At 64.6% G+C, this 54,243-nt stretch carries 64 protein-coding genes (2 of these 64 only partly in view); 36 read left to right on the forward strand and 28 right to left on the reverse strand.

The features are described 5' to 3' along the window. Positions 1–379: the beginning of an amino acid ABC transporter permease gene (locus HYN69_RS15680; RefSeq protein WP_108436569.1), read on the reverse strand. It extends 419 nt beyond the left edge of the window; 379 of the gene's 798 nt are visible here — the first part of the coding sequence; the start codon lies at positions 377–379; the stop codon falls past the left edge of the window. Positions 380–422: 43 nt separating this feature from the next. Beyond that, the gene (locus HYN69_RS15685) at positions 423–1,205 is read right to left on the reverse strand and encodes a transporter substrate-binding domain-containing protein (protein ID WP_108436570.1); all 783 of its coding nucleotides are present in this window, start codon (positions 1,203–1,205) and stop codon (positions 423–425) included. Positions 1,206–1,343: 138 nt separating this feature from the next. Here HYN69_RS15685 and coaBC point away from each other — a divergent pair, with 138 nt between their 5' ends. Genes coaBC through HYN69_RS15700 form a run of 3 tightly spaced genes read left to right on the forward strand, consistent with a single transcriptional unit; the run spans position 1,344 to position 4,059 of the window. Beyond that, positions 1,344–2,537, forward strand: a complete 1,194-nt coding sequence (gene coaBC / locus HYN69_RS15690) for a bifunctional phosphopantothenoylcysteine decarboxylase/phosphopantothenate--cysteine ligase CoaBC (protein WP_108436571.1) — start codon at positions 1,344–1,346, stop codon at positions 2,535–2,537. Continuing rightward, the gene (gene dut / locus HYN69_RS15695; protein WP_108436572.1) at positions 2,534–3,001 is read left to right on the forward strand and encodes a dUTP diphosphatase; all 468 of its coding nucleotides are present in this window, start codon (positions 2,534–2,536) and stop codon (positions 2,999–3,001) included. The genes coaBC and dut overlap by 4 nt, the downstream gene beginning before the upstream one ends. Beyond that, a complete protein-coding gene (locus tag HYN69_RS15700; RefSeq protein ID WP_108436573.1) occupies positions 2,998–4,059 on the forward strand; it encodes a HesA/MoeB/ThiF family protein in 1,062 nt (353 codons plus the stop codon). The genes dut and HYN69_RS15700 overlap by 4 nt, the downstream gene beginning before the upstream one ends. Positions 4,060–4,092: 33 nt before the next feature. Here the strand turns inward: HYN69_RS15700 and HYN69_RS15705 are convergent, their stop codons facing one another. After that, positions 4,093–4,845, reverse strand: coding sequence for a ChaN family lipoprotein (locus HYN69_RS15705; protein ID WP_230426441.1), 753 nt, complete (start codon positions 4,843–4,845; stop codon positions 4,093–4,095). Between the two features lie 41 nt (positions 4,846–4,886). Beyond that, positions 4,887–5,765 carry an RNA polymerase factor sigma-32 gene (locus HYN69_RS15710; RefSeq protein WP_108437254.1) on the reverse strand — a complete coding sequence of 293 codons (879 nt, stop codon included), beginning with the start codon at positions 5,763–5,765 and terminating at the stop codon, positions 4,887–4,889. A 119-nt stretch (positions 5,766–5,884) separates the two neighbouring features. Here HYN69_RS15710 and cobU point away from each other — a divergent pair, with 119 nt between their 5' ends. Further along, complete coding sequence (gene cobU, locus HYN69_RS15715; RefSeq protein ID WP_407925260.1) at positions 5,885–6,397, forward strand: bifunctional adenosylcobinamide kinase/adenosylcobinamide-phosphate guanylyltransferase; 513 nt, start codon at positions 5,885–5,887, stop codon at positions 6,395–6,397. Beyond that, a complete protein-coding gene (locus HYN69_RS15720) occupies positions 6,394–6,972 on the forward strand; it encodes a histidine phosphatase family protein (RefSeq protein WP_108437255.1) in 579 nt (192 codons plus the stop codon). Before cobU ends, HYN69_RS15720 begins: the two co-directional genes overlap by 4 nt. Positions 6,973–6,976: 4 nt before the next feature. Here the strand turns inward: HYN69_RS15720 and HYN69_RS15725 are convergent, their stop codons facing one another. Next, complete coding sequence (locus HYN69_RS15725; RefSeq protein ID WP_108436576.1) at positions 6,977–7,495, reverse strand: PaaI family thioesterase; 519 nt, start codon at positions 7,493–7,495, stop codon at positions 6,977–6,979. Then, on the reverse strand, positions 7,492–7,926 hold the full coding sequence (locus HYN69_RS15730; protein WP_108436577.1) for a PaaI family thioesterase: 435 nt from the start codon (positions 7,924–7,926) through the stop codon (positions 7,492–7,494). Before HYN69_RS15730 ends, HYN69_RS15725 begins: the two co-directional genes overlap by 4 nt. A 131-nt stretch (positions 7,927–8,057) precedes the next feature. Between HYN69_RS15730 and HYN69_RS15735 the strand changes: the two genes are divergently transcribed. The 9 genes from HYN69_RS15735 (at position 8,058) to HYN69_RS15775 (ending at position 16,344) form a co-directional block, all read left to right on the forward strand. Beyond that, positions 8,058–8,447, forward strand: a complete 390-nt coding sequence (locus HYN69_RS15735; RefSeq protein WP_108436578.1) for a MerR family transcriptional regulator — start codon at positions 8,058–8,060, stop codon at positions 8,445–8,447. A gap of 128 nt (positions 8,448–8,575) precedes the next feature. Continuing rightward, positions 8,576–8,980 carry a MerR family transcriptional regulator gene (locus tag HYN69_RS15740; RefSeq protein ID WP_108436579.1) on the forward strand — a complete coding sequence of 135 codons (405 nt, stop codon included), beginning with the start codon at positions 8,576–8,578 and terminating at the stop codon, positions 8,978–8,980. Positions 8,981–8,991: 11 nt separating this feature from the next. After that, entirely contained in the window at positions 8,992–10,767 is a 1,776-nt protein-coding gene (locus HYN69_RS15745) for an acyl-CoA dehydrogenase C-terminal domain-containing protein (protein WP_108436580.1), read from the forward strand. Positions 10,768–10,842: 75 nt separating this feature from the next. Continuing rightward, on the forward strand, positions 10,843–11,055 hold the full coding sequence (locus HYN69_RS15750; RefSeq protein WP_108436581.1) for a hypothetical protein: 213 nt from the start codon (positions 10,843–10,845) through the stop codon (positions 11,053–11,055). A 295-nt stretch (positions 11,056–11,350) separates the two neighbouring features. Then, complete coding sequence (locus tag HYN69_RS15755) at positions 11,351–11,980, forward strand: glutathione S-transferase family protein (protein WP_108437256.1); 630 nt, start codon at positions 11,351–11,353, stop codon at positions 11,978–11,980. A gap of 11 nt (positions 11,981–11,991) precedes the next feature. Continuing rightward, the gene (locus HYN69_RS15760; protein ID WP_108437257.1) at positions 11,992–13,203 is read left to right on the forward strand and encodes an acetyl-CoA C-acetyltransferase; all 1,212 of its coding nucleotides are present in this window, start codon (positions 11,992–11,994) and stop codon (positions 13,201–13,203) included. Beyond that, positions 13,203–13,601: a cupin domain-containing protein gene (locus tag HYN69_RS15765; protein WP_329608586.1), complete on the forward strand. Its 399-nt coding sequence runs from the start codon at positions 13,203–13,205 to the stop codon at positions 13,599–13,601. Before HYN69_RS15760 ends, HYN69_RS15765 begins: the two co-directional genes overlap by 1 nt. 56 nt (positions 13,602–13,657) lie before the next feature. Continuing rightward, positions 13,658–14,173 carry a cupin domain-containing protein gene (locus tag HYN69_RS15770; RefSeq protein WP_230426571.1) on the forward strand — a complete coding sequence of 172 codons (516 nt, stop codon included), beginning with the start codon at positions 13,658–13,660 and terminating at the stop codon, positions 14,171–14,173. After that, positions 14,170–16,344 (forward strand): 3-hydroxyacyl-CoA dehydrogenase NAD-binding domain-containing protein, encoded by a 2,175-nt coding sequence (locus HYN69_RS15775; RefSeq protein WP_108436582.1) that lies wholly within the window; start codon positions 14,170–14,172, stop codon positions 16,342–16,344. The genes HYN69_RS15770 and HYN69_RS15775 overlap by 4 nt, the downstream gene beginning before the upstream one ends. Before the next feature lie 193 nt (positions 16,345–16,537). Here HYN69_RS15775 and HYN69_RS15780 read toward each other — a convergent pair whose 3' ends face one another. From HYN69_RS15780 to HYN69_RS15800, 5 genes are read right to left on the reverse strand one after another with little or no spacing between them, the layout of a single operon-like run. Next, a complete protein-coding gene (locus HYN69_RS15780) occupies positions 16,538–17,191 on the reverse strand; it encodes a sulfotransferase family 2 domain-containing protein (RefSeq protein WP_108436583.1) in 654 nt (217 codons plus the stop codon). A 12-nt stretch (positions 17,192–17,203) separates the two neighbouring features. Beyond that, positions 17,204–18,151 carry a 2-hydroxyacid dehydrogenase gene (locus HYN69_RS15785; RefSeq protein ID WP_108436584.1) on the reverse strand — a complete coding sequence of 316 codons (948 nt, stop codon included), beginning with the start codon at positions 18,149–18,151 and terminating at the stop codon, positions 17,204–17,206. Next, a complete protein-coding gene (locus HYN69_RS15790; protein ID WP_174213631.1) occupies positions 18,151–18,486 on the reverse strand; it encodes a tRNA-binding protein in 336 nt (111 codons plus the stop codon). Before HYN69_RS15790 ends, HYN69_RS15785 begins: the two co-directional genes overlap by 1 nt. Then, the gene (gene proC, locus HYN69_RS15795; protein WP_108436585.1) at positions 18,483–19,292 is read right to left on the reverse strand and encodes a pyrroline-5-carboxylate reductase; all 810 of its coding nucleotides are present in this window, start codon (positions 19,290–19,292) and stop codon (positions 18,483–18,485) included. The genes HYN69_RS15790 and proC overlap by 4 nt, the downstream gene beginning before the upstream one ends. 26 nt (positions 19,293–19,318) lie before the next feature. After that, complete coding sequence (locus HYN69_RS15800; RefSeq protein ID WP_108436586.1) at positions 19,319–19,822, reverse strand: type III secretion system chaperone family protein; 504 nt, start codon at positions 19,820–19,822, stop codon at positions 19,319–19,321. Positions 19,823–20,108: 286 nt separating this feature from the next. Between HYN69_RS15800 and HYN69_RS15805 the strand changes: the two genes are divergently transcribed. Continuing rightward, positions 20,109–22,670 (forward strand): response regulator, encoded by a 2,562-nt coding sequence (locus HYN69_RS15805; protein ID WP_108436587.1) that lies wholly within the window; start codon positions 20,109–20,111, stop codon positions 22,668–22,670. Positions 22,671–22,778: 108 nt separating this feature from the next. Here the strand turns inward: HYN69_RS15805 and HYN69_RS15810 are convergent, their stop codons facing one another. Then, positions 22,779–23,057, reverse strand: a complete 279-nt coding sequence (locus HYN69_RS15810) for an accessory factor UbiK family protein (RefSeq protein ID WP_108436588.1) — start codon at positions 23,055–23,057, stop codon at positions 22,779–22,781. Between the two features lie 166 nt (positions 23,058–23,223). Here HYN69_RS15810 and lgt point away from each other — a divergent pair, with 166 nt between their 5' ends. The 4 genes from lgt (at position 23,224) to HYN69_RS20675 (ending at position 26,280) form a co-directional block, all read left to right on the forward strand. Further along, positions 23,224–24,108 (forward strand): prolipoprotein diacylglyceryl transferase, encoded by an 885-nt coding sequence (lgt, locus tag HYN69_RS15815; protein ID WP_108436589.1) that lies wholly within the window; start codon positions 23,224–23,226, stop codon positions 24,106–24,108. Next, on the forward strand, positions 24,105–25,178 hold the full coding sequence (locus HYN69_RS15820; protein WP_108436590.1) for a class I SAM-dependent methyltransferase: 1,074 nt from the start codon (positions 24,105–24,107) through the stop codon (positions 25,176–25,178). The genes lgt and HYN69_RS15820 overlap by 4 nt, the downstream gene beginning before the upstream one ends. Beyond that, complete coding sequence (gene pgeF / locus HYN69_RS15825) at positions 25,171–25,920, forward strand: peptidoglycan editing factor PgeF (protein ID WP_108437260.1); 750 nt, start codon at positions 25,171–25,173, stop codon at positions 25,918–25,920. Before HYN69_RS15820 ends, pgeF begins: the two co-directional genes overlap by 8 nt. A gap of 216 nt (positions 25,921–26,136) precedes the next feature. After that, positions 26,137–26,280, forward strand: coding sequence for a hypothetical protein (locus HYN69_RS20675; RefSeq protein WP_159082503.1), 144 nt, complete (start codon positions 26,137–26,139; stop codon positions 26,278–26,280). 287 nt (positions 26,281–26,567) lie between these two features. Here HYN69_RS20675 and HYN69_RS15830 read toward each other — a convergent pair whose 3' ends face one another. Beyond that, complete coding sequence (locus HYN69_RS15830) at positions 26,568–27,068, reverse strand: Lrp/AsnC family transcriptional regulator (RefSeq protein WP_108436591.1); 501 nt, start codon at positions 27,066–27,068, stop codon at positions 26,568–26,570. Positions 27,069–27,300: 232 nt separating this feature from the next. Here HYN69_RS15830 and trxB point away from each other — a divergent pair, with 232 nt between their 5' ends. Further along, the gene (trxB, locus tag HYN69_RS15835) at positions 27,301–28,239 is read left to right on the forward strand and encodes a thioredoxin-disulfide reductase (protein WP_108436592.1); all 939 of its coding nucleotides are present in this window, start codon (positions 27,301–27,303) and stop codon (positions 28,237–28,239) included. A gap of 316 nt (positions 28,240–28,555) precedes the next feature. Next, positions 28,556–30,262 carry a bifunctional sulfate adenylyltransferase/adenylylsulfate kinase gene (locus HYN69_RS15840; protein WP_108436593.1) on the forward strand — a complete coding sequence of 569 codons (1,707 nt, stop codon included), beginning with the start codon at positions 28,556–28,558 and terminating at the stop codon, positions 30,260–30,262. A 158-nt stretch (positions 30,263–30,420) separates the two neighbouring features. On the opposite strand, the gene HYN69_RS15845 is transcribed toward HYN69_RS15840, so the two are convergent. Continuing rightward, the gene (locus tag HYN69_RS15845) at positions 30,421–30,648 is read right to left on the reverse strand and encodes a DUF1150 family protein (protein ID WP_108436594.1); all 228 of its coding nucleotides are present in this window, start codon (positions 30,646–30,648) and stop codon (positions 30,421–30,423) included. 8 nt (positions 30,649–30,656) lie between these two features. Further along, positions 30,657–31,079: an Hsp20 family protein gene (locus tag HYN69_RS15850; protein WP_108436595.1), complete on the reverse strand. Its 423-nt coding sequence runs from the start codon at positions 31,077–31,079 to the stop codon at positions 30,657–30,659. Positions 31,080–31,342: 263 nt separating this feature from the next. Between HYN69_RS15850 and HYN69_RS15855 the strand changes: the two genes are divergently transcribed. The 3 genes from HYN69_RS15855 (at position 31,343) to HYN69_RS15865 (ending at position 33,214) form a co-directional block, all read left to right on the forward strand. Next, on the forward strand, positions 31,343–31,561 hold the full coding sequence (locus tag HYN69_RS15855; protein ID WP_108436596.1) for a YdcH family protein: 219 nt from the start codon (positions 31,343–31,345) through the stop codon (positions 31,559–31,561). Between the two features lie 110 nt (positions 31,562–31,671). Continuing rightward, on the forward strand, positions 31,672–32,157 hold the full coding sequence (gene purE / locus HYN69_RS15860; protein ID WP_108436597.1) for a 5-(carboxyamino)imidazole ribonucleotide mutase: 486 nt from the start codon (positions 31,672–31,674) through the stop codon (positions 32,155–32,157). Further along, positions 32,150–33,214 carry a 5-(carboxyamino)imidazole ribonucleotide synthase gene (locus HYN69_RS15865; RefSeq protein WP_108436598.1) on the forward strand — a complete coding sequence of 355 codons (1,065 nt, stop codon included), beginning with the start codon at positions 32,150–32,152 and terminating at the stop codon, positions 33,212–33,214. Before purE ends, HYN69_RS15865 begins: the two co-directional genes overlap by 8 nt. Before the next feature lie 71 nt (positions 33,215–33,285). On the opposite strand, the gene HYN69_RS15870 is transcribed toward HYN69_RS15865, so the two are convergent. Both HYN69_RS15870 and HYN69_RS15875 read right to left on the reverse strand, forming a co-directional pair. Beyond that, positions 33,286–33,693, reverse strand: a complete 408-nt coding sequence (locus HYN69_RS15870) for a low affinity iron permease family protein (protein ID WP_108436599.1) — start codon at positions 33,691–33,693, stop codon at positions 33,286–33,288. After that, entirely contained in the window at positions 33,693–34,415 is a 723-nt protein-coding gene (locus HYN69_RS15875; protein ID WP_108436600.1) for an esterase/lipase family protein, read from the reverse strand. Before HYN69_RS15875 ends, HYN69_RS15870 begins: the two co-directional genes overlap by 1 nt. A gap of 64 nt (positions 34,416–34,479) precedes the next feature. Here HYN69_RS15875 and HYN69_RS15880 point away from each other — a divergent pair, with 64 nt between their 5' ends. Genes HYN69_RS15880 through HYN69_RS15890 form a run of 3 tightly spaced genes read left to right on the forward strand, consistent with a single transcriptional unit; the run spans position 34,480 to position 35,893 of the window. Beyond that, positions 34,480–34,929 carry an NUDIX domain-containing protein gene (locus HYN69_RS15880; protein ID WP_230426443.1) on the forward strand — a complete coding sequence of 150 codons (450 nt, stop codon included), beginning with the start codon at positions 34,480–34,482 and terminating at the stop codon, positions 34,927–34,929. After that, complete coding sequence (locus HYN69_RS15885; RefSeq protein WP_108436602.1) at positions 34,926–35,417, forward strand: GreA/GreB family elongation factor; 492 nt, start codon at positions 34,926–34,928, stop codon at positions 35,415–35,417. Before HYN69_RS15880 ends, HYN69_RS15885 begins: the two co-directional genes overlap by 4 nt. After that, positions 35,414–35,893 (forward strand): GNAT family N-acetyltransferase, encoded by a 480-nt coding sequence (locus HYN69_RS15890; protein ID WP_108436603.1) that lies wholly within the window; start codon positions 35,414–35,416, stop codon positions 35,891–35,893. Before HYN69_RS15885 ends, HYN69_RS15890 begins: the two co-directional genes overlap by 4 nt. 12 nt (positions 35,894–35,905) lie before the next feature. Here HYN69_RS15890 and HYN69_RS15895 read toward each other — a convergent pair whose 3' ends face one another. The 4 genes from HYN69_RS15895 to groES all read right to left on the reverse strand — a co-directional run bounded on the left by HYN69_RS15895 (position 35,906) and on the right by groES (position 39,858). Beyond that, on the reverse strand, positions 35,906–36,715 hold the full coding sequence (locus tag HYN69_RS15895; protein ID WP_108436604.1) for a DMT family transporter: 810 nt from the start codon (positions 36,713–36,715) through the stop codon (positions 35,906–35,908). Further along, complete coding sequence (locus HYN69_RS15900; protein WP_108436605.1) at positions 36,712–37,611, reverse strand: DMT family transporter; 900 nt, start codon at positions 37,609–37,611, stop codon at positions 36,712–36,714. The genes HYN69_RS15895 and HYN69_RS15900 overlap by 4 nt, the downstream gene beginning before the upstream one ends. A 222-nt stretch (positions 37,612–37,833) precedes the next feature. After that, the gene (gene groL, locus HYN69_RS15905; RefSeq protein WP_108436606.1) at positions 37,834–39,480 is read right to left on the reverse strand and encodes a chaperonin GroEL; all 1,647 of its coding nucleotides are present in this window, start codon (positions 39,478–39,480) and stop codon (positions 37,834–37,836) included. Between the two features lie 90 nt (positions 39,481–39,570). After that, complete coding sequence (groES, locus tag HYN69_RS15910) at positions 39,571–39,858, reverse strand: co-chaperone GroES (RefSeq protein ID WP_108436607.1); 288 nt, start codon at positions 39,856–39,858, stop codon at positions 39,571–39,573. Between the two features lie 219 nt (positions 39,859–40,077). Here groES and HYN69_RS15915 point away from each other — a divergent pair, with 219 nt between their 5' ends. The 8 genes from HYN69_RS15915 (at position 40,078) to HYN69_RS15950 (ending at position 47,136) form a co-directional block, all read left to right on the forward strand. Then, a complete protein-coding gene (locus tag HYN69_RS15915; protein ID WP_108437261.1) occupies positions 40,078–41,070 on the forward strand; it encodes a TraB/GumN family protein in 993 nt (330 codons plus the stop codon). Continuing rightward, a complete protein-coding gene (locus tag HYN69_RS15920; protein ID WP_108436608.1) occupies positions 41,067–41,810 on the forward strand; it encodes an N-acyl homoserine lactonase family protein in 744 nt (247 codons plus the stop codon). Before HYN69_RS15915 ends, HYN69_RS15920 begins: the two co-directional genes overlap by 4 nt. A 199-nt stretch (positions 41,811–42,009) precedes the next feature. Next, entirely contained in the window at positions 42,010–42,927 is a 918-nt protein-coding gene (locus HYN69_RS15925) for a manganese-dependent inorganic pyrophosphatase (RefSeq protein WP_108436609.1), read from the forward strand. Between the two features lie 163 nt (positions 42,928–43,090). Then, positions 43,091–43,978, forward strand: a complete 888-nt coding sequence (locus tag HYN69_RS15930) for a TIGR01459 family HAD-type hydrolase (protein WP_108436610.1) — start codon at positions 43,091–43,093, stop codon at positions 43,976–43,978. A 112-nt stretch (positions 43,979–44,090) separates the two neighbouring features. Next, positions 44,091–44,546 (forward strand): MaoC family dehydratase, encoded by a 456-nt coding sequence (locus HYN69_RS15935; protein ID WP_108436611.1) that lies wholly within the window; start codon positions 44,091–44,093, stop codon positions 44,544–44,546. A 30-nt stretch (positions 44,547–44,576) separates the two neighbouring features. Beyond that, entirely contained in the window at positions 44,577–45,500 is a 924-nt protein-coding gene (locus HYN69_RS15940) for a bifunctional riboflavin kinase/FAD synthetase (RefSeq protein ID WP_108436612.1), read from the forward strand. A gap of 143 nt (positions 45,501–45,643) precedes the next feature. Next, a complete protein-coding gene (locus HYN69_RS15945; protein ID WP_108436613.1) occupies positions 45,644–46,099 on the forward strand; it encodes a YcgN family cysteine cluster protein in 456 nt (151 codons plus the stop codon). Positions 46,100–46,101: 2 nt separating this feature from the next. After that, complete coding sequence (locus tag HYN69_RS15950; protein ID WP_108436614.1) at positions 46,102–47,136, forward strand: threonine aldolase family protein; 1,035 nt, start codon at positions 46,102–46,104, stop codon at positions 47,134–47,136. Between the two features lie 48 nt (positions 47,137–47,184). Here HYN69_RS15950 and HYN69_RS15955 read toward each other — a convergent pair whose 3' ends face one another. After that, positions 47,185–47,778 carry a 2-hydroxychromene-2-carboxylate isomerase gene (locus HYN69_RS15955; protein ID WP_174213632.1) on the reverse strand — a complete coding sequence of 198 codons (594 nt, stop codon included), beginning with the start codon at positions 47,776–47,778 and terminating at the stop codon, positions 47,185–47,187. Positions 47,779–47,868: 90 nt separating this feature from the next. On the opposite strand from HYN69_RS15955, the gene HYN69_RS15960 reads away from it, so the two are divergent. Continuing rightward, positions 47,869–48,888 carry a ribose-phosphate pyrophosphokinase gene (locus tag HYN69_RS15960; protein WP_108436615.1) on the forward strand — a complete coding sequence of 340 codons (1,020 nt, stop codon included), beginning with the start codon at positions 47,869–47,871 and terminating at the stop codon, positions 48,886–48,888. 37 nt (positions 48,889–48,925) lie between these two features. Here the strand turns inward: HYN69_RS15960 and HYN69_RS15965 are convergent, their stop codons facing one another. The 6 genes from HYN69_RS15965 to HYN69_RS15990 all read right to left on the reverse strand — a co-directional run. After that, entirely contained in the window at positions 48,926–49,291 is a 366-nt protein-coding gene (locus HYN69_RS15965; protein WP_108436616.1) for an H-type lectin domain-containing protein, read from the reverse strand. Positions 49,292–49,395: 104 nt separating this feature from the next. Then, entirely contained in the window at positions 49,396–49,788 is a 393-nt protein-coding gene (locus HYN69_RS15970; RefSeq protein ID WP_108436617.1) for a F0F1 ATP synthase subunit epsilon, read from the reverse strand. Positions 49,789–49,797: 9 nt separating this feature from the next. Continuing rightward, positions 49,798–51,240, reverse strand: coding sequence for a F0F1 ATP synthase subunit beta (gene atpD / locus HYN69_RS15975; RefSeq protein ID WP_108436618.1), 1,443 nt, complete (start codon positions 51,238–51,240; stop codon positions 49,798–49,800). A gap of 17 nt (positions 51,241–51,257) precedes the next feature. Continuing rightward, entirely contained in the window at positions 51,258–52,124 is an 867-nt protein-coding gene (locus HYN69_RS15980) for a F0F1 ATP synthase subunit gamma (protein WP_108436619.1), read from the reverse strand. A gap of 22 nt (positions 52,125–52,146) precedes the next feature. Then, complete coding sequence (atpA, locus tag HYN69_RS15985) at positions 52,147–53,685, reverse strand: F0F1 ATP synthase subunit alpha (protein WP_108436620.1); 1,539 nt, start codon at positions 53,683–53,685, stop codon at positions 52,147–52,149. Beyond that, positions 53,685–54,243: the 3' portion of a F0F1 ATP synthase subunit delta gene (locus HYN69_RS15990; protein ID WP_108436621.1), read on the reverse strand. The gene runs 2 nt beyond the window's last position; only the last 559 of its 561 coding nucleotides appear in the window; only part of the start codon is in view: it crosses the right edge, with 1 base visible at position 54,243; the stop codon is at positions 53,685–53,687. Before HYN69_RS15990 ends, atpA begins: the two co-directional genes overlap by 1 nt.

The raw sequence follows: 54,243 nt of genomic DNA on the forward strand, positions 1-54,243 counted from the left end.
CCCGCGCCATGTCCAGCCCCAAAGGCTCGGCCAGCCAGTTCCACCCCGCCACCAGCGCCGGAACCAGCACGAAAGCCACGTAAAGCAGCAAGACGATGATCGGCACGCCGCGCATCACCTCGATATAGAACCGGCACAGCTGCCGCAGCACCCGCAACCGCGACATCGACCCCACCGCCAGAAGCAGCCCCATGCAACAGGCCGTCACATAGGCAAAGACCGACACCAGAACCGTGATCTTTATCCCCGCCGACAGCGTGCCCAGCACCGCCGCATAATCGGCATCCGCCAGTACCTCGTAAAACAGCCAAAGCCCCACTGCGACAACGCAGAGGAGCCACCACGGAAAATCCTTGTCGGGCTGGTTTTGCGGACCCATCACGGATACCGCGCCCCGCCTGATCTGGCAGGGCGCGTAAGGCTCATTCGCTCATCTTGTAGTCGACGAACCACTTCTGGTTCAGCGCATCCATCGTGCCATCCGCCTTCATCGCCGCAATCGCCGCGTTCATCGGGGCGACAAGGTCCGACCCCTTGGGGAATATGAAGCCGAAATCTTCGCTCGCCAGCGGCTCGCCGATGATCTTCAGCCCGCCATTCGACGCCCCGACGTAGCCGTTGGCGGCGGTCGAATCCGACAGCGTCAGGTCCACGTCACCTACCTTCAACGCCTCGAGCCCCGCGCCAAAGGTCTCGAACTTCACCACGCGCGGGTTTTCCTCGTTACCGTCCAGGATGTTGTAGATCGCCGCGTAGAACGGCGAAGTGCCGGGCTGCGCCGACACCAGAAGGTCCGGCAAGGCCGCGAACGAAGCCGCATCGGTGAAGCGCGCCTCGTCACCGCGCACGATCATCAGCATTTCCGACCGCATATAGGGATCGCTGAAATCGACCGCCTCCTTGCGCTCGTCCTTGATGGTGATGCCGGTCATGCCCATGTCGAACTGGCCTTCCGACACCGCCGGAATCATCGCGTCCCAGCTGATGTTTTCATATTTCACGGTCATGTTCAGCCGCTTTGCCATTTCGGCCAAGGCGTCATATTCCCAGCCGATCGCCTTGCCGTCCTTGTCCAGAAATTGCAGCGGCGGATAAGCGTTTTCGGTCACGATCACCACTTCACGGCCTGCCAGATCGGGCAGGTCCTGCGCCACGGCGGCCCCCGCCCCCAGCGCCATAGCAAGAACAGCAGCAACAAACTTCATCGCAGTCTCCCTGTCACAAAATCATCGACGAACACTATGGCGCGGCTTACCCCGCTGGCAAGGCGCAGCAAAGGCAGCGGTTGAGTTATCGGCCCCCGCCGCCTAAACCTTGCACAACCCTTTGCCGGAGCCTTGCCCATGCTGGCCGAAAAGCGCGTTCTTCTGATCATCGGCGGCGGCATCGCCGCTTACAAGGCGCTGGAACTCATCCGCCTTCTGCGCGGCCAAGGTGCCGCCGTCACGCCAGTCATGACACGCGCCGCCGCCGAATTCGTGACACCCCTTTCCGTCTCGGCCCTCGCAGGGGAAAAGGTCTATACCGACCTTTTCGACCTGACGGATGAGGCCGAGATGGGCCATATCCAGCTTTCCCGCGTGGCCGACCTGATCGTGGTTGCCCCCGCCACCGCCGATCTGATCGCCCGCATGGCGCAGGGCCGCGCAGACGACCTCGCCTCGACCCTGCTTCTGGCGACCGACACGCCCGTTCTGGTCGCCCCTGCGATGAATGTCCGCATGTGGCAACACCCCGCCACGCAGCGCAATATCAAGCGAATCCAAGCCGATGGCACCCGCCTGATAGGCCCCGACGATGGCGAGATGGCCTGCGGTGAATACGGGCCGGGCCGCCTGTCGGAACCCGCAGCGATCCTCGCCGGCATCCGCGCGATGCTGACGGTTGGTCCCCTGTCGGGCAAGCACATCATCGTCACCTCCGGCCCCACGCATGAAGCCATCGACCCCGTGCGCTACATCGCCAACCGCTCGTCGGGCGCGCAAGGGTCGGCCATAGCCGCCGCCCTGCGCGACCTGGGCGCAAGCGTCAGCTTCGTCACCGGCCCCGCATCGGTGCCGCCGCCACAGGGCGTGACGGTGATCCGCGTCGAAACCGCCGCCCAAATGGCCGCCGCCGTTGCAGCCGCCCTGCCCGCCGACGCCGCCGTCATGGCCGCCGCCGTGGCCGATTGGCGCGTTGCCAATGCATCGGACAGCAAGATGAAGAAAGACGGCACCGGCCAAGCCCCCGCCCTGCAATTCATTGAAAACCCCGACATCCTGCGCGACACATCGGCATCAAAACAGCGCCCCAAACTGGTGATCGGCTTTGCCGCCGAAACCGACGACGTGCTGTCCCACGCGGCAGCCAAACTCGCCCGCAAGGGCTGCGACTGGATCGTCGCCAACGATGTCTCTCCCGCCACCGGCATCATGGGGGGCGCCGAAAACGCCGTCACCATCCTGTCGGCGTCCGGTGCCGAAGTCTGGCCCCGCCTGCCCAAGGACGAAGTCGCCCGCCGCCTTGCGGCCCGCATCGCCGAGGCGCTGGCATGAACCCGACCATCAACATCCTGTGGGAGGATTGGGCCGACCGCAGCCTGCCCCTGCCCGCTTATGAAACCCCCGGCGCGGCAGGGGCCGACATCCGCGCCAATCTGCCGCAAGACCAGCGCGAGACTGGCATCACGCTGGCCCCCATGCAGCGCCTGATCGCGCCCACCGGAATTCGTGTCGAGATTCCCGCAGGTTACGAAATCCAGATCCGCCCCCGTTCCGGCCTTGCGCTGAAACATGGCATCACCCTGCCCAACACGCCGGGCACCATCGACAGCGATTATCGCGGTCCCTTGGGGGTTGCCTTGGTCAACCTGTCCGACCAGCCCTATATCATCCGCCACGGCGACCGCATCGCGCAGATGGTGGTTGCCCCGGTCCTTCAGGCGAGATTCCAAGTGGTTGAAAGATTAAGCGAAACGGCACGCGGGGCGGGCGGTTTCGGCTCGACGGGCAAAGCATGATCCTCGTCCTCGGGCTTGCCGCGATGGTCTGGGGGCTGGGCGCGGCACTTCGCGCGCCAAGGGCGCTGCGTCTTGGCCTGATCGGGCTGTTGTGGCTGGCGGTCATCACCCTGCACAGCACCCTGCCTGACGGTCACCCCCTGCGGATGGCCACCGGAGAGGATGCGCGTATCTGGGTGATGCTGGGCATTCTGATTGCCCTGTCGTTGGTCTACCGTCGCGGCCTTTCCGCGCTGCGCGCCAAGGCGTCACCCAAGGCGCAGCCCGAGGAAACCAAGGCCCCAGCCTTCCGCCCCGTCGAACTCGACCGCTATTCGCGCCATATCATGCTGCGCGAAATCGGCGGGGCGGGGCAAAGGAAACTGAAGGATTCCAAGGTCTTGGTCATCGGCGCCGGGGGCTTGGGCAGTCCTGCGCTGCTTTACCTCGCAGGGGCGGGGGTGGGGGTCATCGGGGTGGTCGATGATGACATGGTCGACGGATCGAACCTGCAACGCCAGATCATCCACGCCGACCAGCGCATCGGGATGCCCAAGGTGTTCTCGGCCGAAACCGCCATGCGTGCGCTAAACCCGTTCATCGAGGTGCGCCCCTATCACCGCCGCCTGACCGAGGCGGACGCCGGAACGCTGTTTGCCGATTATGACCTGATCCTTGACGGCACCGACAATTTCGACACCCGCTATATGGTCAACCGCATCGCGGCAAAACTGGGCATGCCGTTGATAACAGGCGCAATAACTCAATGGGAGGGTCAGCTTTCCCTGTTCGATCCGGCGCAAAACGCGCCCTGCTACGAATGCGTCTTTCCCACCCGCCCCGCCCCCGGAATGGTTCCATCCTGCGCCGAGGCGGGGGTTGCGGCCCCCCTGCCCGGCATCATCGGCGCGATGATGGCGATGGAAGCGGTCAAGCATATCACCGGCGCGGGCGAAACGCTGCGCGGGCGATTGATGATTCATGACGCGCTTTATGCCGAGACGCGGGTGATCGCTGTCCATTCCCGCGCCGATTGTCCGGTCTGCGGGCACGGTGCTGCACAAGTGATGCACAGCTGATGCAGACGGGCGCAGCGCCGCGCAAACACCACTTTAACCGGTCGTCGACCCGAACCCTTCGCAGGGGTCGCCCCGCCCCTTGACCCCTTCGGTCACGATCCACAGATCAAAGGGCTGGCGGCTGCTGCCGCCTTCCACCTGCCCCACCGAAAGCACCGTGACGGCGGGCACTTCCAGATGCACCAGCGCAGGAACGCCGATGTCCGACCGCGCATGTTCGGCCCCTGCGATCACCACGACAGGCCCGCCCGTCTCGCGCAGCGCACGGATCGCGGCGCGGGCTAAACTTGCGTCGCGCAGACGTTGCACCTGCACCATGCCGCCCATCGCCGCTTTCGGCATGGCAAAGCAATGGGCTGCCCAAAGCTCGGTCTCGCGCGCGTCCTGCACATCGGCGGGCAAGGCATCGGCCAAGCCGAACCCGTCAAGCACGCTTGCCGCCCCCTCGGTCGCCGCACGGCGCACATCGGCATCGGGCACATCGGCACCGTAAACCCGCGCACGCGGCGCTGCGGCAAAGATCGGCTGATACAGCGCGAAATCCGGCCAGCCCCGCGCGGTCCAGCCCAGCGCCCTGTCCATGGCCGCCGCATCGCTGCGGTCGGCTGGCACGCGCTTGGCCTGTTCGGGCAACAACATTTCAAACACCAGCGCCGCCGGTTCTATCGCCGCGACGGCACGCGCCTGATTGGCGTGATGCACGGGGTTGTCATGCACCTCGCCCAGCACGGTAACATCGACCTGCGGCAAGCTGTCCAGATCACCCGCCACGATCTCGCGGGCCATAGCAGGGCCCGCGAGCAACGCCATAAACAGCGCGGCGCGGATCATACGAGGAAGTGATGCACCTCGCGCGACTGGCTCTCCAGACTGCGGCGCATCTTGGCAAAGGCAGCGGCTTCCAACTGCCGCACACGCTCTTTCGACAGGCCGAGTTCGAGGCCGAGGCTTTCCAGCGTGCGCGGTTCTTCGCGCAGCTTGCGCTCGGCCACGATGTAGCGTTCGCGCTTGTTCAGAGATTGCATGGCTTTCACCAGCCAGTCGCGCAACTGCGCGGCGTCATGCGAGCCTTCGACCTGTTCGGCGGCTTGGGGTTGTTCATCTTCCAAAGCGTCGATCCACTCGCGCCCGTCCTCGTCCGACGATTGCGCCGCGTTCAGGCTGAAGTCCGACCCCGAAAGGCGGCCTTCCATCATTTCCACATCCGACAGCGACACGCCCACTTCGGTCGCCACCATCTGACGCAGCTGGAACTGGTCCAGCGTTTCGCCGCGCTGGCTTGCCTCGCGCTCCAGCTTGGCCTGCACGCGACGCAGGTTGAAGAACAGCGCCTTCTGGCTGCTGGTCGATCCGGTCCGCACCATCGACCAGTTCCGCATCACATAATCCTGAATGGATGCCTTTATCCACCACACGGCATAGGTCGAAAACCGCACGCCACGGTCAGGATCGAACTTTTCTGCGGCCTTCATCAACCCGAGCGACGCTTCCTGGATAAGGTCGTTCATCGGCGCGCCGTAGCGGCGGAATTTTGCGGCCATGCTGATCGCCAATCGCATATAGGCGGTGACCAGACGGTGCAGCGCCTGTTCGTCGCGCCGGTCGCGCCACGCATAGGCCAGTTGCAATTCGACTTCCGCCGTCAGCAATTCGGCCCGCATCGCTTGGCGGGACATGGTTTGGTCGTTATATCCGTCGAGCGCCATTTTTAACCCCCAGTCAGACATCACACTGCGGCGGTTCATTTCGCCGTTTGATATAGATACGAGGCCACGCGGTGACTGGATCAGTCGGTAACGAAACTATCTTGCTTTCCCGCTTGTCCTTGGTGACGGGCGGCGCCAGATCGGGCAAATCGCGACTGGCCGAAGCCATCGTTACCGGCAGCGGGCGAACCCGCCGTTACATCGCCACGGCGCAGGCATGGGATGACGAGATGCGGGACCGCATCGCGCAGCACCAGACCGACCGGGGCGCAGACTGGATCACCGTCGAAGCCCCGCTTGATCTGTCCGCCGCCCTCGACGCGGCGGGGCCAGAGGATGCGGTGCTGATCGATTGCGCGACGCTCTGGCTGACGAACCATCTCCTTTTCGAACACGATCTCGACGCCGAAGGCACCGCGCTGCTGGCCGCCTGTGCGCGGTGCAAGGCCCCCGTCATCATCGTGTCGAACGAGGTGGGTTGGGGCATCGTTCCCGACAATGCGCTGGCGCGACGGTTCCGCGACGCGCAGGGGCGGCTCAATCAGCGGATCGCCGCGCAGGCGGGGCTGGTGGTTGGGGTCATGGCGGGGCTGCCGATGGTGCTGAAGGGGCAGCTTCCGCCGTGGATGTGACGCGCTTCTGGTGGGTGCGTCACGGCCCGACGCATGAGAAAGCCTTTACCGGCTGGCGCGACGTGCCGGCCGATCTGTCCGATACTGCCGCCTTGGCGCGGCTTGACGGTTATCTGCCGCAGGGGGCGGTGCTGGTGTCGTCCGACCTGATCCGCGCCGTGGCCACCGCCGATGCCGTGGCTGCGGGGCGCGAGCGGCTGGCGCATGACGCGGCCTTGCGCGAATTGCACTTTGGCGACTGGGACGGAAAGCTCTGGTCGCAGGTTGCCGAAACCCACCCCGACCTGTCGCGCGCCTATTGGGAAGACCCGGGCGACCATTGCCCGCCCGGTGGCGAAAGCTGGAACACGGCGCAGGCGCGGGTGTCGGGCGCGGTCCAACGCCTGCATACCGCGCACAGGGGCCGCGATGTGGTGGTGGTCGCGCATTTCGGCGTGATCCTGACCCAGCTTCAGCAAGCAATGGGTGTTTCAGGGGCCGAGGTTCTGGCCCAGCCCATCGACAACCTGTCGGTCACGCGGCTTGACCTTGCGGGCGGGCAGTGGCGCGTGGGTGCGGTGAACCACCGGCCCTGAGCCGCTATTCCGCCGGTTCACCCGGCGCGGGCGGCATCAGGAAATGCCCCGTAGCTTGCGCGAAAAGGCGGGCGCGGTTGTCCTGCCACGCCTCGACATGCACCGATGCATAGCGCCGTCCCGACCGGTTCACCCGCGCCCGCGCATAGGCATCGCGCGGCAAGCCCGACCGCAAGTAATCGACCGTGAAATCGATGGTCTTGGGCAGGCGCGGCGGGGTGGCGGTGATCGTGGCGGGGTCAAGCCGCCCCGCCTCCATCTCTTCCCACAGCGTCGACCATGACAGTTCGATGATCGCCACCACTTCCAGAAACGCCGCAATCGCCCCGCCATGCAGCGCGGGCAGCGTGGGGTTGCCGATAAGCTTTTCGTCAAAGGGCAGAATGGCCGTCAACTCGTCGCCGCGCCGGTCAAAGCGGATGCCCAGATACTGGATGTACGGCACCCCCGACCAAAGCGAGGTCAGCGCCGCATCGCGCCGCTGCTTGATGACCTGCACAGGTTCGGGCCGCTCGCGCATCACACAGCCCCCTTGGGCAGGTTCAGCGTAAAGGCCCCCGTCGCCGCCGCCACGGGTCGTGCCTCGTCCTCGTCCGTTGCCGTCACCCGCACGAAAGCCACGGTGCGCGTGGTGTGGTAACAGACCGCCCGCGCCGTGATCGTCTGGCCGGGTGTGGCGGGGCGGAAATAGTCGACCCGCAGATCCAGCGTCGCGGTCGAGACCGGCCCCACGGGGTGCGACATCACCGCAGCCCCGCTGGCCGTATCCATCAGCGCCGAAACCGCGCCCCCGTGCATGACGCCGGTCGCCGGATCACCGACAAAGCGCGTATCATAGGGCATGGTCATCACCACCTCGCCATGGCCGAAACGCAGCAACTCCATCCCCAGCGCACGGGAATGGGGCAGGGCCTCGATGAAGCGGCGGGCAAGGGTCAGGGTCTGTTCGCTCATGCAGCACATATTCGCGCAGCCCGCACGAACCGCAAGAGGGCAAGCGCCCGAACATCGGAAACCCTGTCGCAGCCCTGTTGCGCGATACGCCCGCCCTCGCCTATCCTCGGCGGGCTAGCGCAGGACATCCCATGGCCGATCCCCCCGACACCCGCTTAAGCTTCAAAGAGATGTGCGCCCGCTTCGACGTGACGCCGCGCACGCTGCGCTATTACGAATACATCGAACTCCTCGCCCCCGAACGGGTCAGCCGCGCCCGCTTTTACGGCCCGCGCGAGGTGGCGCGCATGACGCTGATCCTGCGCGGCCGCCGCTTCGGCTTCAGCCTTGAAGAAATCCGCCAATGGCTGCTGATCTACCGCCAAAAGGGCACGCGCCCGCAGTTGCAGGCATGGATCGACATGGCCGACCGCCAGCTTGACGCGCTGCAGGCCGAACAGGCCCAACTCGCGGCATCGATCGAAGACTTGCGGAAGTTGCGCGACACGGCGGCCGGGGAACTGACCCGCCTGCCCGACTGAGCCGGTTACAACCCCTTTCTTGCGTGACGCAGCGACACCCGCTTCGTGACGCCACGTCACGTTTACCTTCACGTCAACTTTCTTGCTAAGCTCTTGTCAGACGACAAAGGTTTTTCAGGACAGCGCCCATGGCTTGCGGCAAAGACGATCTTCTGACCATCCGCCAGATGTGCGGGCAATACGAAGTCACCCCCCGCACCCTGCGCTTTTACGAAGCGCAGGAACTGCTCGCCCCCGTCCGGCGCGGCACGGCGCGGTTCTACACATATCGTGACCGCGCGCGGCTGAAACTGATCCTGCGCGGCAAGCGCTTCGGCTTCAGCCTCGAAGACATCCGCCAGCTTCTGGAAATGTACGACCGCGACACCGGCCAGCAGGAAGCGCAACTGTCACGTACCTATGCGATGGCAAAGGAGCGGCTGGCACAGATGGAACGCCAGCGTGCCGACCTCGACGATGCCATCGCCGAACTGAAAGACGAAATGGCATGGGGCGCGAATGCCCTCGCGGCCATGCGAAACGCCGCCGTTTAAGGAGCGCCCCGATGCCCGCCTACACCGCCCCCGTCAAAGACATGCAATTCGTGCTGCACGACACGCTCGGCATCGCGGGCAGCGACATTCCCGGCTACGCCGACCTCGACCCCGCCTTTACCGAAGCGGTGCTGACCGAAGCCGGACGCCTCGCGTCCGAGGTGCTCGCCCCCCTCAACCCCGTGGGCGACCGCGAAGGCTGCCGCTTGGAAAACGGCGTGGTCCGCACCCCCACCGGCTTTGCCGAAGCCTACAAGCAATTGTGCGAGGGCGGCTGGACCGCGCTCGACTGCGATCCCGCTTACGGCGGGCAGGGTCTGCCCTATCTGATGGGCACGGCGGTGGGCGAAATGCTGGTGGGCGCCAACATGTCGCTGAACATGTATCAGGGCCTGACCCATGGCGCCTATTCCGCGATCCATGTCCATGGGACCGACGCGCAGAAATCGCGCTACCTGCCGCGCCTTGTGTCGGGCGCATGGACCGGCACGATGAACCTGACCGAACCGCATTGCGGCACCGATCTTGGCATGATGCGGACCCGCGCCGAACCGCAGGCCGACGGCAGCTACCGCATAACGGGGCAAAAGATCTTCATCTCGGCGGGCGAGCATGACATGGCCGAGAACATCATCCACCTCGTGCTGGCAAAGGCACCCGGCGGGGGCGAGGGGACCAAGGGCGTGTCGCTCTTCATCGTGCCGAAATGGCTGGTGAATGACGATGGCACGCTCGGGCCGCGCAACGGGGTGACGGTGGGCAAGGTGGAACACAAGATGGGCATCCACGGCAACGCCACCTGCGTGATGAATTATGATGGCGCGACCGGCTACCTGCTGGGGGGCTTGCACAAGGGGATGCGCGCCATGTTCACCATGATGAACGAAGCCCGCATCGGGGTCGGCGTGCAGGGCTATGCCGTGGCCGAAGCCGCCTATCAAAGCGCCGCCACCTATGCCCGCGACCGCCTTCAGGGCCGCGCCGTGACGGGGGCTGCAAACCCGGCTGGCCCCGCCGATCCGCTGATCGTGCACCCCGACATCCGCCGCAGCCTGATGGACCAGAAAAGTTTCGTCGAAGGGGCGCGCGCGCTGACCTTCTGGGGCGCGTCGCTGATCGACCGCGCCTCGCGTCTGGGGGATGCCCAAGCCGAAGGGCTGATCTCGCTGCTGACGCCCGTGATAAAGGGTTTCCAGACCGACAAGGGGTTCGATGCCTGCGTCGCGGCGCAACAGGTGTTCGGCGGGCATGGCTATATCGAGGAATGGGGCATGTCGCAATTCGCCCGCGATGCGCGGATCGCCATGATCTACGAAGGCGCGAACGGGGTGCAGGCGCTCGATCTGGTGGGGCGCAAACTGGCGGCGGATGGTGGCAAGCCGATCATGGCGTTTTTCGACCTCGTCAAGACCTTCAACCGCGAGAATGCCGCCGATCCGCGCATGGCAGGCTTTACCGAACCCTTGAAAGCGTCGTCCAAAGACCTGCAGGCGGCAGCGATGTATTTCATGGAAAACGGGATGAAATCGCCCAATACGGCGCTGGCGGGAAGCACCGATTTCCTGCATCTGATGGGCCATGTCTGCCTTGGACTGATGTGGGGGCGCATGGCCCGCGCGGCACTTGCGGCACTGGATGCAGGCCACCCCGACCGCGATTTCCTCGAGTCAAAGCTTGCGACGGGCCGCTACTACATGGCCCGCCAACTTCCGGCCACGGCCTTGCACCTGACCCGCATCCTGTCGGGCGAAGGTCCGGTCATGGCGCTGAAAGCCGAAGCGTTCTAACCTGCGGCCACCCCGAATTTTCTGCGAAAATTCGCGCCCTGTCCTGACCCCGCCGTCCTGACCAATAGGTGCCCCATGCCGAAACGCTTCCGCCTGACACGCCGCTTTCCGGTCGCCATGACCGAAGACGGCTATCGCAAGCTTAAACGCTTCGCCACCGAGGCCGGGCTGGACGAGGGCGAGGCCCTGTCCTTCCTGTTCGAGAATTTCGACAGCGTGATCGACAAGGACACGCTGACCCACCGCCTGCGGCTGTTCAATTCAGAGCTTGAGGATCGGAAACGGTGATACCCTTGGCAGAGTCAAGAATGAGTATTTGGCCAAGGGTGAATGGCCGCGCAACAGGTGGGCCTGAAGCGCGCATCGCGGGCGATCCACCCCGTCGGGCCGCCGACACTTGTCCGCCACGGCCAGACGGGGCTTCACCCTTGACGGTCATCGGCTCTCCAGCCTGTACCGTGACCGGACTGTGCCGCGGAACGGTTAAGAAAGCGTCAATCCGACCCACCCGTTTCATCCTTGCGAAAAATACTCCGGGGGTCCGGGGGCTGGCCCCCGGCGCTTGGCCAAAGAAAGCGACGCCATGAAACTCTATTGCTTCGGCGAAAGCGGCAATGCCTACAAGGCCGCGCTGGCGCTGGCCCTGACAGGGAGCCCGTGGGAAGCTGTCTATGTCGATTTCTTCAACGGCGGGACGCGGCGGCCCGATTTTCGCGCGATCAACCCGATGGGCGAGGTGCCTGTGCTGGTTGATGGCGACCGCGTCCTGACCCAGTCGGGCGTGATCCTGACGCATATCGCCACCGTCACCGGTCGAATGGGCGGCGCGACGCCCGATGAGCAGGCCGAGGTTCTGCGCTGGCTGTTCTGGGACAATCACAAGCTGTCGGGACAGGCGGGCACCTGCCGCTTCCTGATGAATTTCGCGCCCGCAGACAAGCGCCCCGAAGGCGTGGTTCCCTTTCTGCAAGCCCGCCTGAAACACGCCTACGCCGTGCTGGACAGCCATCTGTCCAGCCGTGACTGGATCGTCGGCCCATCGCCCACCATCGCCGACCTGTCGTGCTGCGGATACCTTTACTACCCCGAACCCTTCGGTTTTTCCCGCGCCGACTGGCCCGCGATCGACCGTTGGCTGGGCCGCATCGCTGCCCTTCCCGGCTGGAAACCGCCCTATGACCTGATGCCCGGCAGCCCCGCCGACCGCGCCTAAAGGAGATGACCATGTCCGACGCCTTCATCTACGACGCCCTTCGCAGCCCGCGCGGCAAGGGCCGCCCAGACGGCGCCTTGCACGAGATCACCGCCGTGGCGCTCTCGGCCCGCATGCTCGACGCCATCGCCACACGCAACGGCCTGACCGGTGCTGCGGTCGAGGATGTGATCTGGGGCAATGTCACCCAAGTGGGCGAACAGGGCGGCTGCCTTGCCCGTTCGGCGGTGCTGCTGTCGGGGCTGGATCAGGCGATCCCCGGCCTGTCGGTCAACCGTTTCTGCGCCAGCGGGATGGAGGCGGTCAACCTTGCCGCGGGGCAGGTACGGGGCGGGGCGGGCCACGCCTATATCGCGGGCGGGGTCGAGATGATGGGCCGCGTGCCGATGGGGTCGGACGGGGCGGCAATTGCGGTAGACCCGTCGCTGGCGATGAAGACCTATTTTGTCCCGCAGGGCATTTCGGCGGACCTGATCGCTACGGAATACGGCATCACCCGCGAGGCCGCCGATGCCTATGCCGTCGAAAGCCAGCGCCGCGCGGCACTTGCGTGGGAGGAGGGGCGCTTTGCCAATTCGGTCATCCCCGTGCAGGACCAGAACGGCCTGCCGATCCTTGACCGCGACGAATACATGCGCCCCGGCACCGACATGCAAACGCTTGGCGCCTTGAAGCCCGCCTTCAAGGAGATGGGCGAGGTCATGCCCGGCTTCGACCGCGTCGCCTTGATGAAATACCCGCATCTGGAACGGATCGACCATATCCACCACGCCGGCAATTCAAGCGGCATCGTCGACGGTGCCGCCGCCCTGCTGATCGGCGATGCGGAATTCGGCCGCGCCCATGGCCTGCGCCCGCGCGCCCGCATCCGCGCCACCGCCAAGATCGGCACCGATCCCACGATCATGCTGACCGGCCCCGTGCCGGTGACCGAAAAGATCCTGCGCGAGGCGGGCATGGCTATCAACGATATCGACCTGTTCGAGGTGAACGAGGCTTTCGCCTCGGTCGTCTTGCGCTTCATGCAGGCCTTCGATGTCGACCCCGCCCGCGTGAACCCCTGCGGCGGATCCATCGCCATGGGCCACCCGCTCGGGGCGACAGGGGCGATCATCATCGGCACGCTGCTGGATGAGTTGGAACGCACCGGCAAAAGCACAGGCCTTGCCACGCTGTGCATCGCCAGCGGCATGGGGGCCGCCACGATCATCGAGAGGGTGTGATGCCAAGGCTCGACCTTGCCCATGTGCCGGTCAAGACCGGCTCGATCTACCCTCCGCCCTTTGCCGCGATGATGGCGGGGCGGTCGTCGCTGCGACTGGGCGATGCAGGCGGGTTGCGGCAGTTCGGCGTGAACCTTGTGACGCTGGACCCCGGCGCGCTGTCGTCCTTGCGCCATTGGCATAGGGCCGAGGATGAATTCGTGCTGGTTTTGCAAGGCACCTGCACCCTTGTGATGGATAATGGCCATTACCCGATGCAACCGGGCGAGGCTGCGGCCTTTCCCGCAGGCCGCGCCGACGGGCACCATTTCATAAACCGCGGGCGCGGGCCTGCCCGCTTCCTTGTCGCCGGAACCAAGGCCCCCGCGAAACCGCCACCTACAGCGATGCCGACCTGAAGGTCGAAATCACCCAAGGCACCGCCACCTTCACCCGCCGCGACGGCACGCCCTTTGTGGCGACCGAAGCCGACAGCCATTTGCCCGCCCACAGCCGCCACGGCCTGCCCGCAGGGCTGATCCGGTCCGCTTGGCAGGACGAGCCCGACCCTGTGCACCCCGTGCTTGGCGGCGGCTGCGGCCCTTACCGTTACCAGCTTCTGTCCGACCCCGGCGGCCTTACACAGTTCGGCGCCTTCATCGAGGAATTGCCCCCCGGCAGCCGGTCAGGCCACCGCCACTGGCACGAGGATGAGGACGAATTCATCTACATGATCGACGGCCATGTCGTGCTTGTCGAAGACGGCGAAACCCCGCTCGGCCCCGGCGATGCGGCGGCTTGGCCTGCGGGGCTTGCGGTTGGCCACCGTCTCGACAACCGCTCGGACCGCCCCGCCCGCTACCTCGTGATCGGCACCCGCGCCGCGACCGACCGCATCCATTACAGCGACCACGACCTGATCACCGAAAAATCCGGAACCGCCCGCCGCTATCTGCGCCGCGACGGCCGCCTGATAAAGGAAACGCCATGACCGATTTCACCCTGTCCACCGATGCCGACGGCGTGGCCACGATCACATGGGATGTGGCGGCCAAGTCGATGAACGTCCTGTCGCTTGCAGCACTTGCCGAGCTTGACACGGCCTTTGATGCGGCGCTGGCCGATCCGGCGGTAAGGGGGATCATCCTCACCTCGGCCAAGCCCGATTTCGCGGGCGGGATGGACCTGAACGTGATTGCCCAGATGCGGGCGGGCGGGGCTGCGGCCATCTTCGACGGCGTGATGGACATGCACCGCATCCTACGCAAGATCGAACGGGCCGGCATGGATGCGAAAACCCGCAAGGGCGCAAAGCCTGTCGTCGCGGCCCTGCCCGGCACGGCGCTTGGCATCGGGCTGGAAATCCCGCTCGCCTGCCACCGCATCATCGCCGCCGACAACGCAAAGGCCAAGATCGGCCTGCCCGAGATATTGGTCGGCATCTTCCCCGGCGCGGGCGGCACGACGCGGCTTATCCGCAAGCTCGGCGCGATGGCCGCAGCGCCCTTCCTGCTGGAAGGCAAGCTGTCGGACCCCAAGGCCGCCAAGATGAACGGCCTGATCGACGAGGTGGTCGCCCCGCAAGACCTGCTCGCCCGCGCCAAGGAATGGGTGCTGCAAGCCAAGGACGCCGATCTGGTGAAACCATGGGACGACAAGGGCTACAAGATGCCCGGCGGCGCTCCGTTCCATCCCGCAGGTTTCATGACCTTTGTCGGGGCTTCGGCCATGGTGATGGGCAAGACGATGGGCGTCTACCCCGCCGCCCGCGCGCTGCTGTCGGCGGCTTACGAAGGCGCGCTTGTCCCCTTTGATGTGGCGCTGAAGATCGAGGCGCGGCACTTTACCTCCATCCTCCTCAACCCGTCCTCCAGCGCGATGATCCGGTCCTTGTTCATCAACAAAGAGGCGCTTGAAAAAGGCGCGAACCGGCCGCGCCTTGCCGACCAATCGGTGCGCCACCTTGGCGTGCTGGGGGCGGGCATGATGGGGGCAGGGATTGCCCATGTCGCAGCCCTTGCCGGCATCACGGTGACTTTGATCGACGCCACCCAAGACGCCGCCGACCGGGGCCGCGCCCATTCCGAAAGCCTGCTCGACAAGGGCATCGCGCGGCGCAAGGTGACGCCCGAGAAAAAGGCCGAAGTTCTGGCGCGCATCACCGCCACCACCGATTATGCGGCACTATCGCCATGTGACCTGATCGTGGAAGCCGTCTATGAGGACCCCGCCGTAAAGGCCGAAGTCACTGCCCGCGCCGAAGCCGTGACGGGCGCGATCTTTGCAACCAACACCTCGACCCTGCCGATCACCGGCCTTGCCCGCGCCAGCACAAGGCCAGACCGCTTCATCGGCATCCATTTCTTCTCGCCCGTCGACAAGATGAACCTTGTCGAAATCATCCGCGGCAAGGAAACCGGCGACGAGGCGGTGGCCAAGGCGCTCGATTTCGTGCGGCAAATCCGCAAGACCCCCATCGTGGTGAACGATGCGCGCTTTTTCTACGCCAACCGCTGCATCATCCCCTACCTGAACGAAGGCATCCGCATGGTGGCCGAAGGCGTGGAACCCGCGCTGGTGGAAAACGCCGCCCGCATGGTCGGCATGCCGCTTGGCCCCCTGCAGCTGGTCGATGAAACCTCGATCGACCTTGGCGTGAAAATCGCCAAGGCGACCCGCGCGGCACTGGGTGACGCCTATCCCGATGGGGCGGTGGATGACGTGCTCTTCTGGCTGGCCGATCAGGGCCGCATGGGCAAAAAGGCCAATGCAGGCTTTTACGCCTATGACGCGGCGGGCAAGCGCGAAGGGCTGTGGCACGGCCTGACCGACCGCTACCCATCAGCCGAAACCCAACCCGACCTGACCGAGGTGCAGCACCGCCTACTGATGGCGCAAACCTTGGAAGCCGTCCGCGCCTTGCAGCACGGCGTGCTGACCGACATCCGCGAAGGTGACGTGGGCGCGATCCTCGGCTGGGGCTTTGCACCATGGTCGGGCGGCCCCTTCGCATGGCTCGACATGATCGGCGCCCCCCGCGCGGTGGAAATCTGCGAAACGCTCACGGCAAAGTACGGCCCTCGCTTCACCGCCCCCCGACTGCTCGTCGAGATGGCCACGAAGGGCGAGGCCTTCTACACCCGCTTCGCCAAAGCCGCCTGACACCCCCACCCCGGCCCTCCCCCCCGGGGGGAGGGGGCGAACGTCGGGTTTGCAATCGCCCGCCTTTGCCATGCCGAAGCAAGACGAGTATTTTTACAAGGGTGAAAGGGCAGGACTGCGTTTCACCCTTGCCCAAATACTCTCGGGGGTGAGGCGCGGCACGCGACGAGGGGGCAGACGGCCCCCTTTTGGGTCAGGCAAGCCCGTCGAAGGCATAGCCGAAGCGGGCGATATCCACAGCGCAGAGGTCCGCGACCAAGGCGGCATCGGCATCGGAATAGGCGGGTCGCCAATCGGCAGGACGCGCCGATGCGTTGGCCCGCGCTACTGTGCCAAGACGAAACCCCAGATGCGCCTCGAAGGGCGCGATATCCTCGTCCAGCCGTTCCAGCCGCGCGTAAAGCGAACAGTGCTCGACCCCCGCCGCATCGCGCATATAGGCGGTATAGGGCCAAAGGCTGATGCTGGTGCGCGTCAGCGGATGGTTCAGGAACCCGCTGAAATCATGCGTCTTGGCCAGTCCCACCGCCGGATGGGCAAAGCTTTGCCCGCGCAGCCAGTGGTAATAGCTGACCATCCGGTCCCACGGATTGCGAACCAGCGTCAGCGTGAACAGCCCGTCATGGGGCGGCAACAGCCCCTCCAGATCGGCCAGCGTGGAATGCTTCCACAAGCGCCCTGCCACGCGCAGCGCCTTTTGCCGGCCACGCCGCTGCATCGCTTTCGGCGTATCGCCGACCAGCACGTCATCGGCCCGCGCCCGCGCCTCCAAGGCCAGCGCCAGAGCAGTGCCGCCCGTCTTGGGGATATGGATAAAGACGAAGCGACGGCTGGGCGAATAGATCACCGTCGCCCCCTGTCACACGCGGTTCGGCAACGCGCGCCCGTCCAGATGCGCGATCAGGTTGTCGACCGCCATCAGCCCCATGTTTTCGCGCACTTCCAGACAGGCGGTCCCCAGATGCGGCAGCAGCGTCACGTTCTCAAGCGCCATCAACGCCGCGGGCACCTTTGGCTCGAACTCGTAAACATCAAGCCCCGCCCCCGCGATCCGCCCCTCGGTCAGGGCCACGACCAGCGCCGCCTCGTCCACCACATCGCCCCGTGCGATGTTGATGAAGAACCCCGTCGGTTTCATCGCGCCAAAAGCCTGCGCCCCGATCAGATGATGCGTCGCAGGCCCCCCCGGCACGGCCACCACCACGAAATCCGCCGCCATCGCCTGCTCCAGCGGCACCTGCCGCGCCGGAACTCCCGCATCCGCCACCGCCGAGCGGTTGTGGAACAGCACCTCCATCCCGAAGCCGAAATGGCAGCGCCGCGCAATCGCCTTGCCGATCCGCCCCATGCCGATGATGCCCACGGTCTTGCCGGTGACATGCGCGCCCAGCATCTGCGTCGGACCCCAGCCGCCCCATTGCCCCGCCCGCAGCATCCGCTCGCCCTCGCCCAAGCGCCGCGCGGTCATCAGGATCAGCGACAGCGCGATATCGGCAGTCGCATCGGTCACGGCACCCGGAGTATTGGTGACCGCAATCCCCGCCGCCTGTGCCGCCGCAACGTCGATATGGTTGTAGCCCACGCCGAAATTCGCCAGCAGCGTGGCGCGGGGGCTTGGCACATCGGCAAAGACATCGGCCTGAAACCGGTCGCCCAGCGTCGGCATCACCACATCGTAATCGCGCAAGGCGGCGCGCAGTTCCTCTGCCGACAGCACTGCGTGATCGTTCCGCAGGGTCACGTCGAACCGCGCCTTTGCGGCTGCAAGCACCTTGTCGGGCATGGGCCGTGTGATCAGCAGTTTCATCAGAACAACCTCCCGCCCAAGGGCACGGCGTGCCCCGGTCCGATCAGCACAACCTCGCCCGCCGCATCGGGCACGCCCAGCACCAGCACTTCCGACATCACCTTGCCGATCTGGCGGGGCGGGAAATTCACCACTGCCAGCACCTGCCGCCCGACCAGGTCTTCAGGCTTGTAATGCACCGTTATCTGGGCCGATGACCGCTTTTCCCCGATCTCGCCGCCGAAATCGACCCACAGCTTGATCGCGGGTTTGCGCGCCTCGGGGAAGGGTTCGGCACGGGTGATGACGCCCACGCGGATATCGACCTTCTGGAAATCATCATAGGTGATCGTCACTTGCCCAGCTCCCGCCCGCGATCTGCCGCCGCCTTGACCGCCTTGGCCAGCAAGGCCGGAAAGCCGCTTTCGCTGTCCATCAGCACGGCCAAAGCCGCCGCCGTGGTTCCGCCCGGAGATGTCACGTTCACCCGCAGCTGCGCCGCGCTGTCACCCGACCGAAAGGCCAGCTCCCCCGCACCGCAGACCGTGGCCCGCGCCAGCCGCATCGCCACGTCGGGCGACAGGCCCTCGGCCTGCCCGGCTGCCGCCATCGCCTCGATCAGGTGGAACACATAAGCCGGACCAGACCCCGAAACCCCCGTCACCGCGTCGATCTGGTGTTCGCCGTCAAGGATGACCGTCTCGCCCACCGCCGCCATAAGCGCCACGGCCACATCCATGCCCGCATTGGTCACATGGCCGTTGCGGCACAGCGCGGTGATGCCACGGTTCACCATGGCGGGCGTGTTCGGCATGGTCCGCACGATGGGGGTCTGCGCGCCCAGCACCGCCTCGAAGGCCGCAATCGTCGTTCCCGCCGCGATCGAGATGAACAGCGTGGTCCCGTTGCCCAGCGCCACCAGCGCAGGCAATGCCGCGCCCATCATCTGCGGCTTGACCGCCAGCAGCGCCACCGCAGGCGCAGGCGGAACGCCAGCGTTCAGATGCACACCGCTCGCTTTCAGCCAATCCGAAGGGGTCGGTTCGATGACCCAGACCGAGGACGGAGGCACACCCGCCGCCAGCCAGCCAGTCAACAGGGCCGAACCCATCTTGCCACAGCCCAAAAGCACCAGCCCGTCACGGGCCACCTGTTCCAGCATATCCGCCCCCCATTTCGGGCGGCAGACTAGGCGCGCCCGTAAGCCTCGGCAATGGCGACCTTCATCGCATCGACAGGCGCTTGCCCCGCCCATGCGACAAGTTGGAAGGCGGGGTAAAAGCGTTCGGCGGCCATCACCGCGCTGGCGATCAGCCGGTCGATCTGGTCGGGGTTCGCCGCCTGCCCGCCCGAAAGCGGCAGACCATAGCGCCAGACCATCAGCTTTTGCTCTTCCCAATAGGTGAACGCACCCGTCCAGACCATGTCGTTGGCGCGGTTCAGCACCTCGTACAACTGGCCCATCCGCTCGGTCGGAGGCTCCATTTCAAAGGTACAGATCAGGCGCAGCGTCTCATCCTGCCGCGACCATGCCAGCGTCAGCGAATAGGTGCGCCACTGCCCTTCGACCGACATGGCGATCTGGTCGTCGGTCACGCGGTCGAACTCCCATTCATGGTGCTCGGCCAGCGTCTCGACGATGTCGATGGGATGCAGATCGTCGGTTGAGAAATAGTCTTCGGAAAGCGACATTTACCCGGCCTCATGATAGGGGCCTCTGGCGGGCCATGACCCACAAGAAGCTGGGAGTCTCGCAAGTTTCAGCGTTTGCCAGACTGAAACCACACTAAATATGGTGATCGCAAAGCGAAAGCCTGTAAAGTTATTTCTGCGCCAATCTTCTGTGGACAAAATCGCACCCCTGTTCTTCCGGCGGCGATGGGTGCTTCATCCCCATGCCTCGGCGGTTATGACCTAAAGGAGTACTGTGCAGACTGCCCGATTGGACTAAACCAGTGCAAAGGTCACGAGTTCCAAGATGCAATCGTTCTTTCCGCCGCAAACGACGACAGGCTCGCGCCGCGAAACAGGCGAAGCCTATGTGTTCCGCGATTTCGAGCGGTCGCGCTTCATGGCGATCCGGCGGGCCGTCGATGCCGAGCCGTGGTTCTATTCCTGCTGCTGTTTTGCCGTGGCGGCGCTGTGGACCGTGCTGATGTCGGCGGGGGCCGGCATGCACGGCCAGAACCTGCCCGCAGTGAACCTGACGCCGCATGTCGCGCATTTCACGATCATCCTCGGCTTTTTCTTCTATCCGCTGCGGCTGTTCTGGGTTCCGGTCGTCGCCTATCTGGTCTTGTTTCTCTATCCCTTCTACCAACCCCTGACCAACGCCGTGCCGTGGCACGATATCGCCGACATGACGCCGGATGTGATCATCCAGCTTTTCGGCATCAATCTGGTCTTCGGCATTCTTGTCGCCCTGCTTTACCGCACGGTCTTTGTTCTGGCGCGGCCAAGGCTGCGCGCCCATGCGGCCGACCTGTTCCTCAGCCTTGCGTCCTATGTGATCTTCGGCCTGGTCGGGGCATTGCAGATCTATGTCACCTCTCAATTCTTCCTGTCATTGGCAGAACCTGTCCGCACAGCGCTGGGGTTCGATGCGGATTTCTTCGAACTCGCCATGATCCGAAATCTGCGCGGCTGCGCGGTGGTGGCCGCCTTCCTGCTGGCGACAATCGAATACCCGCGCAAAGAGCATCTTTTGCCGACCGTCGGGGTCGTGGTGCTGTTTCCGCTTCTGACACTCGCGCAGGGGCAGGGTTTCGTGCTCTATCCGATGATCGACGTGCTGGTGCTCGCCCTTCTGGTCGTGCTGATCCTGCCGATCCGCATCGGGCTGTTCGGCTCGCTCGGCGGAATCGCGGTCTATGCCGCGCTGACAGGCGAATTCCTGATCGACCGTATCAGCACCGATCCGACGCTGATCACGCTTGAACGCTACTCGATCCTTGCGCTGGCGCTGCTGCTCGTCGTGATTCCGATCAAAAGCCAGACCGGACATGTCATCGCGCAGAAAGACGCCGCCATCCGCAAGCTGAACCGCGCCCGCGACTTTGCGGGAGTGGGACTGTTCGCCATGAACCGCGCAACCGGCCGCTTCCGTCTGGATGATGCCGCCGAACGGATGCTTTCCCTGCCCGCCGAAGGCAGGATCGATGCACTGCGGGCCTCTCTCGATGTCGATGGCGCGGCAGCCCTGATGCGGGTGATGCTGCCCGGCGTCGCCCCTGCGCGCGACCTTAAACTGCATACGGTGTCGGGACCGGTGCTACGGGCCTTTGTCTGGTCCGACACCTCGCCCACGGGCGATATCGTCGCCTACGGCATCCTGCTCGACGTGACCGAGGCCGAGGACCGCGAAGCGCATCTGCGCGAAACGCTGGACGAGTTGTCGACGCGGCAGGAACGGCAGCGCCAGCTTTTCTCGATCGTCAGCCACGAATTGCGAACCCCTGCATCGGTGATGTCGATCCTGATCGACGACCTGTCCGACGCGACCGACAAGCCCCGTCTGATCCGGCAGATGCGCGAAGCGGCCGACCAGTTGCTGTCGGTGCTGGCCGACATGCGCCAGACGGTGAACCCCGAAAAGAACCTGCCGGTCACGAAGGTTTCCTATGTGCCCGCCGAACTGGCCGAAAGTCTGCGAAACATGCTGGAGCTGACGGCAAACGAGCATGGCATCGCCCTGACCGTCGCCCTGGGGGCAGGTTCCGGCAAGGCGCGGGTGGGCGATGTGATGCGGCTGCGTCAGGCCCTGTCGAACCTGATGCGGAACGCGGTGATCCACAGCCGCGGCACGACGGTCCGGCTCAGTTTTTCGGGCCAGCCCGCGGCGACACCCGATGGTGCGCCCACCAGCCAGTGGCAGGTCGAGGACAATGGCGTAGGCATCCTCCCAGATCAGGTGGACCGGCTGTTCCAGCCCTTCGAACGGGGCGGACAGGACGACCCGCGCCGCTCGGCCGATGGCAGCGGTCTGGGCCTGTTCATCGCCCGCCAGTCAGCCGAGATGCTGGGCGGCACGCTGCAACATTACCAACCCCTGCGCGGCGGCGCGGGCTATGTGCTGCGCCTGCCCGAGGTCTTTGCCGACACGGCAGGCAGCCCGAAGGCCGAAGCGCGAAAGCCCTCGGTGGCCAGACCGGCCGATGCGCCCTGGACGGTTGTTCTGGCCGAAGACAACCCCTTGGTGGCCGAAGTGACCAAGGCGCGGCTGGAACGCCTGCGCGCAACGGTGCGGGTCGCCGAGAACGGCCTGAGCGCGCTTGCCATGGTCAAGGAACAGCAACCCGATGTCATCATCACCGATCTTTTCATGCCCGAACTCGACGGCGACGATCTGGTCAGGCAGTTGCGCCAGCAAGGCTATGACCGCCCCGTGGTCGGCCTGACCGCCGCCGTGGTAGGCGAGGAAATGGCCCGGTTCCGCGCAGCGGGGGCTAATCTGGTGATGCAAAAGCCGCTGGATTTCGCCGAGTTGATGCGCCTGATGCGCGAAGGCTTTCCGCCCGCGCACCAGCCCGCCAACCGATGACTCCCGATCAGCCGCCGCCTCGGGGGGTATCGAACCCCCGCTCGGCGGCCTTGCCAACGCAAGCGCGGGCCGTTCGGGCCACCGTTCGGGCCACCGTTCGGGCCGCGATCAGGCGTCTTTCTTCTTGGCCGGCTTCGCCACCTCGGAAAGCTTTGCCTCGAGCACCGCAAGCCGTGCCTCGAGGGCTACATTTTCCTCGCGCGCCTTGACGGCCATGGCGCGCACCGCGTCGAATTCCTCACGCGTGACGAAATCGCGATCCGCCATCCAGCGGTCGACCAGACCCTTCATCGCCGTCTCGGCCTCGGACTTGGCGCCCTGTGCCACGCCCATCGCATTGGTCATAAGCTGCGACATGTCGTCGAAGAACTTGTTGCGCGTCTGCATGGCAAAACCTTTCTCTCGCTTGAAGTTCTATATGGGCCGACCCGACCCGAAGGACAAGCCCGCCCCCCTGCGGCCAAAAGCGGGGCGGGCAGCAGCCGCCCCTCCCGCACGGTTGACTTCCCGCCGCCGGTTGCCGAAAACCGCCGCATCCAAGCACAGGCGCCCCATGTCCTACATTCCCTTTCCCGATATCACGCCCGACATCTTTTCGTTCGAGATCGGCGGCATGACATTCGCCCTGCGCTGGTATGCGCTGGCCTATATCGTCGGGCTTCTGGCGGGCTGGAAGCTGATCACCCGCATCGTCACCACCCGCAAACTGTGGGACGGCCCCGCTCCCGTGACCGCCGATCAGGTCGAGCGGCTGCTGACATGGGTGATCCTCGGGGTCATCCTTGGCGGCAGGGCGGGCTATGTGCTGTTCTATCAGCCGGGCTATTTCCTGCAAAACCCGTCGCATGTTCTGCGCGTCTGGGAAGGCGGCATGTCCTTTCACGGCGGCTTTCTGGGCGTCGTCGTGGCGGGGTTGATCTTTTGCAAGCGCGAAAAGATCCCGATGCTGGCCCTTGCCGACCTGATGGCCGTGGCCGCCCCCATCGGCCTGTTCCTTGGCCGTATCGCCAACTTCATCAACGCGGAATTGTGGGGCCGCCCGACCACCCTGCCATGGGGTGTCGCCTTCCCCGGCGAGGCCGCGCAAACCTGCGAGGGCGTGCTGACCATCTGCGCCCGCCACCCGTCGCAGCTTTACGAAGCGGCGCTCGAAGGGTTGCTGCTGGGCGCGATGCTGGTCTGGGGCATCTGGCGCGGCGGCTGGCTGAAACGTCCGGGGCGCGTCTTGGGCCTGTTTCTTGCCGGATACGGGCTTGCCCGCTTTGCCGTCGAATTCGTCCGCCAGCCCGACGCGCAATTCATCACGGCGGGCAACCCCTTGGGACTTGTGCTGCACATCGGCGGCTACGGGCTGACCATGGGGCAGATCCTGTCCTTGCCGATGGTGCTCGCGGGGCTGTGGTTCCTGATGCGGGCCAAACGGCCGATCCCGGCATGACCGCGCTCGCGGGCCTTCTGGCGCGACGCATCGCGGCCACGGGTCCGCTGACGCTGGCCGATTACATGGCCGAATGCCTTCTGCATCCCGACCACGGCTATTACGCCACGCGCGACCCTTTTGGCGCGGGCGGCGATTTCACCACCGCGCCCGAGATCAGCCAGATGTTCGGCGAACTGCTCGGCCTGTGCGTCGCGCAGGCATGGCTCGACCAAGGCGCACCCGCACCCTTTACGCTGGCCGAGCTTGGCCCCGGTCGCGGTACGCTGATGGCAGATGTGCTGCGCGCCACCCGCGCCGTGCCGGGCTTTCACGCGGGCGCAAGCGTGGTGCTGGTCGAAGCCTCGGCCAGCTTACGCGAAGTGCAGCGCCTTAGGCTGGGCACCGCACCCTGCCCCGTCACTTGGGCGGGCAGCGTGCAAGACCTGCCAGATGCACCGCTGTTCCTGCTTGCCAACGAATTCTTCGACGCCCTGCCGATCCGCCAGTTCACCCGCCACCCGCAGGGCTGGGCCGAAACCATGGTCGGCCTCTCGGGCGATGCTCTGGCCCTCGGCCGCGCCGAACCCGCCAATCTGGCGCGTCTGGCGCACCGTCTAGCCGACACCCGCCCCGGCGACGTGGTCGAGCTGATGCCCGCCGCCGCCCCGATCATGGCCCGCATCGGGGGCCTGATCGAAGCCCGTGGCGGGGCCGCGATCATCGTCGATTACGGCGGCTGGCACTCGCTGGGCGATACGTTCCAGGCCTTGCGCGACCACCGCTTCACCGACCCGCTCGCCACCCCCGGCGAGGCCGACCTGACCGCCCATGTCGATTTCGAGGCCCTCGCCCAGGCCGCAGCCCCCGCCCGCGCATCCCGCATGATTCCGCAGGGAGAATTGCTCACCCGCCTCGGCATCGCCGCACGCAGTGGCAAACTCGCCCAAGGCTTGACCGGAGCGCCACTTGCAGCACACCTTGCCGCCACTCGCCGCTTGACCGATCCTTCGGAAATGGGTTCGCTGTTCAAAGCCCTCGCCATCCACCCGTCCCGCCATAGGCCCCCGCCCGGATTTGACCTTGCTTGAAATCATCACCTCCGATGCGATCACGGCCAGACACGGGTTCTTCACCCGCAAGGGGGGCGCGTCTTCGGGCATCTTCTTTGGCCTGAACTGCGGGCCGGGGTCGTCGGATCTGTCCGAGGTGGTGGCGATCAACCGCGCCCGCGTCGCCGATGCGCTGGGTGTGACGCGCGAAAACCTTCTGTCGGTCAATCAGGTCCATTCGCCCGATGTGCTGCATGTCACGGCACCCTTCACCGACAGGCCCCGTGCCGATGCCATCGTGACGGCGACGCCGGGCATCGCCCTTGGCATCCTGACGGCCGATTGTCAGCCCGTGCTGTTCCACGATGCCAAAGCAGGCGTGATCGGGGCGGCCCATGCCGGTTGGCGCGGCACCCGCGACGGGGTGCTGGAAGCGACGGTCCAGGCGATGGAGGGGCTGGGTGCGAAACGGGCCGACATCACAGCCGTGATCGGCCCCTGCATCAGCCAAAGGAATTACGAGGTCGGGCCGGAATTCTTCGAAGCCTTCACCGCCGACGCCCCCGAAAACGCCCGCTACTTCGCAAACGGCACCGGCGACCGCATGCTGTTCGACCTGCCCGCATTGGGCCTGTCGCGCCTGCGGGCCGCTGGCGTAGGCCATGCCGAATGGACGCGGCACTGCACCTATGCCGACCCCGCCCGATTCTTCTCGTTCCGCCGCACGACCCACGCGGGCGAGGCCGATTACGGCCGACTGATTTCGGCGATCCGCCTGTAACCTGCCGCCGAATTGTCGCAAATGCGGCAACAATCCGGGCGGAAACCGGATCGTTTCCCAAGAAATGCAGGCCGGATTGCGCGAAAGGCCGCGCCACAATTGGGGCCGCCCGCGCCACATCCTGTCCCTATTATGCACAATCCCGGCCCAATCCCCGCCGCAAAGCCGCGTCAGATTGACCCCATCGAACAAGTGCCACCTTTGGGGAAGACGACCATGAAGACGAACCGCCGCTGGCTCAAATCCGCAATCGCCGCCAGCCTTCAGCCGCAGGTCGCCCTGCCGTGGCAGCGCGGCAACCGCAAGAAACCCGCCGCGCTGAACCCTGCGCCGCGCCCCGTAGCGATGGCCGCCCGCTAAGCGCGACCCGGCGGCGGGCCATTTGCGCCCGCTCATCCGGCGATTCGCGGCGCACACGCAAGGATTGCACGCCAACCGTGCGACAATTGAAACGAATTGCTGCGATCCGCCGCAGAGCCGCACCAATCGCGGCAAAAATTTGACGAAAGCGCCCCCGCTTGCCATATTCACAGCATGGTCGACCCGAACCGGCAGCATCTGCCACGTGACGGGTCCGGTCTTGCTTCGGTAAAGCGGTCCCGGCGCGTCCTCTGCGTGCCATCAGGGGCCGCTTATCCGTTTGGCGGTCAGGCCGTCTTTGCCAGCCGCGCTTCCAGCACATCGAAGGGCACGCCCGGTTCATCCTTGGCGCAGCGGATCACAAGGCTGGTCTTCACCGTCGCCACATTCTCGGCCTTGAGCAATTCGCCGGTCAGGAAACTCTGGAACGACGACAGATCGGGTGCCACGCATTTCAGGATGAAATCGATCTCGCCGTTCAGCATATGACACTCGCGCACCAGCGACCACTGGCGGCAGCGTTGCTCAAAGATCGCCAGATCTGCCTCGGCCTGGCTTTGCAGCCGCACCATGGCGAACACCTGCACCTCGAAGCCCAACTCGCGCGCGTCGATATCGGCGTGATAGCCGCGCACAAAGCCTGCCTCTTCCAGCGTGCGGACCCGCCGCAGACAGGGCGGCGCGGAAATCCCCACGCGGCTGGCAAGCTCGACGTTCGTCATCCGCCCGTCCGCCTGCAACTCGGCAAGAATTTGACGGTCGATAGGGTCGAGTTTCGATCCGGCCATGGCGGTCCCCTTTGCTCCGGTGGCGCACCGGATTTTTCGACTATGTAGGCGCGGCCTATCTTTCGCGCAACAATGTTTCACCGCCACGCAATAAAAACACCCCCCACCCCCGTTCATCCTTGCCTTAAATACTCTGGGGTCCGGGGTGAAACCCCGGCGCTTGCAGCCCTTCCCCCGCCCGCAGTCAGGCATATATCAGGCGCCGACAGACGGGACAGACAGGGGCAAGAAAATGGGCGACGCACGGCACACACGGGTTCTGATCATCGGCTCCGGTCCCGCAGGCTATACCGCCGCCGTCTATTCCGCCCGCGCCATGCTGGAACCCATCCTCGTCCAAGGTTTGCAACCCGGCGGCCAGCTTACCATCACGACCGAGGTCGAGAACTGGCCCGGCGACACCCATGTGCAAGGCCCCGACCTGATGATCCGCATGGAAGAACATGCCCGCGCCATGGGTGCCGAGATCATCACCGATTACATCACGTCGCTCGACCTCTCGAAACGCCCCTTCACCGCGCAGTCCGACTCTGGCACCGTCTATACCGCCGATGCCGTGATCCTTGCGACCGGCGCGCAGGCCAAATGGCTGGGCCTGCCGTCCGAAGAGAAATTCAAGGGCTTCGGCGTATCGGCCTGCGCCACCTGTGACGGGTTCTTCTACCGTGGCAAGGAAATCGTGGTGATCGGCGGCGGCAACACGGCGGTGGAAGAGGCACTGTTCCTCACCAACTTCGCCTCGAAGGTCACGCTGATCCACCGCCGCGACAGCCTGCGCGCTGAAAAGATCATGCAAGACCGCCTGTTCAAGCACCCCAAGGTGTCGGTCTTGTGGAACCACACGGTGGACGAGGTTCTGGGCGACACCACGCCCCCCGGCGTGACCGCCGTGCGCGCCCGCAACGTGCTGACGGGGGAAGTGACAGACATCCCTTGCGCCGGTTTCTTCGTCGCCATCGGCCACGCCCCCGCCTCCGAACTGGTGAAAGACCAGCTCGAACTGCACAACGGCGGCTATGTCGTGGTCGAACCGGGCAGCACCCGCACCTCGATTGCAGGCGTCTTTGCGGCGGGCGACCTGACCGACCACGTCTACCGCCAGGCCGTCACCAGCGCAGGCATGGGCTGCATGGCCGCGCTGGATGCCGAGAAATTCCTCGCAGGCCACTGAACCGCCAACCAAATTTCTGACGCAGAAATTTGACCGGAATTTTACGAAAATTCCGCCGCGAAATCCTGCCCTCGGCCTGCGTTTCCTGCGTCAGGAAACGTCGCGGACCCTGCGTCAGGGTCCGCCCCCCGGCGCGCGAACAGCTTTCATGCGCCCTTCGGTCACGGCGAACCCTGTTCCGCAATCGACCCCGCCTATGGCATTTTCGCCCTTTTTGAAGCCCCTTAATCCTTGATTGCTGGAAATCATCCCGCCAAACCGCTAAGCCGCGCCGCAACCGCGGGGTCCGCCCGCCAAAATGCAGCAGAGGCCGTCCATGACGCTTTCGAACCACGCCCCGATTCCGGAACTTTACGTCTCGCATGACTCGGCCCAGAAACTGAAGGTCGAGGCCGCGCAGCTTCCGTCATGGGATCTGACCGCGCGTCAGGTCTGCGACCTCGAACTTCTGATGAACGGCGGCTTCGCGCCGCTGCGCGGTTTCCAGTCCGAGGCCGATTACAACGGCACCGTCGAAAACATGCGGACCGCCGATGGAACGCTGTGGCCGATGCCCGTGACGCTGGACGTGTCGGAAAAATTCGCCGAAGCCGTGGCCCCCGGTCAGGATATCGCCCTGCGCGATGCAGAAGGCGTGATCCTTGCCATCCTGTCGATTTCCGACAAATGGGTGCCGAACAAATCCAAGGAAGCCGAACATGTGTTCGGAGCCGATGACCTTGCCCACCCTGCGGTGAACTATTTGCACAATGTGGCTGGCCCCGTTTACCTCGGCGGCGCGATCACCGGCATCCAGCCGCCCGTGCATTACGATTTCAAGGCCCGCCGCGACACCCCGAACGAGCTTCGCGCCTTTTTCCGCAAAATGGGCTGGCGCCGCATCGTCGCCTTCCAGACCCGCAACCCGCTGCACCGCGCGCATCAGGAACTGACCTTCCGCGCCGCGCGCGAGGCCGAGGCTAACCTGCTGATCCACCCCGTGGTGGGCATGACGAAACCGGGCGATGTCGACCACTTCACCCGCGTGCGCTGCTATGAAGCGGTGCTTGACCAATACCCTGCGTCCACCACGCACCTGTCGCTTCTCAACCTCGCCATGCGGATGGGCGGCCCGCGCGAGGCTCTGTGGCATGCGATCATCCGCAAGAACCACGGGTTGACCCATTTCATCGTGGGCCGTGACCATGCCGGTCCGGGCAAGAACAGCCAAGGCAAGGATTTCTACGACCCCTACGCAGCACAAGTGCTGGTGGCAGCGCATCAGAAAGAGATCGGCATCGAGATGGTCGATTTCAAACAGATGGTCTATGTGCAGGAAAAATCGCAATACTACCCGGTGGACGAGGTGCCGGAAGGGTCTACCGTGCTGGATATTTCCGGCACCGAACTGCGCCGTCGCCTGCGCGAGGGGCTGGATATCCCCGATTGGTTCAGCTTTCCGCAAGTGGTCACCGAACTGCGCCGCACCTCGCCGCCGCGTGCGAAACAGGGCTTTACCGTCTTCTTCACCGGCCTGTCGGGTTCGGGCAAATCGACCATCGCCAACGCGCTTATGGTCAAGCTGATGGAGATGGGCGGCCGCCCCGTCACGCTGCTCGACGGGGATGTGGTCCGCAAGCACCTGTCCTCGGAGCTCGGCTTTTCCAAAGAGCACCGCGACATCAACATCAAGCGCATCGGCTATGTGGCGTCGGAAATCACCAAGAACGGCGGCATCGCGATCTGCGCGCCCATCGCGCCCTACACCGCCACCCGCCGCGCCGTGCGCGAGATGATCGAAGCCTTCGGCGCCTTCATCGAAGTGCATGTGGCGACCTCCATCGAGGAATGCGAACGCCGCGACCGCAAGGGCCTGTACAAGCTGGCCCGCGAAGGCAAGATCAAGGAATTCACCGGCATCTCCGACCCCTACGAAGCCCCGACCAAGGCCGAACTGGTGGTCGACACCGAAGGCACGGACGTGGATTACTGCGCGCAGCAGGTGATCCTGAAGCTGGAAAGCATGGGTCTGATCAAGGCGTAAGCCCGCAGCCCGCCCGAAACGACAAAGCCCCGCAGCGATGCGGGGCTTTGTCATTCCAGCTCCGCTTGCGGCGGCGGCAGCGCGGCCGCAACTGGCTTTCCGTCAAACCGAAGTTCGGCAGGCATGTGCCGCGCCTCAATCAAACCTACTGTGCAATCTCAATGCACGTTCACCGGCGCCATGTCGTTTGCCCGTGCAATTACAAAGGCCAGCGCGCGGTCCTTGACCAGCGCGAGGCGGTCGCCGTCCTCGTCGTGCAAGGCATAGATCGTGGTCAGCCCGCCGGCATGGGCCTGCACATCAGCGGGCAGGTCGGCCACCAACACGGGGCGCACATAGACGATTCGGCCTTCGCCTTCAGGCAGGCCTTCGAATTTCGTATCCATCTCTCACCTCATTTCCGACCGCTGCGCGAACTGATCGCAATCGTCTGCACCACCGTTTCAGGCACCGACCGACGCAGATCGATGTGCAGCAGCCCATGTTCCATCGACGCCCCCGCCACCTCGACCCCGTCGGCCAGCACGAAGCTGCGCTGAAAGGCGCGGGCGGCGATGCCACGGTGCAGGAACACCCGCTCGCCGATATCATCGGACTGGCGACCGCGGATCACCAGTTGGCGATCCTCGACCGTGATCGACAGGTCTTCCTCGCGGAAACCGGCCACGGCCAACGTAATGCGATAAGCGTTTTCAGAGGTGGCTTCGATGTTGAAGGGCGGATAGCCCTCGGCGGTTTTCGCCGTGCGTTCGACCAGCCGTTCAAGCTGCTCGAAGCCCAACAGGAACGGATGTGTCCCAAAGCTCAGTTTCGTCATCGGTCATGCCCTTTTGTCCAAGCGACATTGCGCGAAAGCCCCGTCATGGCGACCCCTGCGCCCGATGAATATGGGATGCCGCCAAAGCCCGCGCAAGAGGCTGCGCCGCACCTCTCCGGTGGGGCCAGTCGCCGGAAATCGCCGTTTTTTGACCGTCAGCGTGGCAGATTCCTTCCCGCAACGCGGCATTTTGGCTGTATTCTGTTCCCAGAAACAGAAACGACTCAGGCCCGCAGGGCTTGGGCAACAATTCCGCAGGTTCCATGAACGCGCCCAGCGAGATGAACTTCGAAGACATGCTCCGGATCCGGCTCGAGGTGCTGCGCCGCGAGCATCGCGATCTGGACGAGGCGATCTTTGCGCTCGAAACCGGTGGCCGCCCCGACCAACTGACGCTGCGGCGGCTGAAAAAGCAGAAACTGGCGCTGAAAGACCAGATCGTAAAGCTGGAAGACCAGCTTATTCCCGACATCATCGCCTGATCCCGGCAAAGGTGGGTGCATAGCACCCACCCTACGGGCCAGACGTTCCACCGCTTGCCCCTACGGCCCGATGCTCTATACCCGAACCGACCGCAGGAACGGGGGCGATCATGGCTGTCAGCGTCGGAATCATCATGGGTTCGCAATCGGACTGGCCAACCATGAAGGAGGCCGCGACCCTGCTCGATACGCTCGGCATCCCGTATGAGGCCAAGATCGTCTCGGCCCACCGCACCCCCGACCGGCTTTGGACCTATGGCAAAACCGCCGTCGACCGCGGGCTGAAAGTCATCATCGCGGGCGCGGGCGGGGCGGCCCATCTGCCCGGAATGATGGCGTCTAAAACCCGTATCCCCGTCATCGGCGTTCCGGTCCAGACCAAGGCGCTTTCGGGTGTCGACAGCCTTTACTCCATCCTGCAAATGCCGCGCGGCTATCCTGTGGCCACCATGGCCATCGGCGCGGCAGGTGCTGCCAATGCCGCGCTTATGGCCGCAGGCATCCTCGCGCTGAACGATGCCGCGCTTGCCGCGCGGCTCGATGCGTGGCGCGCAGCACTTTCCGCCTCGATCCCCGACGAGCCGAAGGATGAATGATATGCTTCCCCCCGGTTCGACCATCGGCATCCTTGGCGGCGGGCAGCTTGGCCGCATGCTTTCGGTCGCTGCCTCGCGGCTTGGCTACCTGACCCACATCTACGAGCCTGCCGCCAACCCGCCCGCCGAACACGTTGCCCACCGCCTGACGACCGCAAGCTATGACGATCTCACCGCGCTGGCGGCTTTCGCGGCTTCGGTCGATGTCATCACCTATGAATTCGAGAATATCCCCACCGCCGCGCTGGACGTGCTCGAGAAAACGCACCCCATCCGCCCCGACCGCCGCGCCCTTGCCGTTTCGCAGGAACGCATCGCGGAAAAAGATTTCCTGACCGGCCTTGGCCTGACCACCGCGCCCTATGCCCGCGTCACCTCGCTGTCCGACCTGACCGCCGCGCTTGACCATATCGGCACGCCCGCGATCCTGAAAACCACCCGCCTCGGCTATGACGGCAAAGGTCAGGCCCGCATCATGGCCCCCGCCGACGCCCCCGCCGCACTCGCGCAGATGGATGGCGCCGAAGCGGTACTGGAAGGCTTCATCGACTTCAGCCACGAGGTTTCGGTCATCGCCGCGCGTGGCCTCGACGGGTCGGTCGCCTGCTATGATCCCGGGGAAAACGTGCACCGTTCGGGCATCCTGCACAGCACAACCATCCCCGCCCGCCTGTCACCGTCACAGCGCACCGACGCCATCCTGATCGCCGCCCGCATCCTGAATGCGCTCGATTACGTCGGCGTCATGGGGGTCGAGCTTTTCGTTACCCCCACGGGCCTGATCGTCAACGAAATCGCGCCGCGTGTGCACAATTCCGGCCATTGGACGCAGAACGGATGCGCGGTGGACCAGTTCGAACAGCACATCCGCGCCGTCACCGGCTGGCCCTTGGGCGACGGGTCGCGCCATAGCGACGTGGTGATGGAAAACCTGATCGGCGACGATATCGCCCGCGTGCCCGCAATCGCCCGCGAAAAGAACGCGGCGCTGCACCTTTATGGCAAGGCCGAGGCGCGGGCAGGCCGCAAGATGGGCCATGTCAACCGCGTGAAGTAACCTGCTGCGCCGTCACGGTCGCCAGATATCCTGATGGGGGTGCGGGGGTCTGAACCCCCGCCCGCGGCCGCTCAGGCATCGAGCGTGTCGGTATCCTTCTCGCCCCGCCCCAGCCGTTCCCGTGCCAGCAGGGCCAGCCGTTCATAGCGGCGGCGAAACACCTCCACCTGCCGCTCTTCCAGTTCTTCCAGATCCATCAGCGCGTTATGTGCCCCCTCATGCGCGCGTATCAGCTCGTCCAGTTTCAACTGGATCGCCTGCGTGTCGCGATTCTGGGTGTTCTGGATCAGGAACACCATCAGGAAGGTCACGATCGTCGTGCCGGTGTTGATGACCAACTGCCATGTGTCTGAAAAGCCGAAAACCGGCCCCGTCACGATCCAGAGCAGGATAACCCCGACCGCCAGCGAGAAGGTGGCAGGCTTGCCGCAATAACGCGCCACGGTCTTGGCGACGGTTCCGTAAAAGCCGCTTTTCATCACTCCACCCCTATCAAATCTTCTACCGCCTCGCCGTAGCCAAGGCCCCGGTCAAAGCGTCCATCCTTCAGAAACGCCAGCACCTCGCCGATCACCAGCGGGTTGAACATCAGGAAGGTATGGGTGACCGGCAGCACGATATGGTCGGCCATGCCCGTAACCCGCGTGCTTTCCACACTGACCTTGCCGTCGTCCGGTCCGGGAATGACTCCCGAATAGACCGGATTGAACGATATGTCCCCCGCAATCACACCCAGTTCGTAATCGGGCAGCGGCAGCTTTGCCGGAAGCGCGGCGGGGCCGGTTCCCAGTTCCATACCCGCAGGCCCGTTGACCCATTGGAACGCCCCGATCCCCGAAAAGGCATCGACCAGTTCCGACCCGCCATTGGGCGGAGCCAGCATCACCACGCGCCCCGTATCCGCCGGACGATTTTCGGCCAGCCATGCTCGCGCCAGAATCCCGCCCATCGAATGGGTGACGAAACTGACCCGATCCGCGCCGCATTCCGCGACCGCAGCCCCCACCCGTGGAACCAGATCCTCGATCCGCGCCTCGGTCGACGGATAGCCGTCATTGACGACCTTGTAGCCCGCCCCTTCCAGCGCGGCCTGCATGGCGACGAGCGATGTCTCGGTCCGCGCAAGCCCGTGCAGCAACACCACGCATTCGGCCCGCGCCGGGGCCGCGACCATCAGGAAAAGCAGGAGAAAGCGCCACATGCCAACCACCCTAGACCTATCGGAAGCAATGGACAAATCACGCTGCCTCGCGCAGCCTTGTGCCATGCACTACCGCCCGCCCCGCATCGCCACCCGCGCGTTGATCCTGCAAGACGACCGGCTTTTGCTGGTCAACGCCTACGCTGGCCAGAAATCCGACCTGTGGTGCGCCCCCGGTGGCGGGGTGAACCCCGGCCACTCGCTTCCCGACAACCTGCGGCGCGAGGTGCATGAAGAAACCGGCCTGTCCATCACCGTAGGCCCGCCCGTTCTGGTCAACGAATTCCACGATCCGACGCATGGCTTTCACCAGATCGAGGTGTTCTTCCGCTGCACCCTATCATCCTCGGGCACGCTCGACCCCGCATGGCGCGATCCCGAAGGCATCGTGAACCGCCGCGCATGGTTTTCCCGGGCCGATCTTGCCACGATCCGCGTCAAACCCGACAGCATCGCCGCCGCCGCATGGGGGGCGACCATGCTTTACGACCCGCTGGAACGGATCGTGCCATGAGCCGCGCCTTCGTCAAGGAAGGCGACGGCGCGCTCGACCCGCTGCCCGACCTGCCCGTTTCGCCGCATCCGAACTATGTCACCCCCAACGGCCTTGCCACGCTGCAAAGCCGTCTGCGGGATGCCCAGTCGCGGCTTGCCACGCTGAAAGCCCGCCCCGACCGGCTCGACAAACTGCCCGAAGCCGCCGCTGAACGCGACATCCGTTATATCGAAGCGCGGCTGCGTTCGGCCATCCTGATCGACCCTGCGGCGCAACCCCTGACCCATGCCGCCTTCGGCCATGCCGTGACTGTGGCCGACGAAAACGGGGACGAGACCACCTATGTGATCGTGGGCGAGGACGAGGCCGACCCCGCCCGCCACCTGATCGCGCCCCATTCCCCCCTCGCCCGCGCCCTGATCGGGGCTGCGGTGGGCGACGCCGTGACATGGCGCAAACCCTCGGGCACGGTCAGCCTCGAAATCCTGTCGATAGACCTGCCATGATTCGCACCCTGCACCCCGCCACCGACCTGCCCGCCGTCGCGGCCTTTCTGGCCGAGGCCGCCGATTACTGGCTGCTGGCCGAAGGCGCCGCCCCCGGCCCGACCGCCGCCGCCGACTTCTTCACCGATGCCCCGCCGGGCTGCGACCCTGCCCGGTCGCACCACCTTGGCCTGTTCCACGAAAACCGCCTGTCCGGTCTTGCCGAACTCAGCTTCGGCTTTCCCGCAGCGGGCGATGCCTACCTCGGCCTTCTGATCCTGACCCCCCGCCTGCGCGGGCAGGGCCTTGGCCGCGGCCTGCTGGCCGAGGTTGAGTCGCGCGCCCGCAATGCAGGGGCGGGGGCGCTTTACCTCGCCGTGCTCGACGCGAACCCGCGTGGTGCTGCATTCTGGGCGCGCGAAGGCTTCACCCGAACCGGCGTCAGCCGCGAGGATGAGCACGGCCACACCATCCGCCGCCTCGTGAAACCGCTTTAGGGTGAAATCGCTCTAGCGGTTGGCCACCAGCACCCCGCCCAGCACCAGCGCCGCAGGCAGCACAAAGGCCAGCCTGACCCCCTCACCCAGCACCAGCGCGCCGCCTGCCGCCGTGATCACCGGCACGGTCAGTTGCGCCGCCGCCGCTCGTGACCGGTCGAGCGTTGGCAAAACCGCATACCAAAGCGCATAGCCCAGCCCGCTTGTCACAGCGCCCGACACAATCGCCGGCCAAACCCCACCCGCCTGCGCCGTGCCAAGGTCGGCCCCTATTGCCCATGCGATGCCCGCACCAAAGGGCAAGGCCCAGACGAAATTCCCCGCCGTGGCCGCCAAGGCATCGCCTGCCTTCCTGCCTGCCAACGAATATAGGCCCCAGCCCGCCCCCGCCGCCACCATCGCGGCAAATGCCAAGCCGCCGCCCTTCCCCGCAGGGGTCAGCAGCACGACCAACCCGCCCAGCGCCAGCCCCACGCCCACCCAGCGCCGTGCTGGAACCGCCTCACCCGCTGCCCGCGCCGCTGCAAACATCACGACCTGCACCGTCCCGAACAGCAAAAGCGCGCCCGTCCCGGCATCGAGGTGCCCGTAGGCCAGCGAAAACCCGAACAGATAAACCAGCAGCCCCAGAACCCCCGCGACCGACCCGCGCAAGCGCGCCCCGCGCCAAAGCGCGATCAATGCAAGCACCGCAGCACCCGCCACCAGCCGCAGCAGGGCAAAGCCCGCCGGATCGATCAGCCCTTGGCCCACCGCCATGCGGTTCAGCACCGAATTTGCGGCAAAGGCCAGCATGACGACCGCGACCAGAAGCGCCTTCATACCACCCGCTCGGGCGCCGATGTCGCCCAAAGCACCCCGCCCAGCGCCACCGGAAAGCCCACAAGGTGATAGCTTGCGACCGTCTCGCCCAGAAAGACCACCGCCAGCCCCGCCCCGAACACCGGCATCAGATGCAGAAAGAACACCGACCGCGACGGCCCGATCCGCGCCACCGCCGCGTTATAGGCCAACAGGGCGACAACGGATGCAAAGACGGCAGTATAGGCGACCGACCCCAGCCCCGCCGCCGTCAGTGGCACATGCAGGCCGCGCGACATCTCCCACAGCATGAAAGGCAGCATGAACGCCGTCCCGATCATCGCGATGAAAAAGGTCAACCCCACGGGCGACAGCCCCTTTGGCCGGAACTTCAGCAAGACCGAATACAGCCCCCAGACCACCAGCGCGCCCAATATCCACGCATCCCCCACATTGAAATGCAGGTCGAGCAATCGCGCCGGATCGCCCCGCGCGATGATCCAGGCCACCCCGCAGAAACTGACGCCGATCCCCAGCGCCTGCCTGAGGCTCAACCGCTCGCGCAGCACGATCCAGGCGATGATCACCACGAAAACCGGCATAGTCGCGCTGACCAGCAGCGCGTTGATCGCTTCGGTCGAATGCAGCCCGATATAGGTCATCGACTGGAACATCCCCGCCGACAGCACCGCCATCCCCGCAATCAGCGGCAGATGCGCCCGCACCACGGCCCAATCGGCCCGAACCCGCCGCGCCTCGAACGGCAGCAGGATCAGCGTGGCCAGAAACCAGCGCCAGAAGGTCAGGCCAAAGGGCGGCACATCGGCCCGTATCGCGCGGCCCAGCACCCAGTTTCCCGCCCAACACAGCGAGGCGAGGGCCGCAAGACCGGCGGCGATGGCGAAATTCCGGTTCATGGGCAAAGGTTAAGGCGCGTCCGACCAAAGGGCAATGCTGCGCCCCCGCGATTTCTCACGAAGAAATCGCGCCGGAATTTGACGCAGATTCCGGGTCCAACCTTCCACCCGATTTTTGCGTCAAAAATCGTCGCGAAGTCTGCGTCAGACTTCGCCCGCACCAACGAAAAAGGGCGCGCCTCGCGGCACGCCCCCCGTTTTCTGCCAGCGTGGCAGGGATGATTACATCATCCCGTCCATGCCGCCCATTCCGCCCATGCCGCCGCCAGCGCCAGCGCCCGACTTGTCGGCCGGACGGTCAGCGATCATGCACTCGGTGGTGATCAGCAGCGAGGCGACCGAAGCCGCATCTTCCAGAGCGGTGCGAACCACCTTGGCCGGGTCGATGACGCCGAACTTGAACATGTCGCCATATTCTTCGGTCTGGGCGTTGAAACCGAACGACTTGTCGTTCGATTCGCGCACCTTGCCAGCCACGACCGAACCGTCGACACCGGCGTTCTGCGCGATCTGGCGAAGCGGAGCTTCCAGCGCGCGACGAACGATGTTGATGCCGTTGGTCTGGTCGGGGTTTGCACCGACCATGCCGTCGAGCACTTTGCCAGCCTGGATCAGGGCCACGCCGCCGCCAACGACGATGCCTTCCTGCACGGCTGCGCGGGTCGCGTTCAGCGCGTCGTCAACGCGGTCCTTGCGCTCTTTGACTTCGACTTCGGTCATGCCGCCGACCTTGATCACCGCAACGCCACCAGCCAGTTTGGCCACGCGCTCTTGCAGCTTTTCACGGTCGTAGTCGCTGGTGGTCTCTTCGATCTGGGTGCGGATCTGGGCCACACGCGCCGCGATTTCGGCCTTGTCGCCCGAACCGTCAACGATGGTCGTGTTGTCCTTGTTGATCGACACTTTCTTGGCGCGGCCAAGCATGTCGATCGTCACCGATTCAAGCTTCATGCCCAGATCGTCCGAGATCACCTGACCACCGGTCAGGATCGCGATGTCCTGCAGCATTGCCTTGCGACGGTCACCGAAGCCCGGAGCCTTGACGGCTGCGATCTTCAAACCGCCACGCAGCTTGTTGACGACGAGCGTGGCCAAAGCCTCGCCTTCGACGTCTTCGGCCACGATGATCAGCGGGCGCTGCGACTGGATCACGGCTTCCAGCAGCGGAACCATCGGCTGCAGCGACGACAGCTTCTTCTCGTGCAGCAGGATGTAGCAATCTTCAAGCTCGACGATCATCTTGTCGGCGTTGGTGACGAAGTAGGGCGACAGGTAGCCACGGTCGAACTGCATGCCTTCGACGACGGTGGTTTCCGTCTCGAGACCCTTGTTCTCTTCGACGGTGATCACGCCCTCGTTGCCGACCTTTTGCATCGCGTCAGCGATCTGGCGGCCGATTTCGACTTCGCCGTTGGCCGAGATGGTGCCAACCTGTGCGACTTCGGCGGTGTCCTTGACCGGACGCGCCGCTGCCTTGATCGCCGCGACGACCTTGGCGGTGGCCATGTCGATGCCGCGCTTGAGGTCCATCGGGTTCATGCCGGCCGCAACGGCCTTCATGCCTTCTTTGACGATGGCTTGGGCCAGAACGGTGGCGGTGGTGGTGCCGTCGCCAGCTTCGTCATTGGTGCGGGAAGCGACTTCCTTCACCATCTGTGCGCCCATGTTCTCGAACTTGTCGGCCAGTTCGATTTCCTTGGCGACCGAAACACCGTCCTTGGTGATGCGGGGCGCGCCGAAGGATTTCTCGATCACCACGTTGCGGCCTTTGGGGCCGAGCGTGACTTTGACGGCATCGGCAAGGATGTTCACGCCGCGCAGCATGCGGTCGCGGGCATCGGTATCAAAACGAACGTCTTTCGCACCCATGGGGGAGACTCCTGATGAATTTCTGTTGGCTGTGTCATGTCGGGCTTGCGCCCGCAGGGTGCGCGGTTACCGCGCACCTTGAACGCGTCCTCAGGCGATGATGCCGAGGATGTCGCTTTCTTTCATGATCAGCAGTTCCTGACCGTCGAGCGTCACTTCGGTGCCCGACCATTTGCCGAACAGGATACGGTCGCCGGCTTTCACCGACGGTGCGATCAGCTCGCCCGAATCCTTGCGCGCGCCTTCACCGACCGCGACGATCTCGCCCTCGGCGGGCTTTTCTTTCGCGGTGTCGGGGATGATCAGACCGCCCTTGGTCTTGTCTTCGCCTTGAATGCGCTTGACGAGCACGCGGTCATGCAGCGGTTTGAATGCCATCTGAGAACACTCCCTAGGTTCCAGGTTGAATTTGATTAGCACTCATTCTGGACGAGTGCTAACGAGGCCCGAGATAGGCGCATAAGCGCCAGCCGTCAAGAACCCGCAGTTGCAAAAATTGCCCGCCCCGCTGCTTGCAAAGCGGCTTTCGGCGGTATGCCGCCCTTGGCAGCGGCCCCTCGCGATGCCACCTTTGCCTTGCCCCGTCAGGAGACGCCCATGCACCGCCTTCTCGCGCCCCTTCTCGCCTGCCTTCTTCCCTTTGCCGCGCAGGCCGAATGTCGCGGCAGCAATGTGTTCGCGTCACTTCCCGCCGCCGAACAGGCCGCGATTCGCACCGCAACCGATGCCGCGCCCTACGCGCAGGGGCTGCTGTGGCAGGCCACGCGCGGCAACGAGAAGATCATCCTACTTGGCACCTACCATTTCGCCGACCCGCGCCACGATGCCATCATGGCCCGCGTGACCCCGCTGATCGACACGGCCACGACCCTGTTGGTCGAGGCTGGCCCGACCGAGGAAGCCGCCCTCATGGCCGACCTTGCGAAAGACCCCGCGCTCATCGTCGCGCAATCCGGCCCCACCCTGCCCGAGGCGCTGACCGAAGCCGAATGGCAACTGCTTTCGCAAGCGATGACCGCCCGCGGCATGCCCGCCTTCATGGTCGCCAAGATGCGCCCTTGGTATGTGACCATGCTGCTTGCCATCCCGCCCTGCGCCATGGCCGATCAGGCCGAACTCGCAGCCAACGGGCTGGACCAGCGCGTCATGGGATATGCGGGGGAAAAGGGCCTGCCCATCCTCGGCCTCGAGCCGCATGACACGGTGCTGACCCTGTTCAACGACATGCCCGCCGCCGAACAGTTGGGAATGATCCGCCAAGCCCTTACCACCGAACCGCAGGCCGAGGATTATTCGGCAACCCTCGCCGACAGCTATTTCGCCGAAGACGCCCGCCTGATCTGGGAATTGTCGCGCCACATGGCGCTGAAAATGCCCGGCTACACCCCCGAACAGGCCGCCCGCGATTTCGACGGCATGGAAGACGTGCTGATGACCGCCCGCAACCGCGCGTGGATACCCGTGTTGGAAAGCGCCGCTGCAAAGGGGCCGGTCTTCGCCGCCTTCGGCGCGCTGCACCTATCGGGGGAGACCGGCGTCCTCGCCCTGCTGGCGGCCGATGGCTTCACGCTCGAACGCCTGCCGCTATGATGTTTGCCGACCACCGTCTGATCCGCCTGACCATACTCGACTTCGGCAGCTTCGATGTCGGCGGCAAACGCATCATCGGCCTGCCGGGATACCTGCTGGAGACCGACAAAGGCGCACGCATCCTCGTCGATACCGGCATGCCCGCCGATTATGCGACCGACCCCGCCGCCGCCGACGCCCGCGATAGCTTGTCCAGCTTTGGCCACCTTTCGGCATATGGTCCCGAAAACACCCTGTCAGGCCAACTCGCCCGCCTTGGCCTCACGCTGTCGGACGTCTCGGCCTGCATCCTGACCCACGGCCATATCGACCACGCGGGGGGCCTGCCGCTTCTGACCTGCCCGCTGGTCCTGACCCGCACCGAACGCGCCGAACCGCGCCCGCTGTGGCACGGCAGCGCGCGGCCAATCGCTTGGCCCGATGTCGAAACCGTGATGGTCGACCGCGACACCCCGCTTTGCGACGGCATCACGCTGATCCCCACGCCCGGCCATACGCCCGGTCACATGTCGCTGCTGCTGGACCTGCCGCAAACAGGCGCCATCATCCTCGCCGCCGATGCGATCAACCGCGAAACCGAACCGGCCGAGGGCTTTCCCGATGCGATGGACTCCGTCGCAGCCGCAAGAAGCGCGGAACGCCTCTGGCAGTTGCAGGCGGTAACCGGCGCGAAACTGGTCTGGGGCCATGATCCGGCACAGTGGAAGACGCTTCGGAAAGCCCCCGACAGCTATTCCTGACCCCACGATTTTTCTGCGAAAAATCTGGCTCCCTCCTGCCACCTGCACTGCCACCGGCCACCCTGAATTTTCGCAGAAAATTCGTTGGGCGCACCACCCGCGCGAAAGCGCCGATCGCCGCAGCGCGGCGAGGGTGACAAGACGGCCGCCCTATCCTATACAGCCCGCCAAAAGCGCAACCCTGCATAGGTAGTCCCCCATGACCACTCTCGTCTTCGGCCACAAATCGCCCGACACCGATTCCACCGGATCACCCATCGTCTGGGCGTGGTATCTTTCGCACAAAGGCACCCCCGCCAAGCCGGTGCTGCTTGGAGAGCCGAACACAGAAGCCGCCTTCGTCCTGAAGCACTGGGATCTGCCCAAGCCCGAGATCATTTCGGACGTGACCGCCGACGACACCGTGGTGATCGTCGACACCAACAACCCCGCCGAACTGCCGCCGTCGATCAACGATGCCAAGATCACCGGCATCATCGACCATCACATGCTTGTCGGCGGCATCAAGACCAAGACGCCGATCGATATCACCATCCGCCCGCTCGCCTGCACCGCCACCATCCTGCACGACCTGATGGGCGACGACCTGTCCCACGCGCCGCGCGGCATCAAGGGTGCCATGCTGTCCTGCATCGTCTCGGACACGCTGGAATTCCGCTCGCCCACCACCACCCCGCATGACCGCGCCGTGGCCGAGAAACTCGCCGCCGATCTGGGCGTGAACCTCGGCGAACTGGCGACGGCGATGTTCGAAGCGAAATCCGACGTCTCGGCCTTTTCCGATGCTGCACTTCTGCGGATGGATTCGAAAGAATACACCGTCGCGGGCAAGGAACTGCGCGTCTCGGTGCTGGAAACCACCGCGCCGAAGGTCGTGCTCGACCGCAAGGCCAGCCTGATGGCCTCGATGGACGGCGTGGCGAAAGAAGACGGCGCCGATCAGGTGCTACTGTTCGTGATCGACATCCTGCGCGAAGAAGCGACCCTGCTGGTGCCGAACGATCTGGTCAAGCAACTGGCCGAAGCGTCCTTCGGCTGCACCGTCACCGGCGACACCGTCGTGATCCCGGGCCTGATGAGCCGCAAGAAGCAGATCATCCCCGCGCTCAAGCTGTAAGCGCCAAGGCGACCGCGGTTCCGTCCCGGGCTGCGGTCGCAATGAGTATTTGGGCAAGGGTGAAACCGCAGCCGGTTTCGTCTTGGACCACGCCGGATGGACCTGCGGAACCGAACCGCTACCTTGCGCCCTTGACGAAGCCACCCGCCCCGAAAGGCCCGCCATGACCGACCTGATCGACAGCCTTGCCGCCATCCCGGGCCAGTATGACGCGGTGTTCTGCGACCTTTGGGGCTGCCTGCACAATGGCAAAACCGCCTATCCCGCAGCCGTCGAGGCCCTGCGCGCCTTCAAGGCCAAGGGCGGCACCGTCGTGCTTTTGACCAACTCGCCCCGCCCCGCCGGCAGCGTGGAAAGCCAGATCGCCGGCCTGAACGTGCCGCGCGATTGCTGGGATGATATCGTCTCGTCGGGCGATGCCGCGCAATACGGGCTGTTCTCGGGCGCGGTGGGGGCCCGTGTCCACCACATCGGCGCGCCGAAAGACCTGACCTTCTTTCACGACATCTCGCCCGACCTTGCCCCCCTCGCCGCCGCACATCCCGTCACGCTCGTGCCGCTGCGCGAGGCCGAAGGCGTCGTCTGCACCGGCCTTGCCGATGACACCACCGAAACGCCCGACGACTACCGCGCCGCGCTGTTGCAGATGAAGGCGAACGGGTTGACCATGCTCTGCGCCAACCCCGACCTGATCGTCGATCTGGGCGACCGCCGGCTCTACTGCGCGGGCGCACTGGCTGCGGCCTACGAAGACATGGGTGGCACCGCGCTTTACTTCGGCAAGCCCCACCCGCCGATCTACGACCTCGCCCGCCGCCGCCTGACAGCCCTCACCGGCAAGGATGATCCGCGCATCCTGTGCATCGGCGACGGGGTGAACACCGATGTGCAGGGCGGCCAGTCCGAAGGGCTGGACACGCTGTTCGTCACGGCAGGGATCGCCGCGCATGAATTCGGCACCGATGCCAATGCACCCGACAAGACCCTGCTTGCTGCGTGGCTTGCCGAAAAGCAGCAATACGCCACCTATGCGATCCCGTTCCTGCACTAGCAAAGCAACAATATTACAATAAGCGCGACAAAACGGATTATTTATTACCGATCCGATTGCTCTGCGCCGCAGCATCGGCTAAAGTCCGGCCAACAGCATCAGGACCACGCCCATGTTCGCACGCGCCCTCGACAACCAGCCACGCGGCACGATCTGCATCGAAGACCTCGAAATCGGCATGACGCGATATCTGCTGAAAACGGTGACCGACCGCGATATCGAGATGTTCGCCGAGGTGTCGACCGACCGGAACCCGGTGCACCTCGACGATTCCTACGCGCAGGACACCATTTTCGAAGGCCGCATCGCCCATGGCATGCTGACGGCGGGCCTGATCTCGGCGGTGATCGGTGAACAGCTTCCCGGTCATGGCACGGTCTATCTGGGTCAAAGCCTGAAATTCATGGCCCCCGTCCGCCCCGGCGATACCGTGCGCGCCGAGGTCAAGGTGACAGCGATCGATCATGCCAAGCGCCGCGTCACCCTTGAAACCCATTGCGCCGTGGGTAATACGGTTGTCCTGAAAGGCGAGGCGCTGGTTCTGGCGCCAAGCCGCAAGTTCGACTGACAGCGCGGGCGCCCCCGCGCACGGGGTAAGATGCGCGTTCACCACCACTGGCAATCCCTGCCCCCCGATGCCCGCGGCACAAGCGTGGCGATGGGCAATTTCGACGGCGTCCACCTCGGGCACCGGTCGGTAATCGATCTGGCGCGTGGGGCAGCACCCTTGGGTGTGGTGACGTTCGAGCCGCATCCCCGTCAGGTGTTCCAGCCCGCCACCGCACCCTTCCGCCTGATGAACGCCGAAGCCCGCGCCAACCGTCTGGCGAAACTGGGGGTGGATGAACTTTACGAACTCCCCTTCGACGCCACGCTGTCGGGGCTGTCTCCGCAGGAATTCGCCCGCCAGATATTGGTTGACGGGCTTGGCGTCTCGCATGTCGTCGTCGGCGCCGATTTCCGCTTCGGTCAGGGCCGCAGCGGCACGGCCGATGACCTTGCAACCCTTGGCCGCACCCTTGGCTTTGGTGTCACCATCGCGCCGCTCCTGTCACTCGACGGGCAGGAAATCTCGTCCACCGCGATCCGTCAGGCGCTGGCCGATGGCCAGCCCCGCGCCGCCGCCGCCATGCTGGGCCACCTGCACCGCATCGAGGGCGAGGTGATCCATGGAGAAAAGCGCGGGCGCGAGTTGGGCTATCCCACCGCGAACATGTCGGTCGCGGGGCTGCACCTGCCGCGGCTTGGCGTCTATGCCGTGCGCGCCGATGTGCTGACCGGCCCGCAGGCGGGGGCTTACATGGGCGCTGCCAGCCTTGGCGTGCGGCCGATGTTCGGGGTGAACCAGCCCAACCTCGAAACCTTCCTGCTCGACTTCAAGGGCGACCTCTACGGCCAGCACCTTTCCATCGGCTTTGTCGATTTCCTGCGCCCCGAGCTGAAGTTTGATGGCCTGCCCGCGCTGATCACCCAGATGGAGGCCGATTGCACCAAGGCGCGGGGCATCCTCTCGACCCCCTAAATCCTTCTGCGAAGGATTTCGCCAACGAGTTTTCTGCGAAAACTCCCGCACTGGAATTTTCGCAGAAAATTCGCCCGCCCGATTTTTCGCAGAAAAATCGCGGCCCCCTTCCCTTCTGCCCGCCAAACAGGCACCTTCCCCGCATGACCGAAAAACTCCGCCCGCGCTTTTGGGAAACCGTTCCCCTGACCAAGATGACCCCCACGGAATGGGAGTCGCTGTGTGATGGCTGCGGCAAGTGCTGCCTGAACAAGATCGAATACGAAGACACCGGCGAGGTGGAATACACCCGCGTCGCCTGCCGCCTGCTTGACGGCGCGACCTGCCGCTGCACGCAATACCCGATCCGCCACCAGTTCGTGCCCGATTGCGTGCGCCTGACGCCTGAAACCCTGCCCAAGATCGCCTATTGGATGCCCGCCACCTGCGCCTACAAACGCCTGCACGAAGGCAAGACGCTGCTGGAATGGCACCCGCTGATCACGGGCGACCCCGAAAGCCCCCACACCACCGGCAATTCCATGCGCGGCCGCACCGTGCCGGAATACGAGGTGGATGAGGATGACTGGGACGATTACATCATCGAGGATCAAGCCTGACCATGTTCTTCGCCTCTGACAACGCCTCGGGCGCGCCGCCCGAAATCATGGCCGCCCTGCTGAAAGCCAACGCAGGCTATGACCGCAGCTATGGCGGCGACCGGATCATGGCAGAAGTCACCGCCCGTATCCGGCAGGTGTTCGAGGCCCCCGAAGCCGCCGTCTACCTTGTGGCCACAGGCACCGTCGCCAATGCGCTGGCCATCGCCACCCTCACCCCGCCATGGGGCGCAGTGTTCTGCCACCGCCACGCCCATATCGAAATGGACGAATGCGGCGCACCCGAATTCTACACCGCAGGCGCAAAGCTGGTGCTGGTCGACGGGGTGCATGGCCGCATGACGCCCGAAACCCTTTCGGCCGCGCTGGAAACCACGGGCGCAAGCGGCGTGCACGGCGTGCAGCGCGGTATGCTGTCGATCACCAACGTGACCGAGGCCGGAACCGTCTACACGCCCGCCGAAATCGCCGCCCTCACCGCGCAGGCGCGGGCGCGGGGCCTGCCCTGCCACCTCGACGGCGCACGCTTTGCCAATGCGCTTGTCGCCTTGGGCTGCACCCCTGCCGAAATGACATGGAAGGCGGGCATCGACGCCGTTTCCTTCGGCGGCACGAAAAACGGGCTTCTGGGCGTGGAAGCGGTCATCTTCTTCGACCCCGCCCACGCATGGGAATTCGAACTCCGCCGCAAACGTGCGGGGCACCTGTTTTCCAAACACCGCTACCTCTCGGCACAGATGCTCGCCTATCTGACCGATGATCTTTGGCTCACCCTCGCCGCACGCGCCAATGCCATGGGCGCAAGGCTGGGCGAAGGTATCGCTGCGCTCAACAGCGCGGCGCTGACCCACCCGACGCAAGCCAACATGGTCTTTGCCAATTGGCAGCAGGGTGGCCACGCCCGCCTGCAAGACGCCGGTGCGGTCTATTACGACCAGCGCCCCCTGCCCGATGGCCGCGAAACTGCCCGCATGGTCGCCTCGTGGTCGACGACCGAGGCTGACGTGGATGATTTCATCACCGCCCTGCGCGGCTGACCCAAGGCGCGGTTTTGAAGCTTAAGCTTCAAAACCGCGCCCCTTTGCCTAAAGCCTGCCGCCAAGATGCGCGTCCAGCATGTCAAGCCGGTCCTGCCCCCAGAACCTTGCGCCGCCGGTCACGAAGAACGGCACGCCGAAAACCCCCGCCGTCACCGCCTCTTCCAGATTGGCACCGTAGGTTTCCGCCGCCATCAGCATCCCGCGATCCGCAACCTTGGGGTCGAACCCGTTCGAGGCCAGCGCCGCCGCAATCACCTCGTCATCGCCGATGTCCTTGCCCTCGGCCCACATCGCCCGCCCGATCGCCTGCACGTAACCGGCAAGGTCGCCGCCCCCTGCCGACTGCGCCGCGATCAGCGCATAGGCGGCAGGCGCCGCATTGGGGCTGCGGAACAGCGGCTCGCGCAGGTCGACCCCCAGCAGCTTTGCCTGCCGCGCCCTGTCCTCGGCGGCATAGGAATTGCGCGACGGATGCCGTTCGTCCCGCACCTTGCCCCCCGTGCGCGGGAACAGCGCCGCCGGATCGAGTGGCTTGTAAACCAGCCGTGCCCCGTGCTGCGCCGCGATCTCGGCAGGCCGCCGTCCGGCCAGATACACCCAAGGGCTTTGCAGCGCCAAATAGTAATCAATCTGCTTCACTTGCAGCCCCTCTGCTTTCGCCCGTGTTCCCATCAGCGTATCGCGGTGATAAGGCACGTCCAACCCTTATCCGAGCCCACCGGAGACTCCATGGCAGCCATAACCGAACCGAAGCTGATCTCGGGCAATGCGAACCTGTCGCTTGCCAAAGCCATCGCCCGCCGGATGTCGATGCATCGCGGCATGTCGGTCAACCTTGTCGACGCACGGGTCGAGCGGTTCAACGATCAGGAAATCTTCGTCGAGGTGTTCGAAAACGTGCGCGGCGAGGATATGTATGTCATCCAGCCAACGTCGAACCCCGCAAACGACAACCTGATGGAACTGCTTATCATGGTCGATGCGCTGCGCCGGTCGTCGGCCAGCCGCATCACCGCGGTTATCCCCTATTTCGGCTATGCCCGCCAAGACCGCCGCGCCAAGGCCCGCACGCCGATTTCCGCCAAGCTGGTCGCAAACCTGATCGCCGAGGCAGGGGTTGACCGCGTGCTCACGCTTGATCTGCACGCGGCACAGATACAGGGCTTTTTCGACCTGCCGGTCGACAACCTTTATGCCAGCCCCGTCTTTGCGCTGGATATCGAGCACAACTTCAAGGGCCAGATGGATGATCTGATGGTCGTCTCGCCCGATGTGGGCGGCGTGGCCCGCGCGCGCGAATTGGCCAAGCGCATCCATGCGCCGCTCTCCATTGTCGACAAGCGCCGCGAAAAGGCGGGCGAGATTGCCGAGATGACCGTGATCGGCAACGTCGCCGGCAAGAAATGCATCATCGTCGACGACATCTGCGACACCGCAGGCACGCTGTGCAAAGCCGCCGAAGTGCTGATGGAAAACGGCGCAACCGAAGTGCACAGCTACATCACCCACGGCGTCCTGTCCGGCCCGGCGGTCGAACGCATCACCAAATCGGTGATGAAATCGCTTGTTATCACCGATAGCATCGAACCGACCGACAAGGTGAAAGCCGCCCCGAACATCCGGATCGTTCCCACCGCACCCATGTTCGCCCAAGCCATCCTGAACATCTGGAACGGCACCTCGGTGTCATCCCTGTTCGAGGTCGACACCCTCGTGCCGATCTACGAAGGCATGTACCAGCGTTCGTAAACCGCTGCGAAGGATGCGCCTTGATGGCGCATCCCCGTCACTCGACGTCCCACGAATCCTCGTCCCGCAACGGCCCCACGGCAGTCCAGTCTGCCCGCAGCCGCGCGATCCGCGTGTCGCCCCAGGTGCGGAACACAAGCTGGAATCCCGTCGCCGTCACCAGTTCGGCCGACAGGTCGGCCCGCATATTCGCCATATGGTCGGTGTCCCAAAGCGATATCCCCACGATCACCGCAGGTGACGCGAGGAAGGCATCCTTGAACGTGATCAGATGGCGGCTTTCGCGGTCGCCCTGTCCCGTCCACATCGGGCCGTCGTTGACGTAATCGGAAAAAAGCACCCGGCTGCCCTGTTGGACGCCGATGGTTCCTGTCAGCACGATCTTTGACGCTTTCGATCCCATGGCCGCAAACTAACGGGGTAAAACGGCAAGCGCATGGCGCAAAAAGCATAGAAAAGCCCCGCCTTTCGGCGGGGCCCCTTATTTCAGCCGCAGGTGTTAACGGATCAAAGACCCGTCGCCGCCCGCAAAGCAGCCATATCGGCAACCAGCTTGTCGCCGACGTCCTTGTCCTCGATTGCCGCCGCAGCCTCGCGGGCCTCGGCAGTCAACGACTCGAACAGGGCCGCGTTGGCTTCCTCCAGCGGAACCGCGCGCTCGGCCAGAACCGAAACGCCCGCAGCCGTGATTTCGGCAAAACCGCCGGTCACGACAAAGGCCTTGACCCCGCTGGCCCCCACAGCCCGCAGGATGCCGGGCCGCAGCGTGGTGATGGTCGGGGCATGCCCCTCCATCGCCGTCAGGTCGCCATCGGCGCCCGGAATCTGCACCTCGGTCGCGGCAACAGAGGCAAGCCTCCGTTCCGGCGAGACGAGGTCGAATTGCAGCGTGCCTGCCATGTCGCCCCCTTAGGCCGCAGCCGCGGCGAGACGCTGGGCCTTGGCAACCACTTCATCGATGTCGCCGACCATGTAGAAGGCGGCTTCCGGCAGGTGATCGTATTCGCCAGCCACAACCGCCTTGAACGAGGCGATGGTTTTTTCCAGCGGAACCTGCACGCCGTCCGATCCGGTGAACACTTTCGCAACGTCGAACGGCTGCGACAGGAAACGCTGGATCTTGCGGGCACGGGCCACGGTCAGCTTGTCGTCTTCGCTCAGTTCGTCCATGCCAAGGATGGCGATGATGTCCTGAAGCGATTTGTAGCGTTGCAGGATGCCCTGCACCGAACGTGCCACGTCGTAATGTTCCTGACCAACGATCGTCGGGTCCATCAGACGCGAGGTCGAGTCGAGCGGGTCGACGGCCGGGTAGATACCCAGTTCCGAAATCGCACGGCTCAGGTTGGTCGTGGCGTCGAGGTGGGCGAAGGACGTTGCAGGAGCAGGGTCGGTAAGGTCGTCGGCCGGAACATAGATCGCCTGAACCGACGTGATCGAACCCGCTTTGGTCGAGGTGATGCGTTCCTGCAGCGCGCCCATGTCGGTCGCCAGCGTCGGCTGGTAGCCCACGGCCGACGGGATACGACCCAGAAGGGCCGACACTTCGGAACCGGCTTGGGTGAAGCGGAAGATGTTGTCGACGAAGAACAGAACGTCCGTGCCCGACTGGTCGCGGAACTGTTCGGCCAGCGTCAGACCGGTCAGCGCCACGCGCATACGCGCTCCCGGCGGTTCGTTCATCTGGCCGTAAACCAGCGCCACTTTGGATTCGGTCAGGTTGTCGATCTTGATAACGCCCGAGTCCATCATCTCGTGGTAAAGGTCGTTGCCTTCACGGGTCCGTTCACCAACACCGGCGAACACGGAATAGCCCGAGTGGACCTTGGCGATGTTGTTGATCAACTCCATGATCAGAACGGTCTTGCCGACGCCGGCACCGCCGAACAGACCGATCTTGCCACCCTTGGAATAGGGGGCCAAAAGGTCGATCACCTTGATCCCGGTCACAAGGATCTGGCTGCTCGTCGCCTGTTCGGCAAAGCTCGGGGCGGCGCGGTGGATCGGGCGCGTTTCAGCAGCCGAGATCGGGCCTTTTTCGTCGATCGGTTCGCCGATCACGTTGATGATGCGGCCCAGCGTCGCGTCACCCACCGGCACCGAGATCGGCATGCCAAGGTCGGTCACGGGCGCACCGCGCACCATGCCTTCGGTTCCGTCCATGGCGATGGTACGAACCGTGTTCTCGCCAAGGTGCTGCGCCACTTCGAGGATCAGCCGCTTGCCGTTGTTGTGGGTTTCGAGGGCGTTCAGAATGGCCGGAAGGGGACCATCGAACTGAACGTCAACCACGGCGCCGATGACCTGCGTCACCTTGCCTGCCGCGGCAGCTGCTTTCGGTGCTTTTGCCATAGTGTTTCTCCAGTTCGTCAGAGCGCTTCAGCGCCCGAAATGATTTCGATAAGCTCTTTGGTGATCGCAGCCTGACGCGAGCGGTTGTAGATCGTCGTGTATTTCGTGATCATCTCGCCTGCGTTGCGCGTTGCGTTGTCCATCGCGCTCATCCGTGCGCCCTGTTCGGAAGCACCATTCTCCAGCAGGGCGGTAAAGACCTGCGTCGCCAAGCCGCGCGGCAGAAGGTCGGCCAGAATGGCCTCTTCGCTCGGCTCGTAATCGTACAGTGCAGTGACCGCAGCGCCGTCGAACTTGGCGGGGATCACCTGTTGCGCGGTCGGGATCTGGCTGATCACCGACTGGAAGCGGTTGAAGAACAGCGTCGCCACGTCGAACTCGCCACCGTCGAAACGGCCGATGATCTCGCGCGCGATGGCCTGCGCGTTCACGTAACCCACGCGTTTGACATCCGACAGGTCGACATGGCCGACAAAATTTGCGCCAAGGTCGCGTTTCAGCGCCTCGCGTCCCTTTTTGCCGACGGTCAGGATCTTGACCGTCTTGCCTGCCGCCAGCAGCTCTTGCGCCCGCAGACGCGCCAGACGTGCGATGGTGCTGTTGAAGCCCCCGCACAGCCCGCGCTCGGCAGTCATCACCACCAGCAGATGCACCTTGTCCGACCCGGTCCCCGCCAACAGGCGGGGCGCCGAGGTCGACGATCCAGCCGCAGCCGCCAGCCCCGCCATCACGGAATTCATCCGCTCGGCATAGGGGCGTGCAGCCTCGGCAGCATCCTGGGCCCGGCGGAGTTTAGCCGCCGAAACCATCTGCATCGCCTTGGTGATCTTGCGCGTGTTCTTCACGCTCGCGATCTTGTTTTTCAGGTCCTTAAGGCTGGGCATCGTTTATCTCCCTGCCCCGCCCTCAGGCGAAGTCTTTCGCGAACTTGTCCAGTTCGGCACGGATCGCTTTTTCCAGATCACCGGAAACCTTGCGGTCCTTGGTGGTGATGTCGTCAAGCAAAGCCTTGCCAGCGCCGCGCAGGTGCTTCAGCAGACCGGCCTCGAAACGGCCAACGTCCTTGACGGCGACCTTGTCGAGATAGCCGTTGGTGCCCGCAAAGATCACGCAGACGATCTCGGCGTTGGTCAGCGGCGAATACTGGGCCTGCTTCATCAGCTCGGTCAGACGCGCGCCACGGTTCAGCAACTGCTGGGTCGACGCGTCGAGGTCCGAACCGAACTGCGCAAATGCCGCCATTTCGCGGTACTGCGCCAATTCAAGCTTAACCTTGCCGGCGACCGACTTCATCGCGTTGGTCTGTGCGGACGAACCCACGCGGGAAACCGACAGACCGGTGTTCACTGCGGGGCGGATGCCCTGATAGAACAGTTCGGTTTCAAGGAAGATCTGCCCGTCGGTGATCGAGATCACGTTCGTCGGGATAAAGGCCGAAACGTCGCCGCCCTGGGTTTCGATGATCGGCAGCGCGGTCAACGAACCCGAACCGAGGTCTTCGTTCAGTTTGCACGACCGCTCCAGCAGGCGCGAGTGCAGGTAGAACACGTCGCCCGGATAGGCTTCGCGTCCCGGCGGACGGCGCAGCAGCAGCGACATCTGGCGATACGACACGGCCTGCTTGGACAGGTCATCATAGATGATCAGCGCATGGCGGCCGTTGTCGCGGAAGAATTCCGCCATCGCGGTCGCGGCATAGGGGGCGAGGAACTGCATCGGCGCCGGGTCCGAAGCGGTCGCGGCAACCACGATCGTGTAGTCGATCGCACCGGTTTCCTCGAGCTTCTTCACCAACTGCGCGACGGTCGACCGCTTCTGGCCGATGCCGACATAGATGCAATACAGCTTCTTGCTTTCGTCCGAACCGGCAGCTTCGTTATACGATTTCTGGTTCAGGATGGTGTCGAGCGCCACGGCGGTCTTGCCGGTCTGGCGGTCGCCGATGATCAATTCGCGCTGGCCACGGCCAACCGGGATCATTGCGTCGACGGCCTTCAGGCCGGTCGCCATCGGCTCGTGCACCGATTTGCGCGGAATGATGCCCGGCGCTTTCACGTCGGCCACGCGACGCTCGGTCGCGGCGATCGGGCCCTTGCCGTCGATCGGGTTGCCCAGACCGTCAACCACGCGGCCCAGCAGCGCGTTGCCTGCGGGCACGTCCACGATGGACTTGGTGCGCTTGACGACGTCGCCCTCCTTGATGTCCTGGTCGGAACCGAAGATCACGACGCCGACGTTGTCGACTTCGAGGTTCAGCGCCATCCCGCGGATACCACCGGGGAATTCAACCATTTCACCGGCCTGGACATTGTCCAGCCCGTGCACGCGGGCGATCCCGTCACCCACCGAAAGAACACGGCCCACTTCGGCCACTTCGGCATCCATGCCAAAGTTCTTGATCTGCTCTTTCAGGATCGCAGAGATCTCAGCAGCCTGAATTCCCATCACCCAACCTCTTTCATTGCATTCTGGAGAGCCGCGAGCTTCGATTTGACCGACGTGTCGATCATGGTCGAGCCCAGCTTGACGACCAACCCACCGATAAGTGTGCTGTCGACGGCGGTTTTCAATTTCACGTCCTTGCCGACCCGCGCTTTCAGCGTGGCGGCCAGTTTCTGCGCCTGATCGGCGGTGAGTGCGGCGGCACTCGTGACCTCGGCGGTCACTTCGCCCTTTTCGGTGGCGATACGCGCGAGCAGGTCGTTCACAAGGTGCGGCAACACGAACAGGCGGCGCTTTTGCGCCATCAAGGCCAACGTGTTCGCCACGAGGGCCGAAAGACCCATCTTCGCGGCGATTGCAGTGATAGCACCCGTCTGTTCGTCGCGCGACACGAGCGGCGAGCCGATCATGGCCACAAGTTCCGGGCTTGCGGCCAAGGCGGCAGCAAGCGCATCGGCATCCGCTTCAAGCGCGACAAGGCCGCCTTCTTCCTTCGCGAGGTCGAAAAGCGCCGTCGCATAGCGTGCGGCGATGCCAGTTGAGATCGAAGCTGGTTCGGAC

It is taken from the genome of Gemmobacter aquarius, from assembly GCF_003060865.1.
Classification (GTDB): Bacteria; Pseudomonadota; Alphaproteobacteria; order Rhodobacterales; family Rhodobacteraceae; genus Paragemmobacter; species Paragemmobacter aquarius.

Coding starts and splice junctions, on each gene's coding strand:
- HYN69_RS15685 (WP_108436570.1), bottom strand. CDS start 1,205: ATGAAGTTTGTTGCTGCTGTTCTTGCTATGGCGCTGGGGGCGGGGGCC.
- coaBC (WP_108436571.1), top strand. CDS start 1,344: ATGCTGGCCGAAAAGCGCGTTCTTCTGATCATCGGCGGCGGCATCGCC.
- dut (WP_108436572.1), top strand. CDS start 2,534: ATGAACCCGACCATCAACATCCTGTGGGAGGATTGGGCCGACCGCAGC.
- HYN69_RS15700 (WP_108436573.1), top strand. CDS start 2,998: ATGATCCTCGTCCTCGGGCTTGCCGCGATGGTCTGGGGGCTGGGCGCG.
- HYN69_RS15705 (WP_230426441.1), bottom strand. CDS start 4,845: ATGGCCCGCGAGATCGTGGCGGGTGATCTGGACAGCTTGCCGCAGGTC.
- HYN69_RS15710 (WP_108437254.1), bottom strand. CDS start 5,765: ATGGCGCTCGACGGATATAACGACCAAACCATGTCCCGCCAAGCGATG.
- HYN69_RS15730 (WP_108436577.1), bottom strand. CDS start 7,926: ATGAGCGAACAGACCCTGACCCTTGCCCGCCGCTTCATCGAGGCCCTG.
- HYN69_RS15735 (WP_108436578.1), top strand. CDS start 8,058: ATGGCCGATCCCCCCGACACCCGCTTAAGCTTCAAAGAGATGTGCGCC.
- HYN69_RS15740 (WP_108436579.1), top strand. CDS start 8,576: ATGGCTTGCGGCAAAGACGATCTTCTGACCATCCGCCAGATGTGCGGG.
- HYN69_RS15745 (WP_108436580.1), top strand. CDS start 8,992: ATGCCCGCCTACACCGCCCCCGTCAAAGACATGCAATTCGTGCTGCAC.
- HYN69_RS15750 (WP_108436581.1), top strand. CDS start 10,843: ATGCCGAAACGCTTCCGCCTGACACGCCGCTTTCCGGTCGCCATGACC.
- HYN69_RS15755 (WP_108437256.1), top strand. CDS start 11,351: ATGAAACTCTATTGCTTCGGCGAAAGCGGCAATGCCTACAAGGCCGCG.
- HYN69_RS15760 (WP_108437257.1), top strand. CDS start 11,992: ATGTCCGACGCCTTCATCTACGACGCCCTTCGCAGCCCGCGCGGCAAG.
- HYN69_RS15765 (WP_329608586.1), top strand. CDS start 13,203: ATGCCAAGGCTCGACCTTGCCCATGTGCCGGTCAAGACCGGCTCGATC.
- HYN69_RS15775 (WP_108436582.1), top strand. CDS start 14,170: ATGACCGATTTCACCCTGTCCACCGATGCCGACGGCGTGGCCACGATC.
- HYN69_RS15785 (WP_108436584.1), bottom strand. CDS start 18,151: ATGAAACTGCTGATCACACGGCCCATGCCCGACAAGGTGCTTGCAGCC.
- proC (WP_108436585.1), bottom strand. CDS start 19,292: ATGCTGGAACAGGTGGCCCGTGACGGGCTGGTGCTTTTGGGCTGTGGC.
- HYN69_RS15800 (WP_108436586.1), bottom strand. CDS start 19,822: ATGTCGCTTTCCGAAGACTATTTCTCAACCGACGATCTGCATCCCATC.
- HYN69_RS15805 (WP_108436587.1), top strand. CDS start 20,109: ATGCAATCGTTCTTTCCGCCGCAAACGACGACAGGCTCGCGCCGCGAA.
- HYN69_RS15810 (WP_108436588.1), bottom strand. CDS start 23,057: ATGCAGACGCGCAACAAGTTCTTCGACGACATGTCGCAGCTTATGACC.
- lgt (WP_108436589.1), top strand. CDS start 23,224: ATGTCCTACATTCCCTTTCCCGATATCACGCCCGACATCTTTTCGTTC.
- HYN69_RS15820 (WP_108436590.1), top strand. CDS start 24,105: ATGACCGCGCTCGCGGGCCTTCTGGCGCGACGCATCGCGGCCACGGGT.
- HYN69_RS20675 (WP_159082503.1), top strand. CDS start 26,137: ATGAAGACGAACCGCCGCTGGCTCAAATCCGCAATCGCCGCCAGCCTT.
- HYN69_RS15830 (WP_108436591.1), bottom strand. CDS start 27,068: ATGGCCGGATCGAAACTCGACCCTATCGACCGTCAAATTCTTGCCGAG.
- trxB (WP_108436592.1), top strand. CDS start 27,301: ATGGGCGACGCACGGCACACACGGGTTCTGATCATCGGCTCCGGTCCC.
- HYN69_RS15840 (WP_108436593.1), top strand. CDS start 28,556: ATGACGCTTTCGAACCACGCCCCGATTCCGGAACTTTACGTCTCGCAT.
- HYN69_RS15845 (WP_108436594.1), bottom strand. CDS start 30,648: ATGGATACGAAATTCGAAGGCCTGCCTGAAGGCGAAGGCCGAATCGTC.
- HYN69_RS15850 (WP_108436595.1), bottom strand. CDS start 31,079: ATGACGAAACTGAGCTTTGGGACACATCCGTTCCTGTTGGGCTTCGAG.
- HYN69_RS15855 (WP_108436596.1), top strand. CDS start 31,343: ATGAACGCGCCCAGCGAGATGAACTTCGAAGACATGCTCCGGATCCGG.
- purE (WP_108436597.1), top strand. CDS start 31,672: ATGGCTGTCAGCGTCGGAATCATCATGGGTTCGCAATCGGACTGGCCA.
- HYN69_RS15865 (WP_108436598.1), top strand. CDS start 32,150: ATGAATGATATGCTTCCCCCCGGTTCGACCATCGGCATCCTTGGCGGC.
- HYN69_RS15870 (WP_108436599.1), bottom strand. CDS start 33,693: ATGAAAAGCGGCTTTTACGGAACCGTCGCCAAGACCGTGGCGCGTTAT.
- HYN69_RS15875 (WP_108436600.1), bottom strand. CDS start 34,415: ATGTGGCGCTTTCTCCTGCTTTTCCTGATGGTCGCGGCCCCGGCGCGG.
- HYN69_RS15880 (WP_230426443.1), top strand. CDS start 34,480: ATGCACTACCGCCCGCCCCGCATCGCCACCCGCGCGTTGATCCTGCAA.
- HYN69_RS15885 (WP_108436602.1), top strand. CDS start 34,926: ATGAGCCGCGCCTTCGTCAAGGAAGGCGACGGCGCGCTCGACCCGCTG.
- HYN69_RS15890 (WP_108436603.1), top strand. CDS start 35,414: ATGATTCGCACCCTGCACCCCGCCACCGACCTGCCCGCCGTCGCGGCC.
- HYN69_RS15895 (WP_108436604.1), bottom strand. CDS start 36,715: ATGAAGGCGCTTCTGGTCGCGGTCGTCATGCTGGCCTTTGCCGCAAAT.
- HYN69_RS15900 (WP_108436605.1), bottom strand. CDS start 37,611: ATGAACCGGAATTTCGCCATCGCCGCCGGTCTTGCGGCCCTCGCCTCG.
- groL (WP_108436606.1), bottom strand. CDS start 39,480: ATGGGTGCGAAAGACGTTCGTTTTGATACCGATGCCCGCGACCGCATG.
- groES (WP_108436607.1), bottom strand. CDS start 39,858: ATGGCATTCAAACCGCTGCATGACCGCGTGCTCGTCAAGCGCATTCAA.
- HYN69_RS15915 (WP_108437261.1), top strand. CDS start 40,078: ATGCACCGCCTTCTCGCGCCCCTTCTCGCCTGCCTTCTTCCCTTTGCC.
- HYN69_RS15920 (WP_108436608.1), top strand. CDS start 41,067: ATGATGTTTGCCGACCACCGTCTGATCCGCCTGACCATACTCGACTTC.
- HYN69_RS15925 (WP_108436609.1), top strand. CDS start 42,010: ATGACCACTCTCGTCTTCGGCCACAAATCGCCCGACACCGATTCCACC.
- HYN69_RS15930 (WP_108436610.1), top strand. CDS start 43,091: ATGACCGACCTGATCGACAGCCTTGCCGCCATCCCGGGCCAGTATGAC.
- HYN69_RS15935 (WP_108436611.1), top strand. CDS start 44,091: ATGTTCGCACGCGCCCTCGACAACCAGCCACGCGGCACGATCTGCATC.
- HYN69_RS15940 (WP_108436612.1), top strand. CDS start 44,577: ATGCGCGTTCACCACCACTGGCAATCCCTGCCCCCCGATGCCCGCGGC.
- HYN69_RS15945 (WP_108436613.1), top strand. CDS start 45,644: ATGACCGAAAAACTCCGCCCGCGCTTTTGGGAAACCGTTCCCCTGACC.
- HYN69_RS15950 (WP_108436614.1), top strand. CDS start 46,102: ATGTTCTTCGCCTCTGACAACGCCTCGGGCGCGCCGCCCGAAATCATG.
- HYN69_RS15960 (WP_108436615.1), top strand. CDS start 47,869: ATGGCAGCCATAACCGAACCGAAGCTGATCTCGGGCAATGCGAACCTG.
- HYN69_RS15965 (WP_108436616.1), bottom strand. CDS start 49,291: ATGGGATCGAAAGCGTCAAAGATCGTGCTGACAGGAACCATCGGCGTC.
- HYN69_RS15970 (WP_108436617.1), bottom strand. CDS start 49,788: ATGGCAGGCACGCTGCAATTCGACCTCGTCTCGCCGGAACGGAGGCTT.
- atpD (WP_108436618.1), bottom strand. CDS start 51,240: ATGGCAAAAGCACCGAAAGCAGCTGCCGCGGCAGGCAAGGTGACGCAG.
- HYN69_RS15980 (WP_108436619.1), bottom strand. CDS start 52,124: ATGCCCAGCCTTAAGGACCTGAAAAACAAGATCGCGAGCGTGAAGAAC.
- atpA (WP_108436620.1), bottom strand. CDS start 53,685: ATGGGAATTCAGGCTGCTGAGATCTCTGCGATCCTGAAAGAGCAGATC.